Origin of the sequence: Eubacterium sp. 1001713B170207_170306_E7, assembly GCF_015547515.1 — a bacterium.
Classification (GTDB): Bacteria; Bacillota; Clostridia; order Eubacteriales; family Eubacteriaceae; genus Eubacterium.
Map to the genome: position 1 here is coordinate 403701 of NZ_JADMVE010000003.1, position 57671 is coordinate 461371.

62 protein-coding genes (2 of these 62 cut by a window edge) are annotated in these 57671 nt (G+C 46.3%); 55 read left to right on the forward strand and 7 right to left on the reverse strand.

Annotated elements, in window-relative coordinates:
* From I2B62_RS09870 to I2B62_RS10105, 48 genes are all read left to right on the forward strand, one after another.
* On the forward strand, positions 1-366 hold the 3' portion of the coding sequence (locus I2B62_RS09870; protein WP_195268794.1) for a PAS domain-containing protein. 282 nt of this gene lie to the left of the window's left edge; 366 of the gene's 648 nt are visible here — the last part of the coding sequence; its start codon lies beyond the left edge, outside the window; its stop codon occupies positions 364-366.
* Positions 359-1102 (forward strand): selenium cofactor biosynthesis protein YqeC, encoded by a 744-nt coding sequence (yqeC, locus tag I2B62_RS09875; protein ID WP_195268795.1) that lies wholly within the window; start codon positions 359-361, stop codon positions 1100-1102. Before I2B62_RS09870 ends, yqeC begins: the two co-directional genes overlap by 8 nt.
* Positions 1096-1710, forward strand: coding sequence for a nucleotidyltransferase family protein (locus I2B62_RS09880; RefSeq protein WP_195268796.1), 615 nt, complete (start codon positions 1096-1098; stop codon positions 1708-1710). Before yqeC ends, I2B62_RS09880 begins: the two co-directional genes overlap by 7 nt.
* Positions 1697-2500, forward strand: a complete 804-nt coding sequence (gene yqeB, locus I2B62_RS09885; protein WP_195268797.1) for a selenium-dependent molybdenum cofactor biosynthesis protein YqeB — start codon at positions 1697-1699, stop codon at positions 2498-2500. The genes I2B62_RS09880 and yqeB overlap by 14 nt, the downstream gene beginning before the upstream one ends.
* A gap of 106 nt (positions 2501-2606) precedes the next feature.
* Positions 2607-2942: a BadF/BadG/BcrA/BcrD ATPase family protein gene (locus I2B62_RS09890; RefSeq protein ID WP_347707812.1), complete on the forward strand. Its 336-nt coding sequence runs from the start codon at positions 2607-2609 to the stop codon at positions 2940-2942.
* A 14-nt stretch (positions 2943-2956) separates the two neighbouring features.
* Positions 2957-4108 carry an aminotransferase class V-fold PLP-dependent enzyme gene (locus I2B62_RS09895; RefSeq protein WP_195268798.1) on the forward strand — a complete coding sequence of 384 codons (1152 nt, stop codon included), beginning with the start codon at positions 2957-2959 and terminating at the stop codon, positions 4106-4108.
* A gap of 13 nt (positions 4109-4121) precedes the next feature.
* On the forward strand, positions 4122-5165 hold the full coding sequence (gene selD, locus I2B62_RS09900) for a selenide, water dikinase SelD (protein WP_195268799.1): 1044 nt from the start codon (positions 4122-4124) through the stop codon (positions 5163-5165).
* Between the two features lie 15 nt (positions 5166-5180).
* Positions 5181-5792 (forward strand): sulfurtransferase-like selenium metabolism protein YedF, encoded by a 612-nt coding sequence (yedF, locus tag I2B62_RS09905; protein ID WP_195268800.1) that lies wholly within the window; start codon positions 5181-5183, stop codon positions 5790-5792.
* 1 nt (position 5793) lies between these two features.
* A complete protein-coding gene (locus tag I2B62_RS09910) occupies positions 5794-6069 on the forward strand; it encodes a DUF3343 domain-containing protein (protein WP_195268801.1) in 276 nt (91 codons plus the stop codon).
* Positions 6070-6088: 19 nt separating this feature from the next.
* The gene (locus I2B62_RS09915) at positions 6089-7105 is read left to right on the forward strand and encodes a molybdopterin-binding protein (protein WP_195268802.1); all 1017 of its coding nucleotides are present in this window, start codon (positions 6089-6091) and stop codon (positions 7103-7105) included.
* A gap of 8 nt (positions 7106-7113) precedes the next feature.
* Entirely contained in the window at positions 7114-8124 is a 1011-nt protein-coding gene (locus I2B62_RS09920) for an XdhC/CoxI family protein (protein ID WP_195268803.1), read from the forward strand.
* A gap of 864 nt (positions 8125-8988) precedes the next feature.
* Complete coding sequence (locus I2B62_RS09925) at positions 8989-9306, forward strand: hypothetical protein (protein WP_096920575.1); 318 nt, start codon at positions 8989-8991, stop codon at positions 9304-9306.
* A 35-nt stretch (positions 9307-9341) separates the two neighbouring features.
* Positions 9342-10391, forward strand: a complete 1050-nt coding sequence (locus tag I2B62_RS09930; protein WP_195268804.1) for a V-type ATPase subunit — start codon at positions 9342-9344, stop codon at positions 10389-10391.
* 20 nt (positions 10392-10411) lie between these two features.
* Positions 10412-12379 (forward strand): V-type ATPase 116kDa subunit family protein, encoded by a 1968-nt coding sequence (locus I2B62_RS09935; RefSeq protein ID WP_195268805.1) that lies wholly within the window; start codon positions 10412-10414, stop codon positions 12377-12379.
* A gap of 62 nt (positions 12380-12441) precedes the next feature.
* Entirely contained in the window at positions 12442-12876 is a 435-nt protein-coding gene (locus tag I2B62_RS09940) for an ATP synthase subunit C (protein ID WP_013380724.1), read from the forward strand.
* Between the two features lie 20 nt (positions 12877-12896).
* On the forward strand, positions 12897-13199 hold the full coding sequence (locus tag I2B62_RS09945; protein WP_195268806.1) for a V-type ATP synthase subunit F: 303 nt from the start codon (positions 12897-12899) through the stop codon (positions 13197-13199).
* 12 nt (positions 13200-13211) lie between these two features.
* Positions 13212-13829, forward strand: coding sequence for a V-type ATP synthase subunit E (locus tag I2B62_RS09950; protein ID WP_243259475.1), 618 nt, complete (start codon positions 13212-13214; stop codon positions 13827-13829).
* Entirely contained in the window at positions 13830-15617 is a 1788-nt protein-coding gene (locus tag I2B62_RS09955; RefSeq protein WP_096920578.1) for a V-type ATP synthase subunit A, read from the forward strand.
* An 11-nt stretch (positions 15618-15628) separates the two neighbouring features.
* On the forward strand, positions 15629-17014 hold the full coding sequence (locus I2B62_RS09960) for a V-type ATP synthase subunit B (RefSeq protein ID WP_195268807.1): 1386 nt from the start codon (positions 15629-15631) through the stop codon (positions 17012-17014).
* Between the two features lie 10 nt (positions 17015-17024).
* Positions 17025-17651 (forward strand): V-type ATP synthase subunit D, encoded by a 627-nt coding sequence (locus tag I2B62_RS09965; protein ID WP_195268808.1) that lies wholly within the window; start codon positions 17025-17027, stop codon positions 17649-17651.
* A gap of 230 nt (positions 17652-17881) precedes the next feature.
* On the forward strand, positions 17882-19291 hold the full coding sequence (locus tag I2B62_RS09970; RefSeq protein ID WP_195268809.1) for a 3D domain-containing protein: 1410 nt from the start codon (positions 17882-17884) through the stop codon (positions 19289-19291).
* 552 nt (positions 19292-19843) lie between these two features.
* A complete protein-coding gene (locus I2B62_RS09975) occupies positions 19844-21259 on the forward strand; it encodes a hypothetical protein (RefSeq protein WP_195268810.1) in 1416 nt (471 codons plus the stop codon).
* 371 nt (positions 21260-21630) lie between these two features.
* The gene (locus I2B62_RS09980) at positions 21631-22251 is read left to right on the forward strand and encodes a sugar transferase (RefSeq protein ID WP_195268811.1); all 621 of its coding nucleotides are present in this window, start codon (positions 21631-21633) and stop codon (positions 22249-22251) included.
* Positions 22248-23096: an NAD-dependent epimerase/dehydratase family protein gene (locus I2B62_RS09985; protein WP_195268812.1), complete on the forward strand. Its 849-nt coding sequence runs from the start codon at positions 22248-22250 to the stop codon at positions 23094-23096. The genes I2B62_RS09980 and I2B62_RS09985 overlap by 4 nt, the downstream gene beginning before the upstream one ends.
* Complete coding sequence (locus I2B62_RS09990) at positions 23077-24342, forward strand: glycosyltransferase family 4 protein (protein WP_207735986.1); 1266 nt, start codon at positions 23077-23079, stop codon at positions 24340-24342. Before I2B62_RS09985 ends, I2B62_RS09990 begins: the two co-directional genes overlap by 20 nt.
* Positions 24335-25357: a nucleoside-diphosphate sugar epimerase/dehydratase gene (locus I2B62_RS09995; protein WP_195268813.1), complete on the forward strand. Its 1023-nt coding sequence runs from the start codon at positions 24335-24337 to the stop codon at positions 25355-25357. The genes I2B62_RS09990 and I2B62_RS09995 overlap by 8 nt, the downstream gene beginning before the upstream one ends.
* 4 nt (positions 25358-25361) lie before the next feature.
* Entirely contained in the window at positions 25362-26618 is a 1257-nt protein-coding gene (locus tag I2B62_RS10000) for a capsular polysaccharide biosynthesis protein CapF (protein ID WP_195268814.1), read from the forward strand.
* A 31-nt stretch (positions 26619-26649) separates the two neighbouring features.
* Complete coding sequence (wecB, locus tag I2B62_RS10005) at positions 26650-27780, forward strand: UDP-N-acetylglucosamine 2-epimerase (non-hydrolyzing) (protein WP_195268815.1); 1131 nt, start codon at positions 26650-26652, stop codon at positions 27778-27780.
* Positions 27777-28970, forward strand: a complete 1194-nt coding sequence (locus tag I2B62_RS10010) for a glycosyltransferase (protein ID WP_195268816.1) — start codon at positions 27777-27779, stop codon at positions 28968-28970. Before wecB ends, I2B62_RS10010 begins: the two co-directional genes overlap by 4 nt.
* 16 nt (positions 28971-28986) lie before the next feature.
* Positions 28987-30288, forward strand: a complete 1302-nt coding sequence (locus I2B62_RS10015; protein WP_195268817.1) for a hypothetical protein — start codon at positions 28987-28989, stop codon at positions 30286-30288.
* Between the two features lie 66 nt (positions 30289-30354).
* The gene (locus tag I2B62_RS10020) at positions 30355-31356 is read left to right on the forward strand and encodes a hypothetical protein (RefSeq protein WP_195268818.1); all 1002 of its coding nucleotides are present in this window, start codon (positions 30355-30357) and stop codon (positions 31354-31356) included.
* A complete protein-coding gene (locus I2B62_RS10025) occupies positions 31346-32791 on the forward strand; it encodes a lipopolysaccharide biosynthesis protein (protein WP_195268819.1) in 1446 nt (481 codons plus the stop codon). The genes I2B62_RS10020 and I2B62_RS10025 overlap by 11 nt, the downstream gene beginning before the upstream one ends.
* A 27-nt stretch (positions 32792-32818) precedes the next feature.
* On the forward strand, positions 32819-33922 hold the full coding sequence (locus tag I2B62_RS10030; protein WP_195268820.1) for a DegT/DnrJ/EryC1/StrS family aminotransferase: 1104 nt from the start codon (positions 32819-32821) through the stop codon (positions 33920-33922).
* Positions 33923-33966: 44 nt separating this feature from the next.
* Positions 33967-35178: an ATP-grasp domain-containing protein gene (locus I2B62_RS10035; protein WP_195268821.1), complete on the forward strand. Its 1212-nt coding sequence runs from the start codon at positions 33967-33969 to the stop codon at positions 35176-35178.
* Between the two features lie 23 nt (positions 35179-35201).
* Positions 35202-36251 carry an NAD/NADP-dependent octopine/nopaline dehydrogenase family protein gene (locus tag I2B62_RS10040; protein ID WP_195268822.1) on the forward strand — a complete coding sequence of 350 codons (1050 nt, stop codon included), beginning with the start codon at positions 35202-35204 and terminating at the stop codon, positions 36249-36251.
* Positions 36252-36277: 26 nt separating this feature from the next.
* Positions 36278-38185 carry a cobalamin-binding protein gene (locus tag I2B62_RS10045; RefSeq protein ID WP_195268823.1) on the forward strand — a complete coding sequence of 636 codons (1908 nt, stop codon included), beginning with the start codon at positions 36278-36280 and terminating at the stop codon, positions 38183-38185.
* Positions 38186-38325: 140 nt separating this feature from the next.
* Positions 38326-39333 carry a hypothetical protein gene (locus I2B62_RS10050; RefSeq protein ID WP_195268824.1) on the forward strand — a complete coding sequence of 336 codons (1008 nt, stop codon included), beginning with the start codon at positions 38326-38328 and terminating at the stop codon, positions 39331-39333.
* Positions 39334-39394: 61 nt separating this feature from the next.
* Entirely contained in the window at positions 39395-39943 is a 549-nt protein-coding gene (locus I2B62_RS10055; RefSeq protein WP_195268825.1) for a hypothetical protein, read from the forward strand.
* Positions 39944-39963: 20 nt separating this feature from the next.
* Entirely contained in the window at positions 39964-40677 is a 714-nt protein-coding gene (locus tag I2B62_RS10060; protein WP_195268826.1) for a hypothetical protein, read from the forward strand.
* A complete protein-coding gene (locus tag I2B62_RS10065; RefSeq protein ID WP_195268827.1) occupies positions 40674-41114 on the forward strand; it encodes a hypothetical protein in 441 nt (146 codons plus the stop codon). The genes I2B62_RS10060 and I2B62_RS10065 overlap by 4 nt, the downstream gene beginning before the upstream one ends.
* A gap of 216 nt (positions 41115-41330) precedes the next feature.
* A complete protein-coding gene (locus I2B62_RS20800; RefSeq protein ID WP_347707806.1) occupies positions 41331-41456 on the forward strand; it encodes a hypothetical protein in 126 nt (41 codons plus the stop codon).
* The gene (locus tag I2B62_RS10075) at positions 41453-42031 is read left to right on the forward strand and encodes a sigma-70 family RNA polymerase sigma factor (protein WP_195268828.1); all 579 of its coding nucleotides are present in this window, start codon (positions 41453-41455) and stop codon (positions 42029-42031) included. The genes I2B62_RS20800 and I2B62_RS10075 overlap by 4 nt, the downstream gene beginning before the upstream one ends.
* 106 nt (positions 42032-42137) lie before the next feature.
* Entirely contained in the window at positions 42138-42362 is a 225-nt protein-coding gene (locus tag I2B62_RS10080) for a hypothetical protein (RefSeq protein WP_195268829.1), read from the forward strand.
* A gap of 135 nt (positions 42363-42497) precedes the next feature.
* Positions 42498-42737, forward strand: a complete 240-nt coding sequence (locus tag I2B62_RS10085) for a DUF2922 domain-containing protein (protein WP_195268830.1) — start codon at positions 42498-42500, stop codon at positions 42735-42737.
* 73 nt (positions 42738-42810) lie between these two features.
* Complete coding sequence (locus I2B62_RS10090; protein WP_195268831.1) at positions 42811-43377, forward strand: D-Ala-D-Ala carboxypeptidase family metallohydrolase; 567 nt, start codon at positions 42811-42813, stop codon at positions 43375-43377.
* A gap of 613 nt (positions 43378-43990) precedes the next feature.
* Positions 43991-45229 carry an MFS transporter gene (locus I2B62_RS10095; protein ID WP_195268832.1) on the forward strand — a complete coding sequence of 413 codons (1239 nt, stop codon included), beginning with the start codon at positions 43991-43993 and terminating at the stop codon, positions 45227-45229.
* Positions 45210-45875 carry a hypothetical protein gene (locus tag I2B62_RS10100; RefSeq protein WP_195268833.1) on the forward strand — a complete coding sequence of 222 codons (666 nt, stop codon included), beginning with the start codon at positions 45210-45212 and terminating at the stop codon, positions 45873-45875. The genes I2B62_RS10095 and I2B62_RS10100 overlap by 20 nt, the downstream gene beginning before the upstream one ends.
* A gap of 15 nt (positions 45876-45890) precedes the next feature.
* Positions 45891-46100 (forward strand): helix-turn-helix domain-containing protein, encoded by a 210-nt coding sequence (locus tag I2B62_RS10105; RefSeq protein ID WP_243259476.1) that lies wholly within the window; start codon positions 45891-45893, stop codon positions 46098-46100.
* 41 nt (positions 46101-46141) lie between these two features.
* On the opposite strand, the gene I2B62_RS10110 is transcribed toward I2B62_RS10105, so the two are convergent.
* Positions 46142-46522: a helix-turn-helix domain-containing protein gene (locus I2B62_RS10110; protein ID WP_195268835.1), complete on the reverse strand. Its 381-nt coding sequence runs from the start codon at positions 46520-46522 to the stop codon at positions 46142-46144.
* A 120-nt stretch (positions 46523-46642) separates the two neighbouring features.
* On the opposite strand from I2B62_RS10110, the gene I2B62_RS10115 reads away from it, so the two are divergent.
* Complete coding sequence (locus I2B62_RS10115) at positions 46643-46948, forward strand: pyridoxamine 5'-phosphate oxidase family protein (RefSeq protein WP_096919757.1); 306 nt, start codon at positions 46643-46645, stop codon at positions 46946-46948.
* A 72-nt stretch (positions 46949-47020) separates the two neighbouring features.
* Here the strand turns inward: I2B62_RS10115 and I2B62_RS10120 are convergent, their stop codons facing one another.
* From I2B62_RS10120 to I2B62_RS10130, 3 genes are read right to left on the reverse strand one after another with little or no spacing between them, the layout of a single operon-like run.
* Entirely contained in the window at positions 47021-47458 is a 438-nt protein-coding gene (locus I2B62_RS10120) for an amino acid-binding protein (protein ID WP_195268836.1), read from the reverse strand.
* Between the two features lie 11 nt (positions 47459-47469).
* Positions 47470-48771: a phenylacetate--CoA ligase gene (locus I2B62_RS10125; protein ID WP_195268837.1), complete on the reverse strand. Its 1302-nt coding sequence runs from the start codon at positions 48769-48771 to the stop codon at positions 47470-47472.
* A 28-nt stretch (positions 48772-48799) separates the two neighbouring features.
* A complete protein-coding gene (locus I2B62_RS10130) occupies positions 48800-50470 on the reverse strand; it encodes a glutamine--tRNA ligase/YqeY domain fusion protein (protein WP_096919760.1) in 1671 nt (556 codons plus the stop codon).
* Positions 50471-50769: 299 nt separating this feature from the next.
* Here I2B62_RS10130 and I2B62_RS10135 point away from each other — a divergent pair, with 299 nt between their 5' ends.
* Together I2B62_RS10135 and I2B62_RS10140 are read left to right on the forward strand one after the other, a co-directional pair.
* Positions 50770-51978 (forward strand): MFS transporter, encoded by a 1209-nt coding sequence (locus tag I2B62_RS10135; protein WP_195268838.1) that lies wholly within the window; start codon positions 50770-50772, stop codon positions 51976-51978.
* Between the two features lie 37 nt (positions 51979-52015).
* On the forward strand, positions 52016-53389 hold the full coding sequence (locus I2B62_RS10140; protein WP_195268839.1) for a uroporphyrinogen decarboxylase family protein: 1374 nt from the start codon (positions 52016-52018) through the stop codon (positions 53387-53389).
* Here the strand turns inward: I2B62_RS10140 and I2B62_RS10145 are convergent.
* A complete protein-coding gene (locus I2B62_RS10145; protein ID WP_195268840.1) occupies positions 53386-54060 on the reverse strand; it encodes a TetR/AcrR family transcriptional regulator in 675 nt (224 codons plus the stop codon). The genes I2B62_RS10140 and I2B62_RS10145 overlap by 4 nt on opposite strands.
* 131 nt (positions 54061-54191) lie before the next feature.
* On the opposite strand from I2B62_RS10145, the gene I2B62_RS10150 reads away from it, so the two are divergent.
* The 4 genes from I2B62_RS10150 to I2B62_RS10165 all read left to right on the forward strand — a co-directional run bounded on the left by I2B62_RS10150 (position 54192) and on the right by I2B62_RS10165 (position 57304).
* On the forward strand, positions 54192-55415 hold the full coding sequence (locus I2B62_RS10150; RefSeq protein ID WP_195268841.1) for an MFS transporter: 1224 nt from the start codon (positions 54192-54194) through the stop codon (positions 55413-55415).
* A gap of 65 nt (positions 55416-55480) precedes the next feature.
* On the forward strand, positions 55481-55729 hold the full coding sequence (locus I2B62_RS10155) for a DUF6485 family protein (protein ID WP_195268842.1): 249 nt from the start codon (positions 55481-55483) through the stop codon (positions 55727-55729).
* A gap of 193 nt (positions 55730-55922) precedes the next feature.
* The gene (locus I2B62_RS10160) at positions 55923-56576 is read left to right on the forward strand and encodes a hypothetical protein (protein WP_195268843.1); all 654 of its coding nucleotides are present in this window, start codon (positions 55923-55925) and stop codon (positions 56574-56576) included.
* Positions 56577-56725: 149 nt separating this feature from the next.
* Complete coding sequence (locus I2B62_RS10165) at positions 56726-57304, forward strand: hypothetical protein (RefSeq protein ID WP_195268844.1); 579 nt, start codon at positions 56726-56728, stop codon at positions 57302-57304.
* 56 nt (positions 57305-57360) lie between these two features.
* Here the strand turns inward: I2B62_RS10165 and I2B62_RS20650 are convergent, their stop codons facing one another.
* Both I2B62_RS20650 and I2B62_RS10170 read right to left on the reverse strand, forming a co-directional pair.
* Positions 57361-57486 carry a hypothetical protein gene (locus I2B62_RS20650; protein WP_279354786.1) on the reverse strand — a complete coding sequence of 42 codons (126 nt, stop codon included), beginning with the start codon at positions 57484-57486 and terminating at the stop codon, positions 57361-57363.
* A gap of 15 nt (positions 57487-57501) precedes the next feature.
* Positions 57502-57671 carry the final stretch of a hypothetical protein gene (locus I2B62_RS10170; RefSeq protein ID WP_195268845.1) on the reverse strand. Its footprint extends 1018 nt past the window's final position, so 170 of the gene's 1188 nt are visible here — the last part of the coding sequence; the start codon falls outside the window, past its right edge; the stop codon is at positions 57502-57504.

A 57671-nucleotide genomic window follows, 5' to 3' on the forward strand; every position in this document is an offset into this window, starting at 1 on the left:
GATGATGACGATGAGCTTATTGGTCTGCTCTGTCTGAATATGGACTGTCAGAAATTTGCTGAGGCCCGGGATATCCTGGAATCACTCATCACCGTTGAGCCGCTTAGAAAGGACGAGGAGTCGGAAGAAAGCTTCAACATCAACGTCAAGGAGCTGGTCATCAATAATATGAGCCGCGTCCTGCCCAGTAATCACGGCGACCTCAGAAAAATGGGCAAACAGGAAAAAATTGAAGTGGTTGAAAGACTTCAGGGCCTTGGAACCTTTATGGTTAAAGGCACCATCTGGCATGTGGCGGATATGCTCGGCGTATCCGTACCGACGGTTTACCGTTACCTGGCAACCATTAAGAAGGAAAATGAATAAAAAACTTTGTGTGCAGAATGAGAACATTAAACTGTCAGCGCTGTTCGGTATCGAACAGCCTGACTTTATTACCGTCACCGGCGGCGGCGGAAAAACAACACTGCTTACATGTCTTGGCCGTGAGCTTAAGGACAGGGGCAGCACCCTTTTAACCACCACCACAAAGATGCGCTATCCAGACGCCTTTGATGGCGAGGTGATCATAACAGCGTCGCCAACAGAGCTTTTAAGCCGTCTGAAAGGGCGGGACAGCGGTCTGTACTATTACGCAGAGCGCTGCATTGAGGAGCACAAGGTAAAGGGCCCGGCACCCGGGGTGTTGGATCGTATTTTTAAAGAGCTGAAGGACTGGATCTTTCTGAATGAGGGAGACGGAGCCGGAGGAAAGCCCTATAAAATATATAGGGAGTGGGAACCTGTTATCCCCAAAAGCACCACCAGGCTGATTCATGTGATTGGCTGCGAGCTTTTAGGTGCGCCCATGACCAGCGGGAATATACACCGCTGTCCTGAGACCTTAAGGGGAAAAGGCTTTGACCTTGACTGGTTTAGAAAAAGCATGGAGTGGTTTGCGGGCGAGAAGCTGAAAAACCTGGACATTCCCAGATTTCTGCTCGTTAACAAAGCGGACAACGGGAACAGAAAAAAAGCGGAGCAGCTCTGTAATGCGGCTGAACCCTATTTTGACGCCTGTATTGCTGCATCTTTGCGTGAAAGGATCTGGTATCAATGTTAGGAGCGGTGGTTCTTGGTGCAGGACTGTCACGCCGTATGGGCAGTGAAAAGCTTCTTCTTCCCATCGGCGGGAAAAAAATCCTGGAAAAAACAGTTGAGGCTGTGGCAGAAGGCTTTAAGGATGTAATCGTTATTGTAACCCGAAAGGCCATTCTTGACGGTATTGAAATGCAGCGCGCTCCCGTTTATTTAATCAATGATCGGCCAGAGCTTGGGCAGGCGACTTCTTTAAAAATAGCAGTCGCTTACCTTGACACGCATTATCCTGAATGCCAGGGGGTTCTGGTGTTTCTTGGCGATCAGCCGCTCATCAGCCAAAGGCTGGTCGAAGAAATCGTCCGGGTGGTCACGAAAAACCCAGAGAGCATTGTAATGCCGGAATATCAAGGCCGGAGAGGGCATCCCATAGCCTTTGGGAAGCGTTGGTTTAAAGCGCTTCTGGCTGTTTCGGGTGACACGGGAGGGCGGCAGATTATCGAGGCCCACCCCGAGGCTCTGATAAAAATCCCGGGAGACAGAACCTGTGTTATGGACGCTGATACCCCCGAGGACTACCGGCGTTTGCTTGAGTATTATGAAGGAGAATGGTCTGAATATGAAAATCTGTGAAACGGTTATTGTGCGGGGTGCCGGAGATATCGCCACCGGTACCATATACCGGCTGTATCAGGCGGGCTTCAGGGTGATCGCCCTGGACATTGAAGCCCCTACGGTTATACGGCGTACAGTCGCCTTTGCCCAGGCCATTCAGGATGGCGTGGCAGCTGTGGAGGGTGTGACGGCAAGGCGCTGTGAGTCCATTGAGGCGGTGTGCCGATGCCTGAAAAGCAGTGAGGTCCCGGTCTGTGTTGATCCAAAAGGGGATATGATCCGTATGGTTCGTCCGGACGCGGTGGTTGACGCAATCCTCGCCAAGAAAAATCTGGGAACCACCCGGGATATGGCAAAAGCCGTGATCGGTCTGGGACCAGGCTTTACAGCAGGAGAGGATGTGGATGCTGTGATCGAAACCAACCGGGGACACCATCTTGGAAGAATCCTGTATGAAGGAACCGCGGCAGAAAACACCGGCGTTCCCGGAAATATTGGAGGCTATACACACGAGCGGGTAATCCATGCCCCGGAGTCCGGAACAATCCGCCTGTGTCATGATATTGGCGATTTGGTAAAAAAAGATGAATGTATTGCCTTTGTTGGTGAAACGCCGGTTTTATCCAGGCTAGACGGGGTGCTGCGCGGTATGATCGCAGACGGCACGAAGGTTAAAAAGGGGTTGAAAATGGCCGACGTGGACCCACGGGGCGATAAGGCCTATTGCGATACAATTTCTGATAAGGCCCGCAATATCAGCGGCGGGGTACTGGAGGCTGTGATACATTTACTGAAGGAGCAGGCATGACGTTAAAAAAAGAGTTACCTGATATTTTTGAAGATTTCGCAGAGGCGAGACGGATGGGGTTGTTAAGGCAAAGGCGGTAAAGGATCAGAACATTCTGGAGGAGAACATCGAAAATCTCGACGGTTTTGTGCGGGGTGCCAACCCCGTGACCATTTCCAGTATGTGCACGGTTTTTGCAGAGAGTGAGATCATCAGCCTTTTGGCAAAGGATGTATCCAGAAAAGACATCGCGCTGGGCGTTATCCACGCCATTGCCAAGCGGACTGCGAATTTTGCCGGACGGCTGCCTTTGGCCGGCAAAGTCTTTTTCAGCGGCGGGCTTTCCAGGTCGGAGGTGTTCAAAGAGGTGCTTGAAGCTTATCTGGGGCAGCCGGTTGTTACGCACCCCATGTCCCAGTATGCAGGGGCGGTCGGTGCCGCGTTGATCGGGCAGCAGAAGTGAAAGGAGCGTAGAGGATGAAGCGTATCTATTTTGACAATGCCAGTACCAGCTGGCCAAAGGCGCCGGACGTGGCGTCTGAGATGGCCGGCTATCTGGAGAATACCGGCTGTAACGTGGGACGGGGCAGCTATGGCCGTGCCTACGAGGTTTCCAGAAAGGTCTACGAAACCCGCGAAAAGCTGCGCTGCCTGTTTGACGCCGAGGATAATAAAAACGTTATTTTTACAGCCAATGTAACACAGGCCATCAATATGGTGCTCAAGGGCTTTCTAAAGCCGGGAGATCATGTGCTCATTTCCGGGCTGGAGCATAACGCTGTGGTGAGACCGCTAGAGCATCTCAGGAAAATGGGCGCCTCTTATGATGTGATTCCCTGCGATGCTTTGGGTAATCTAAAAACAGAGTGTATTGAAAGCCGTATAAAACCGGAGACCAGGGCAGTGGTCATGACGCATGGCTCCAATGTAAGCGGCGGCATGCTGCCCATTGAGGCCGTTGGGAAGTTGTGCGCAGGCCACGGCCTTTATTTTATCGTGGACACGGCCCAGACCGCCGGACTGCACGGGATCAGCATGAAAAAGGCCAATATCAGCGCCCTGTGCTTTACCGGGCATAAAGGGCTGATGGGTCCACAGGGGATCGGGGGCTTTCTGGTAACCGACGAGCTGGCAGAGCAGATGATTCCCCTTCTGGACGGCGGCACCGGCAGCGCGTCGGACCGGCTGGACATGCCGGACTTTTTACCGGATCGCTTTGAGGCTGGAACCCTGAACCTTCCGGGGATTTATGGACTCAGCAGCGCCCTGGATTACCTGGACAGCGTGGATAAAGAGGCGCTGCTCAGGCTTGAGGAGCAGCTGACCGGCGTTTTTATCCGCGGGGTCGAAGCCATCGGTGGCCTGCGCCTTATCGGAAGTACAGACCCCCAAAACCGCTGCGCCCTGGTGTCAGTCGATTGCCGGGAAAAGGACAACGCCCAGGCCGCCCTTGAGCTGGACCGGGATTACGGGATTATGGTCAGGGTTGGAATGCACTGCGCCCCGCTTGCGCACAGGACCCTGGGGACCTACCCGCAGGGAACCCTGCGTTTTTCCTTCAGCCATTTTAATACACTGGACGAGGTGGCCCGCGCTTTGGAGGCCCTTCAAGAAATAACAACAGCATGAAAGGATAAAAGCCATGCCAGAAAATAAACCGAGACGCCTGACCGAAATGGTCAGAAATTGTGGATGTGCGGCGAAGCTGGGACCCGGCGCTTTGTCAAAGGTCCTTAAAACACTGGAGCTCAAAGGCTGTGACAGCCTGATCATCGGATTGGAAAATTCGGACGATGCCGCGGCTTACCGGATTAATGATCAGCAGATTTTACTCCAGACACTGGATTTTTTCCCGCCCATCGTGGATGACCCTTACCTTTTTGGCCAAATCGCTGCCACCAATGCCCTGAGTGACATTTACGCCATGGGCGGCAAGCCGCTAACAGCGATGAACATTGTCTGCTTTCCGGAAGAGGAGGATAAGGCCATTTTATCCGAAATTTTGAGAGGCGGCGCTGATAAGGTGCAGGAGGCCGGCGCGGTTCTGGTCGGCGGGCACTCAGTCGATGATCCTGAGCCCAAATACGGCCTGTCTGTGACCGGAATCACGGACTGCCTGCACCTTCGGGGGAACTGCCATGGACGGGAGGGCGATAAGCTCATCCTGACCAAGCCGATTGGCACTGGGATCATTGTATCCGCTGTCAAGGGCGGGATCGCAACGGACGAATCGCGCGAAGCGGCTGTGCTGTCCATGACTAGCCTGAATAAGACCGCCTGTGAGGTGATGAGCTTATATGACGGGGTGCACGGCTGTACGGATGTTACGGGCTTTAGCCTGGGCGGACACGGTATCGAGATGGCTAAGGCCAGCCACCTGACTATGGAGCTTGAGGCTTCGGCGGTCCCGCTTATGCCTGGCGTCCCTGAGCTGGCTGGGATGGGCATTGTGCCCGGCGGCACTTATCGGAACAGGGAATATTTTGGACCGGATTACAGGGCGTCGGTGAGCGGTCTGATGGAGGATATTATTTTTGACCCCCAGACCTCCGGCGGGCTGCTGATCAGCGTTGCGCCCTCTGAGGCTGAGAATCTTTTAAAAACACTGAGGGTGGAGCTTAAAACCGACTGCGCACTGGTGGGGCAGCTGGTGGACAGGCAGGATAAAGCGCTGATCATAAGATAATAAAGGAGAAATCAGATGACTAAAATCATTAATGCCAGGGGCAAGGCCTGCCCCATGCCGGTCATTATGGCTAAAAAGGAAATCGAAACAAATCATGACAGCTTCATCATCACGGTCGATAACGCCATCGCGGTCGAAAACCTGAAAAAACTGGCTGCCAGCCAGGGCTACGACGCTGTGGTAAGCGGGAGCGGCGAGCAGTTTGAGGTCCGGTTTGTGACGGATGGCCGTGAAATACCAGCGGCAGAGATAAACGCCACGCCAGATGGCCGCCTCCCCGAAGGGGGAACCGGCAACTGGGTCGTTTTTATGGGAAAGGACACCATCGGCGGGGGAGATTATGAGCTGGGGAACGCTTTGGCGAAAATGTTCTTTTACACCCTTTCCCAGGCCGGTGATGTGCCGGAGAGCATTCTGTTTATGAACAGCGGGGTTAAGCTGCCGGCTCTGGACGGGCAGGTGGCCGAGCATTTACAGGCGCTGGAGGAACGGGGCGTCAGGATACTGGTCTGCGGAACCTGCCTGGACTACTATAAGCTTAAGGACGACCTGAAGATCGGCGAAATCAGCAATATGTATGACATTACAGAAAAAATGCTTGCCGCTTCAAAGGTCATTACCCTGTAACATGAAAAGACAGATGGATTGTCTGCTGACTTTTGCCAATACCCACGCGGCCATGACCGCTGAAGGGATATTGAAAGGCGTTTTTAACATTAGAATTGTTCCCACGTTAAGGGAGATTTCAGCGGGGTGCGGCATTTCCATAAGCATTGAAGCGGCGGATGTGGAAAACGTCTTAAAACAGCTGGCATCCGCCAATTTTGACGAAGGGCTGATGGAAGTCTATGCCGTTTATTATAATGACGGTAAGGCCTGTCCGGAGCCCATGAATCTGAAATAAAAATAAATGAGGCAGTAAAATGGAAAGTGTAAAAACAACAGAGGCAGTGGGCCTGATTTTATGCCATGATATGACACAAATCATAAAGGATACGTTTAAGGGGCCCCGGTTCCGCAAGGGACATGTGATTCGGGAAGAGGATATTCCCGTGCTTTTGTCCATGGGCAAGGAGCACGTCTACATCTGGAAAAATGACCCCGGACTGGTCCATGAAAATGCCGGAGCGGAGGTGCTGTACCAGCTGTGCGCGGGTGAGCACATGCACCCCTCAGAGGTAAAGGAAGGAAAAATTGAGGTGATCGCAGCGATTGACGGCCTGCTGAAGGTAGACCGTGCCAAGCTGAATGCGCTCAATGCGCTGGGAGAGCTGATGATTGCCACCCGGCACGGTAATTTTCCGGTAAAAAAGGGCGATAAGCTGGCGGGAACCCGGATTATCCCCCTGGCCATTCCCCGGGATAAGCTGAACCGTGCCGCCGCTCTGGGAAATGGAAAGCCCGTTCTCGAGCTGCTGCCCTTTCAGAAAAAGAAGGCGGCTGTCATCAATACTGGCAGCGAGCTTTACGCGGGACGGATTAAAGATGCTTTTGGCCCTGTCATCAGGGACAAGCTGGCAGAATACGGTGTTGAGGTAACCGAACAGGTGATTCTTCCAGATGACGAGGCGCTGGTTTCAGAAAAAATCAACACGTTTATTGAAAAAGGGGCAGAGATGGTGATCTGTACCGGCGGTATGAGCGTGGACCCGGACGATATTACGCCCAGCGCCATTCAAAAGACCGGCGCAGCGGTGGTCAGCTACGGCGCGCCGGTACTGCCTGGAGCCATGTTTTTACTGGCCTATCAGGGAGAAATACCCATTATGGGCCTGCCGGGCTGTGTGATGTACGCTAAAAGAACTGTGTTCGACCTGGTACTCCCAAGGATACTGACAGGTGAAAGACTGGCGCCGGAGGATTTGTTCACCCTGGGCGAGGGCGGCCTGTGCCTGAACTGTGAAACCTGCACCTATCCGAACTGCGGTTTTGGAAAGTAGAGGACGAAATGAAGGATTTATACAAAGCCCTTAAGCTTGCCAAAGAGAGAGGGGAACCTCTGGCAGTGGTGACCATTATTGATTTTCATGGCTCTGCGCCCAGAGGCACCGGGGCCAGGATGATCGTCTGTAAAGACGGCAGCACCACGGGTACTGTGGGCGGCGGCGCCATCGAATATGACGCTCAGCAGGAAGCGCAGAAGCTGTTTGAAACACAGGCCTCCTTTATAAAAGAATACATCCTCAGGCCAAATGAGGCCGCTGATCTCGGCATGGTGTGCGGCGGAAACGCGGCCTTGTATTTCCAGTATTTTTCGCCTGGTAATCCGCAGACAGAAAAGCTGATTGAAGAACTGGGTAGAGCCCTCGAAGCCGGTGGGGATTTCTGGCTTCTGACCTGCTGGGAGGATCCCGCAGTGTTTGAGGTAATGGTAACAGACCAAAAAGCAAAAGAAGATGGCTTTGGGGATGAGGCGTTCACAGAACAGAGCCGGCTGCTCCAGAAAAACAAAACCTGTATTTTTTCACAGCCGTTACGGCAAAATGGGCGGGTTTATGTGTTTGGCGGCGGGCATATCGCTAAGGAGCTGGTGCCAGTGCTCAGCCGTCTGGATTTTAGGTGCGTGGTCATTGACGACCGGGAGGCCTTTGCCAACAAAGAAGCCTTTCCGGAGGCCGAGGCGGTTTTTGTCAGTGATTTTAAAGCGATCCGCACATTTTTAGAGATTGGGCCCTCGGATTATGTGGTCATCATGACCCGGGGACACCAGAACGATTATCTGGTCGAGGCTCAGGTTCTTAAAACAGAAGCCCGCTACATTGGTGTCATTGGCAGCAGGAAAAAAACACAGACCATTAATGAAAAGCTTATGCGTTTTGACGGCTTTACAAAGGAAAAACTGGAGGCAGTTTATACCCCCATCGGAAAAGCAATCAAGGCCAAAACGCCGGCGGAGATAGCCATCAGTATAGCGGCAGAGCTGATCGAGGTAAGGGCGTCGGACATATCCGCAACGTGAAAAACGGCTGAATTAATGCGATACGAAATAAATTAGATTTTTAAACGGAAATAATGAAACGAAACTTACTAAAAATAAAGTGTCTCGAGGACAAAATCCCTGATGAAGCATCGTCTTGAGTCTGACGCGGAGCAGCGACTGGCAGTGTTTTTTGAGACCAGATTTAGACATAAAAAAGCCCGGAGAATGCCGGGCGCATGTAATGTGTGTCTAACGAGGTGTTTGCGGTTAAACAAATCAAGGAGTTAGGGAGAAAACCGCATGTTGCTCATGAAGTAAGTTAGACTCATCGAACTCGTTTATATTATATCGGATTGTCAAAGAAATATCAAGCAGTTTTTGAAAAAAATTTAATTATTTTGTTTAAAAAATCGGTTCGGGGATATAAATATTTTCGAACAATCATACCTCAATTAATAGTCTACCTCCCCAATTCTCTCTTTAGTGGCTCCCGGTCATAAGGCCGGGGGCTTAATTTATGTCCAAAGGCCGAGTTGATTTTAGGGCAAAATGCCCGCTTCAGCCGTGAATCAAAAATACCGCCTGAATTTTGAGCTTTTTTCCGTCACATCGGTTTCTATATATTTAATAGGAAGATAAATAAAATTTTTCGTGGATTTTTGGGGCTGAAGGGTATAAAATATCAACAGAGTGAATATAATTTCATTCTGGGAATCCATTATTTATAAAAAGCCACGCTATTATTACCGATTAGCATCAAAAGATACTACAATTTTGAGCTTTTGTCTAAAAATTGCAGTTAAAACCATTTCAAAAACAAAAATAGTTATTGCTTTGTATACATAAAGTGCTATAATGGGTTCAGACTAGAATTAATTTTTGAAGAAGGAGGTCGTTATTAGGATGATAAATGAAGTGCTTCATCAGATTATCGATCTGGACAACCGGGCCAAGAAAATCAAAGCCAGCGCCACAGCCCGCGCGGAAAAAATCGTAGCCGATACCAAAGACGAGTTAAAAGAAGAAGAAACGAATGTTATCACCGCTGCAAAAGAGGAAAGCAAACAAAACTATGACGTTGAAATCAAAAAAGCTGAAGAAGAGAAGGATAACGCCATAAAAGAAATGTCGAGCTCGATTAAAGCATTGCGAGAGCAGTACGAAAGTGCAAAACAAGAAAGTGCAAAAAGAGTTTTGGACGAACTGTTTCAGTCGATCTGATTCTTGAAAAATTTAAAGAAAAGTAGTGAAGATTAATGGCGAATAGTAATCATGCGTGTGTGAACACGAAATTATTGGCAATGAAGTCAAAGATGCTTGGAACTCAGGATTACGAGGCACTGATTAAAGCTCCTTCGCTGAATGACCTTTTTTATTACCTGAAGGACAATACCTATTACGGGCCATTTCTGGAGGAGGTTCATACGGACCATCTTCACCGCCTGGAACTGGAAGTGCCCCTCACCCGGATGAAGATTTACGAAATTGAGAAGCTGATGCACTATCTGCAGGGAGAAGAAAAGACGTTTGTAAAAACGCTGCTGATCCGTTCGGATATTGAAAGCCTCCGCGTTTTGATCCGTGGGATTGCCCGCGGCGCGAATCTTGAAGAGCTCGCCGGGTTTCTGGTCTATTCAGAAAAGTACACCAACATCCCCTTTGACAAATTGGTAAAAACAAAAGATTGGGACAGCTTTAAAAAAGCCCTGGTCGGCACCGATTATTACCGTCTTCTCGAAATCTACCGGCAGGTAACCGTGGAGGATGACCTCTTTCCCATCGAAAAAGGGCTCGAACGTTATTACTATGATAAGCTGAAAAACAGCCTGAACAAGCTGGATCAGAAAAAGAACAAGGACCTTATCAAGACAACGCGTGAGGGCATTGATCTTTTAAACCTGGTTTGGTTTTATCGTGGCAAGAAGTTCTACCACCTTTCCCGTGAGGAGCTGCTGGCCTATGCGCTGCGCGGCGGTCTTAAGATTAAAGAGAAAGATATTCAGCATATGAGTGAGATCAAAAACATCGATACACTCCACGAGGTGATGAAATCCTACAGTGAATATGCTTTTCTGTTTAATCATTCGAAAACACTGGACCTGTATATGGAAAGAAGACGTGAACGATTTATGTACTATGCCTATCTGAAGCTGTTTAACGGCACAGAAGCTGGCCTGGGAAAGGTCGTTGCATTCATACGGCTCATTGAATACGAGATTGAGGACATTACCTCCATCATCGAAAGCAAGCGTTACCGTATGTCTGCGTTAGAAACAGAAAAATTTTTAATCAGATCTTTTGAGTAAGATGTGAAAGGAAGTATTATATGGCTATAGAAAATGTTATGATGATGAACGTTGTAGGCAAGATAAACTACGTCGACCGTTTCGCTAAAGACATTTTTCTTTTCAATGATATCCAGATTGTTGACGCCATGAACGAAATTGACACCGGCCGTTTTACTTTGCCAGTCTGCGAAGAGAACATCGGTGAGCTTCTGGGTTTTGCCCAGCTCGTTCCTGGTGAGAACATGGTGGATGAGAAAATTTTTGTGCAGAAGGTGCAGAAATTAAATGAGCTTTACGACAATAAGCTGACCCTGGATACAAAAGCCCTGTCCGGAAAGGAATACGACCTTGGTGAAATCCTTGAAAAAGCCGATCGTTACCAAAATTATCTGGATACGGAATTTGAAAATCTCGGAAAAGCGCGGGAAGAACTGAAAAAAGTTAATACGAGTATCGAAGCCTACGAATACATCAAAAATATTGATGTGCCGATGGAAACTTTGAACAACATGGAGTACTTTACCTACACCATTGGCTCCGTCTCTAAGGATAACGCGGCCCGGCTAAAGAGTATTTACAACACGGTTACCTCCATCGTGTTCCATGTGGGGGATACCAGCCAGAACGAAGAAGTCTTTATGATTATTTCGCCCAAGGATTTTGAGGTGGAAACCAATCGTATTTTAAAGGCGCTGAGCTTTAAGCTGGTTGAAGGCTACAACGACGCCTATGTAAAAGCACCGGGCGATATTTTAACCGATCTGGGGCTTGAAAAAGTAAAACTGGAAAAAACAATTTCCGAAAATGAAGCGCTGCTTGAAAAGCACCGTGATGAAAACAAGGTGGAGGCCGAAGAAGTCTTTAACGTGCTGACACTTTACGCAAACTTGAATATCATTAAAAAGTACATGGCTTTCAGTGATGAAAACTTCTATTTTTCCGGCTGGGTCTCCAAAAAAGACAGAGCGGCTTTGGAAAAGATCGCTGCGCAGTATGACAATATGATTGTCATGTTCACCGATCCCGACGCTGCCAACAAACCGCCGACAAAAATGAAAAACAACTGGGTTTTCAGGCCCTTTGAGACACTGGTAAAAATGTACGGGGTGCCAGCGTATAACGAGTTAGATCCCACCCCATTTCTCAGTATCACATATTTATTTTGCTTTGGTTATATGTTTGGGGATGTAGGACAGGGGCTTGTCCTATTACTGGCCGGCTATATCTTAGGCAAACGGGGAGTAGAATTGGGGCATGTTATTGCACGAATGGCATGCAGTTCCATTATTTTTGGCTTCATATACGGAAGTATATTTGGTAATGAGTCGATTTTGCCGACCCTATGGGTCAGGCCCTTTGAAAACATCAATACGGTGCTTTTGACGGCGGTCGTACTCGGTGTAGTGATGCTGTTTATCGCATACCTGTACAGCATTATCAACAAGCTGCGGGCGGGGGACATTAAAGAAGGACTCTTTGGCAAGAATGGTATTGCCGGTTTTGTCCTTTATGTCAGCATCCTGCTGTGTGCGCTCTGCGCTACGGGCATTATTCCGGGCGGCAGTGCTTTTACACCATTTTTGGCAGTTCTTGCAGTCGCTCTGGTTATCCTGGTGCTGCTGCGTGAGCCCATTGCCAATACCATCAGAAAAAGAAAATTATACGATACATCCGCAGGGGATTATTATGTGGAAAGCGGCTTCGAGCTGTTTGAAATGCTGCTGGCCATGCTCAGCAACACCCTGTCGTTTATCAGAGTCGGAGCCTTTGCGCTGACTCACGTTGGATTGTTTATGGCATTTGAAACCCTGGCTACCATGGTAGGCGGTGGTTTCGGCGGTGTGATTGTTCTGATTGTCGGTAATGTTTTAATCATTGTGCTGGAGGGTCTGATCGACTTTATCCAGTGTCTGAGATTACAGTTCTATGAGCTGTTCAGTAAATATTATACCGGTGACGGGGAAGAATTTATTCCTCTGAGCACAGAAATCAGAAACACACTTTAATCAAAATAACATGATCAATATTTCTATCCCTGATGGGATACACGAAGAAAAAGGAGTTTAAAATGAGTATTTTAACAATTATTACAATTTTAGCTGGTCTTTTAGTTCTGGCAACCATTGCCGGTGGTGTTTATTTTATTTATAAGGACTGCACCTCTGAACAGAGCCGTCTGAAAAAGTTTTTAAGATTTAATTTAGCCGGTTTTATCCCGACGATGGCCGCTGCTTTAATTATGTTTGCTCCATCTGCTGTTGCCGCCGCTACCAATCCTGCCGGCATGTCCGATGCTGGCCTGGGTTACATTGGCGCTGCATTATCGACTGGTTTAGCCTGTGTGGGTGCAGGTTATGCTGTTGGTGTCGTTGGTTCCGCCGCTCTGGGCGCTGTATCCGAAAATGAAAAGATTCTTGGTAAAACTCTGATCTACGTAGGCCTGGCTGAAGGGGTTGCCATTTACGGATTAATTATCTCGATCATGATCATCGGTAGTCTCTAAGCCTTTAAGGATATGACAAAATGAAATCTTTTGTGATCAGCGAAAATCGTGATTCCTATTTAGGCATGAAATTAGCTGGAATCGAAGGCGCCTACGTCAGAGATCAGGAAACCATTGAGAGTACGTTTAAAGAAGCTCTGAAGAATAAGGAAATCGGCATTATCTTTCTGACCGAAAAGGCTTATTTAATGATCGAGGAGCTCGTACTGGATACCAAAAAAAAGGTTCTCTTCCCTTTGATCACGGTCATACCTGACCGCTATGGTTATCAGAGAGAACAGGGAATCATCACCCAATATATTAAAGAATCCGTAGGATTGTAAGGAAGTGAACACATGATATCAGTTGAAGAAAAACTTGGTGTCTTTACACAATATCTCCTAAGGAAACAACGCGAATGGGGCAAGCAGACCATCAACACAGCGAAAGATAAAAAGCTGGAAATGGTGAAGGCTTCGAGTGAAAAAATCAAGGAAGAAAAACGCAGTATCGAAGAACGCGGTTACCACGTTATTTTCCGTGATAAAAATAAAATCATCGCCCAGGGTAAAAACACTGCAAAAACAGAGCTTTTGGAAGAAAAAAGCCGTATTTTGGAGGATTTTAAACAGGCGGTGGTGGATGAAGCCAGAAATTATGTCGGCACAGAAATCTACCGCGGCTATCTTGTAAAATGTCTGGAAAAGGTTCCGAGCATTTTGAGAGACCGCAAGGATATTATTGTTTTTGTAAATGACCCGGACAGCGCGTTTGTCAAACAAAACGCCTCAAGGGTTCTGTCCGATTACACCATCACATTTGATGCGTTACCTGCAGGCACCATTGGAGGCATTGTAGTCAGAGACACAGACAACCGTATTAACTGCGATTTTACCGTCGAGAACCTTGTACGCACCAATTACAAGCTCATCGGTATGCGCTTGAACGAAGTAATGGAAAAGCAGGTGGGTTAATTGAGTAATGAAGTAAAGAATGAAGTAAAAGGCGTTATTTCAGGCATCAACGGACCCGTTGTAACAGGGACCAACATGACCGCCTTCCAAATGCGTGAAATGGTCATGGTCGGCAGGAAAAAGCTGATCGGCGAAGTCATTGTCCTGGACGGCGACATTGGAACCATTCAGGTATATGAAGAAACCGAAGGCCTGATGCCCGGCGAGGAAATCCTGTCAACCGGCATGCCTTTAAGCGTAAAGCTTGGACCGGGGATGCTTAAAAATATGTTTGATGGTATCCAAAGGCCCCTGGAAAAAATACAGGAGATCTCTCCGGTGTTTATCCCGGAAGGGATCGGCCTGATGTCCATTGACGAAGAAAAACTGTGGGATTATAAAGCCCGGCTGAGTGTTGGCGATACCGTTAAACCCGGACAGGTCTTTGGGACCGTTCAGGAAACCCTGATGATCGAGCACCGCCTCATGGTGCCGCCGAACGTAAAGGGAACCGTGGTGGAAGCCAGAGAAGACGGCAGCTATAATATCGAAACGGCGTTAGTCGTGGTTGAGGATGACCGAAAAAGACGGCATGCGCTCAAGATGTACCAGGAATGGCCGGTAAGAACACCGCGTCCTGCCAGGTTCAGAAGAGAGCCGGAAAAACCACTGGTCACCGGCCAGCGTATCATTGACTTTTTCTTCCCCATTGCCAAGGGCGGTACAGCAGCCATTCCGGGGGGCTTCGGGACCGGTAAAACCACCACCCAGCATCAGCTGGCAAAATGGTCCGATGCGGATATTATCATCTACATTGGCTGTGGCGAGCGTGGTAATGAAATGACCGAGGTTATCGAAGATTTCCCAGGCCTCATCGACCCGAAATCCGGCGAGTCCATCATGGAGCGTACGGTTATGATCGCCAATACCTCCAACATGCCCGTTGCGGCCCGTGAAGCCAGTATCTATACCGGTATCACCATGGCCGAATATTTCAGAGATATGGGCTATGACGTGGCCATGATGGCTGACTCCACCTCCCGCTGGGCAGAAGCCCTGCGTGAAATCTCCGGACGTCTGGAAGAAATGCCGGCGGAAGAAGGCTATCCGGCTTACCTGTCCTCCCGTATCGCAGAGTTCTACGAACGTGCTGGCTCTGTGGACACCTTGTGCGGGGAAGAGGGCTCCATCAGTATTGTCGGGGCCGTATCACCGGCTGGCGGGGACTTCTCAGAGCCCGTTACCGAAAATACCAAGCGTTATGTCAACACCTTCCTGGCTCTGGATAAGAACCTGGCCTATGCCCGTCACTATCCGGCCATCAACTGGATGGAAAGCTACTCCGGTTATGTGAAGCTGCTGACCGACTGGTATGAGGACAACGTGGCCGAGGACAGTATCCAGCTGCGTAACAAAATGCTGGATCTGCTGTTCCAGGAAAACAAGCTCCAGGAAATGGTCATGCTCATCGGTGAAGACGCACTGCCGGACGACCAGCGCTGGGTGTTAAATATCGCCAAGCTCATCCGGGTCGGCTTCCTACAGCAGAACACCTTTGACGATACCGACACCTATGTACCGCTTGAAAAACAGTACCGTATGTTAAAGGTTATGGATTATCTCTATGAAAAAGGCCTGGCAGGCCTGAAGCAGGGGATACCGACCTCGGTGCTTTACAATGAAAAAATCTTTGATGATGTCATCAAGATGAAATATAATATTCCGAATGATGATTTCAGTGGGATTGATGTCCTGAGACAGGATATTGATGAATACTACGACGATCTCATGCGCAGATATCAGGATTAAGGAGGCACAGTATGCAGAGAGAATATCTAAAAATAGACAACATTAACGGGCCTCTTATTCTGATCACAGACGTTGAGGATGTTTTCTACGGCGAGGTGGTAAACATTCAGGACCAGGCCACCGGCGAGGTGAAAAAAGGAAAGGTCATCAAAATTGACGGCACCACCATCACCATCCAGGTGTTCCAGTCCACCGCCGGCCTGGCCGCCGAAAACAGCGTCACCCGCTTTACCGGCGAGGCCTTTAAAATCCCAATGTCCATGGACCTCATGGGCCGCGTGTTCAACGGGATTGGAGAACCCATTGATAACGGTGCGGATATCTTCAGTACCGTTGAATCCAATATCAATGGTGCGCCCATCAACCCCATGAGCCGTGAATACCCGCGTAACTTTATTCAGACCGGTATTTCCGCCATCGACGTGCTGATGACCCTGATCCGTGGCCAGAAGCTGCCGATCTTCTCCGGAAACGGCCTGTCCCACAATGAGCTGGCCGCGCAGATCGTGCGCCAGGCCAAGCTGAGCGACGATGTGGACGAACAGTTCGCCATCGTGTTTGCCGCCATCGGCGTTAAGCACGACGATGAAAAGTTCTTCCGCAAAACCTTTGAGGAAGCCAACGTCATGGACCGGGTTGTCATGTTTGTCAACTACGCCGATGACCCGGTAGCCGAAAGAAACACCGCGCCGCGGTGCGCTCTGACCGTTGCCGAGTACCTGGCCTTCCAGAAGGATATGCATATTCTGGTCGTCATGAGCGATATTACCGCTTACTGCGAGGGCCTGCGTGAAATTTCGTCGGCCCGTGAAGAAGTACCAAGCCGTAAGGGCTACCCGGGCTACATGTACTCCGACCTGGCCGCGCTGTACGAACGCGCCGGCATGTTAAAGAGCAGCAGGGGTTCCATTACCTTCCTGCCCATCCTGACCATGCCGAATGATGATATCACCCATCCCATCCCTGACTTAACCGGTTATATAACCGAGGGCCAGATTGTACTGGGACGTGACCTGTTCCAGCGGAGCATCTATCCGCCGATCGACGTCCTGCCATCCCTCTCCCGTCTGATGAAGGACGGTATCGGGGAAGGCTACACCCGTGAAGACCATCAGGACCTGGCCAATCAGCTGTTTGCCGCTTATTCCAGAGTGCAGGAAGTCCGTGACCTTTCCCAGATCATGGGTGAGGACGACCTATCCGAAACCGATAAGCTGTATATGGAATTTGGCCGTGCCTTTGAAGATGAATTCCTGAGCCAGGACTTTGATGAAAACCGGACCATCTATGAAAGCCTGGATCTTGGCTGGAAGCTGTTAACCATCCTGCCAGTCACCGAGCTTGACCGTCTGAGTCCAAAACTGATCGAAAAATATCTGCCAAAGAAGAATGCGTAGGTGATCACTTATGGCCATTAAAATCACGCCGACTAAGGCAAATTTAATCAAGTCGAAGTCAAGCCTGGCCTTTTCAACCAAAGGGTATAACCTGCTCGATAAAAAGCGGACCGTCCTGATCCAGGAAATCATGAAGCTGGTCAAGCAGTCCGAGGAGATCGAACAGAAGATTACCGAAATTTTTAAGGAAGCTTACATAGCACTCCAGCAGGTAACCATCAGCATGGGCCTCAACCACGTTGAGGAATACGCTTTGTCCATCCCGCAGGAGGAAGACTTTGACGTGCGTACCCGAAGCGTTATGGGCGTCGATATTCCAGAAATTGTGGACAACGAGGACAAGAACAAAAACTTCAGCCTGCCCTATGGCTTCCATGAAAATAATCCGGCCTTGGATGTGGCCATCGAGAAGTTTAATGAGGTAAAGCACCTGTCCTATAAGCTGGCAGAAATCGAGAGTACAGCCTTCAAGCTATCCCTCGAGATCAAAAAAACACAGAAAAGTGCCAACGCTCTGGATAAAATTCAGATACCAAAGCTTAAGGATCAAATTAAATACATTGAGGAAAGCATCGAAGAAAAGGACCGTGAGGAAAACTTCCGTATTAAAAAGGTCAAAAAACACAACCAATCATAACGTAACGTTACAGAAACCACCAAATTTGGTGGTTTCTGTTATTTCACGGGCTTTTCAGGTATATTCTTTATAAAGACAACGAATTTTTTGAAATTGTTACAATATTAAGATTTATTGACACTTTAGTTGAATTTTGTTAAAATTTATAGTGAAATTATTATTTTTCCTATTATACTTTCAACCGTTCTTCAAAATGAAGAACACAAAAAAATGAAAGGAAGCAATTATCTATGAGTGAATTTATGAGCAGTCATTGGAAAAAGCTCGTCGGTATGATTTTTCTGATCGTATTGACCGTTGCCATGGGCATCGCCTGTGCTTTTACCATGACTAAGAACATTGAAGTATCACTGGACGAAAATACCGGAAACGGCAGCGTCCAGACCGAAACCCTGGCCAGTCAGCGCCAGTCCCAGATCGGTGAAGTACTCAAGCAGAAGGGCTATCCGGTGGATTCCACCGATTATACCGTCAGCGTTCCCCTTGACACCAAGGTGAAGGACGTCGACAATGTCAGCATCAAAAAGAACGCCAAGGGCACCTTAAACGTAGATGGCAATGGACATACCTATGATTCCACTGCCGATACCGTCGGAGATCTTTTAAAGGATCAGAACATCACCCTGGGCGCAAGCGACATTGTGGTCCCGTCAGCCGACACCGCCCTGACCACAGAGGTTAAAGAAATTAAAATCGTGCGCCGTGAGGAAAAAGAAGAAAGCCGCATGGAGGCCATTCCTTTTGAGGTTAAGCAAACAGTAAACCCAGAGCTTGAAGAAGGAAAGCAGAATATCATAACCGCCGGCGTAAACGGCAGTAAAAAGATTACCGATAAGCTCGTATACGAAGACGGTATACTGGTCAGCCAGGAAACCGTGGCGACCCAGGTCGTGCTTGAGCCAGTGACCGAAGTCGTTGAGGTCGGCAGTAAGGTAACCACCGAAGTAAAACAGGAAACCCGTGAGGAGGCCATTGCCTTTACCAGCCAGAAGGTGGAAAATCCAGAGCTGGAACAGGGAAAAACCAACGTGAAAACCGCCGGTGTCAATGGCACGGCCCGGATCACCGAAAATGTCACCTACGAAAACGGTAAGGAAATTACCCGTGATGTCGTGGCGAAGGAAACCATCAAGGAACCCGTGACCGAGGTAGTCGAAGTTGGAACAAAAGCCGCTGAACCGGCGCCAACCCCCACACCAGAGCCGACGCCAGAGCCTACCCCAGAAGCGACACAGCCGGAAACTCCCGCAGAACAGCCAGCGCCAACCCCGGAACCTACCCCGGCGCCAGCGCCAGAGCCTACCCCGGCACCAGAGCCAGAACCTGAACAGCCCGCGGAAGAAAGCAATGGGATTGATCTGAGTAATGCAACCCATTTTACCGCTAACTGTACCGCCTATGTGGCCACCGGTAATGCCACAGCCTCCGGCGCATGGCCCACATCCGGCCATACCATCGCAGCCGATCTGACCAATTATCCCATCGGCACCAGAATCTATATTCCGTATTTTGATACCGTATTTACCGTAGAAGACAGCGGCGGCGCCGTAAAAGGCAATGTCATTGATATCTTCTTCGACAGCTACGCCGAAGCCATCAGCTTTGGACGCCGGAATCTGGACGCTTATGTGTTAAATTAAATTAGAATCCAAACCTCTCCGCCACCGAATAATCCCGGTGCGCGGAGAGGTTTTTTAGTTTGAAAAATATTGATGAAAGTTTTAAAAGACACACTATCCTAAATACGTTGGAAGTGGTTGAAATGTGTTCGTTATAAAAGAAAAAGACTCGCAGACTATTCAAAGTCTGCGAACGACACATCTAAAAGCTAATGAGTACCATGTTTTTCTCTTTTGCTGACCATGTTTTTGACCAAAGAAGAATTTAAAATTTGAAAATAAAAACATAAAAGAAATCGCTTAAAATCAGGATTTTTGAGGTTTATTTTGACCATGTTTTGACCATGTTGGCTCTTTTATAAATAAGAAAAGAAAATTTGACGAAAAATACTTTTATTGTTAAAATATAGATATAAATTGACTTTAAAGAAAAATATTTAATTTTTTCAAAAAAGTGGATGCTTTTTTCATTACCTAATGTTATAATAGGTATCGCAGTTAAATTATAAAAAAGTGAAATTAAAAAAAGACTCGCAGACTTTGAATAGTCTGCGAACAAATGGAGGCCCCAAAATGAGTGCGGGATACGCCATCACGACGTACAAAATACAGCTGAATTACAAGCATTTAGACTGGTTTAAGCAAACCCAGGCCCTCTTTGACGACGTCCTGGCATTCTATTACCAGCTTCTCGAGAAACAGCCCGAAGCCCTCAGCCTCACCAACCAAAATTTACTGCGCCATTTAGAACTGCAGACCATAAAACAGCGGGACGGCACTTTGCCCGAAATGCCGCTGCCCTTTGAGAAAATCCCATTGTACTTCCGGCGCGCGGCCATCAACGCCGCCATCAGTATGTACCGGAGCTACACAAGCAAGCTCAGGGACTGGCAGAAGAGTCAAGAAAAAGAAGTGGATAGTGAAAAGTTGATAGTTGATAGCTTAGGAACAGAATCGCAGAGCGATTCTGAATCAAATCAAATCGACAAAGCCGATTTGTACCATAAATATCCACTATCCACTGTCAACTGTCAACTGAAGGGAAAGCCCTCCAGGCCGCGCCGCCTCCACATGTCCATGCTCTACTACAAAGGCATGTACAAAGACTTTGACGAAAAAAGCATCATGCTCAAGCTCTACACCGGCAAAGCCTGGGCCTGGGTCAAGCACCGGACTACCGGCAGACCCTTTCCAGAAAACGCCGAGCGCATGAGCCCGACCATTGTCATCAAAAAGAAAAAAGTCATGCTCCACATCCCCGTTAAAGAGATCGTGGAAGACAGCCGGACCGCCAAGGAACGTGTGCAGCAAAACGAAAAGTTTGTCGCCGTGGCCTTAACCGGTTCCGACACCTTAGCCGTTTGTACCACCATTCAAGCAGACGGTCGTGCCACCGCCCCATATTTCATCAAGGGCGGAAAAGAACTGGCCCACCGTAGGAAGCTGCTTCTAGGGTATACCAAACGCGGCATTGCCGGGAACAATATAACGTACACCGTAGGGAACGACGCCCTCGTCGTTCCGCAAGGGCATCGGCCAAACGCCAAATACTACGAAAAAATCACCCGCCTGACCGACCATTACGCCCATGAGGTAAGCCGAAAGATCGTCGATTACGCCATCAAACAGGGCGCAAAACTCATCGTCCTGCCCGAGCTCAAAGAAAGCTTCGATCAGGCGAAAAAGCCCTACCTGGGCAAAACCCCCTATGACTTTATCGGAAGGCGCATCGCCCGCTACGTCCAGTACAAAGCCTGGCAGCAAGGCCTGGTCGCCATGACCAGCAAACCCTACTATGCCAGTACCCGGTGTTATTACTGCGGCGCATTCATCGCCAAGCACAACACCGAGTACCAGAACCCCAGCGCCAACTTCTACGGCGGCAAGAACTTCGTCTGTAAAGAAGGCCACCGAGGGAGCACAGCGCTGAACAGTGCGAGGAATCTGGGGAAAGGGTTTTATGAGCGGTTTAATGAGGATGCTGCCTGATAAAAAAGAATAGAAAAATAGATTATAAATATAATATTTAAAATCCTGTAAAGAAATTTACAGGTGTGCTTTTCGCCTATAGGGCCAAAAGTACAGGCTTAGCACCGCCTGTTTTTATTTCGCATCGCATTGTGTTTTCTTTACATATAAATGAAAGAAAACACAATGCGATGAAAGTAGAGATTAAAGGATCAGTTTTGATCGTGAGTGCTACGAGTTTTAAATAATTGAATGTAATTAATATGAGGAAATGAAGTGTAGGGAACGCTGCCCTCAGCGTTCCGAAAGAGGAACGATCATGAAAGAAGAAAAAGCAGAAGAAATCACAGAGGAAGAAGAACCAGAATACAGCTTTGAAATAGGAGTGTAAGATGATCTATCAAAAATATATCAAGCGCATCCTGGATTTTTCATTGTCAACCGTTGGACTGATCATTCTTTCACCCGTTTACGGCATCCTCGTGATCGCCATCAAAGCCGACTCCAAAGGCCCGGTCCTTTTCAAACAAAAACGCGCGGGAATCCATAAACAGCATTTTAATATTTATAAATTCCGGACCATGTCCATTGACACCCCAAAGGACACCCCCACCCATATGCTCAAGAACCCCGATCAATACATCACAAAGGTCGGCAAGTTTTTAAGAAAGACCAGCCTGGACGAGCTGCCACAGATTTTCAACATCATCAAAGGCGAAATGAGCATCATCGGCCCACGCCCAGCACTCTGGAATCAGGAAGATTTGATTGCCGAGCGGGACCAGTACGGCGCCAACGACGTGCGGCCAGGACTCACCGGTCTGGCACAGATCAGTGGCCGGGATGAACTGGAAATCCCAGTCAAAGCCAAGCTGGATGGGCAGTATGTAAAAAACATCAGCTTTCCCTTCGACTGCAAAATGTTCTTTAAAACCATTACCTCCGTCTTAAAAAACGAAGGCGTACAGGAAGGCGGCACTGGAGCCATGGGCATTGAGGAGGACTTGAAATGAAACGCATTCTGATCACCGGCAAAGACAGCTACATAGGCACCTCCTTTGAAAAATGGGTTAGCCAATGGCCCGGGGAATATCTGGTGGCAACTGTAGATACTCTCGATAATGCATGGGAAGCGATGGATTTCAGTCCCTTTGATGTGATTTTACACGTTGCAGCCATAGTTCATAAAAAAGAAAAAAAAGAGGCGGCTCCTTTATATGAAAAAGTAAATAGCAAACTTCCAGTAGAAATTGCTGAAAAAGCAAAAAATGAAGGTATTAAGCAATTTGTTTTCATGAGCACCATGAGTGTATATGGTCTCGATTCCGGAATCATTGAAAAAAATACACCTCTGCATCCCAAAACACTGTATGGACAAAATAAGTTAAAAGCAGAGAAAGCTTTAGTCGAAGCAGAAAACAATGATTTTCATGTCGCTATCATCAGACCACCAATGGTTTACGGCAAAGGCTGCAAAGGAAATTACACACGCTTATCCCGCCTTGCGTTGAAAATGCCTGTTTTCCCAAAGATAAAAAATCAGAGAAGTATGATCCACATTGACAATCTCTGCGAATTTATAAAGTTATTAATCGATGATCAGGAACAGGGAATTTTTTTTCCACAGAACAAAGCATATGTCAACAGCGCTGAGTTGGTAACGCGCATTGCAGAAGTCCATCATAAAAAAATTCATTTGACGAGTTTTTTCAATCCTTTGATCAACCGATTGACCAAGCATACAGTTGTTTTCCAGAAGGTTTTTGGAAGTCTGGTTTATGATCAAAGTTTATCACATTATAAAAAGGATTATAACGTCGTAAGTTTCAGAGAATCCATTGAACTTACCGAAAAATGAGATGAAAAAGCAAAAAGATATCCTTGTATTATGTCAGTTTTACTATCCCGAATATGTTTCTTCAGCGACATTACCCTATGAAATGTCCGTTGATCTTGTTAAAAAAGGTTTTTCTTTAGACGTTCTTTGCGGCTATCCAAAAGAATACAGTGAGCAGCAAAAAATACCTAAAAAAGAAATCATCAATGGAATTTCAATCAAAAGAATCCGATACCTACAAATGAACCGGAAAGGAAAAATTGGTCGGTTGGTCAATTATTTTTCGTTTATCTGCTCAGTAAGCGTGCATTTGTTTTCACTTCGAAAATACAGAAGTATCATTGTATACTCAAACCCGCCTATTTTACCCGTGATCGCCATTTTAGCCAACAGGCTTTTCAAAACAAAAATCGTTTATGTCTGCTATGACATCTACCCAGAACTCGCGCTGTTATTGGGAGGTGTACAGAGCGGAAGCATGATTGAAAAAGTGATGAACCATATCAATCATTCCCTTTTCAATTGTGTTTCAAAAGTCGTTGCGTTGTCACATGAGATGAAAGACTATCTTCTGGCAAACAAGTGTGAGTTAACAGACACCAAAGTGAAAGTGATCCCAAACTGGTATGAGGAATGTAAGGATACCCAAGAAATAAATAATGATCAATTCAAAAATCTTCGAAAGAATTATCGAACCATTGTCGTCTATGCGGGTAACATGGGAATCTGTCAGGACATGGAAACCATTTTTGGAGCGATTGAAAAATTAAAAGAGCATCAGGGTATCCTATTTTGTTTTGCAGGGCATGGAGCCAAACAAGATGACCTTAAAGAGCAGGCGAAAATAAAAGGATTGGCACAAACCATCTTTTTCGACTTTTTAACCGGAACTGATTTTACTGATCTGCTAAAAATTGCAGATTGCTATTTAGTTAGCCTTGAAAAGGGTGTTGAAGGCTTAAGTGTGCCAAGTAAAACCTATAGTTATTTATCTATGGGAAAACCCATAATCGCCATTATGAATCAAGAGACCGATATCGCAAAGGACTTGAGGCGAACTCGTTCAGGATTCAGCATTGAACAAGGCGAAAAAGAAGCCTTGGCAGAATATATTTTAGAATTAGATTCCAACAAGCAGAAAGTCAAAGAAATGGGTCAAAACAGCCAGCAGCTTTTCGTAGAAAAGTACACCCGCGAGATTTGTACCAATCAGTATATCGAAATGATGAAAAATGTTCTTAATAGAAGGAGTGACAGCCATGTTTGAAGGAGAAACCCTACTCATCACCGGAGGCACAGGCAGCTTCGGCCACGCCGTGCTCAACCGCTTTTTAAAAACCAACATCAAAGAAATCCGCATCTTCTCAAGAGATGAGAAAAAACAGGATGACATGCGCCATCAGTACAATGATGACAAAATCAAATATTACATCGGCGATGTGCGGAACCTTCAAAGCCTCAAGGACGCCATGCACGGCGTCGACTACATCTTTCACGCCGCTGCCTTAAAGCAGGTGCCCTCCTGCGAGTTCTTTCCCATTGAGGCCGTTAAGACCAACGTCATCGGTACCGACAACGTACTGACCGCCGCCATCGAAGAAGGCATCAAAAAAGTCATCTGCCTGTCCACCGACAAAGCCGCCTATCCCATCAACGCCATGGGCACCTCCAAAGCCATGATGGAAAAAGTCTTTGTGGCAAAAAGCCGAACCGTTGATCCCGATAAGACCCTGATCTGCGGCACCCGCTACGGGAACGTCATGTGTTCCAGAGGCTCCGTGATCCCCCTGTTCATCGAACAGATCAAAAACGGCCAGGCCCTGACCGTCACCGAACCCCAAATGACCCGGTTCATCATGAGCCTGGAAGAAGCCGTGGAGCTCGTGCTCTTCGCCTTCGAGCACGCCGAGAACGGCGACATCATGGTCCAGAAAGCCCCGGCCTGCACCATCGAAGTGTTAGCGGAAGCCGTCAGAGAACTCTTTCACGCCGACAACGAAATCAAGATCATCGGCATCCGCCACGGCGAAAAAATGTACGAGACACTTCTGACCAACGAAGAGTGCGCCCACGCCATCGACATGGGCGACTTCTTCAGAGTGCCCGCCGACAAACGCGATTTAAACTACGATAAATATTTCAAAGAAGGCAACCAGAAGCGCACCGAACTGACCGAGTTCAACTCCGACAACACCGAGCTCTTAAATGTCAAACAGGTCAAAGAAAAGCTGCTTTCTCTAGAATACATCCGCAACGAACTCGCCGAATGGGAAGCGAGGTGAAAACATGAAAATACTCATCACCGGTGCCAGAGGCTTCATGGGAAAAAACCTCATCGCCGAGCTTAACAATATCAAAGAAAAGAAAACCAACCGTTATCCCGACCTCGACCAAGGCACCCTGGAAATCCTGCCCTTTGATCTGGACACCGACCCCAGTCTTTTAGAGACCTATACCCAGGAATGCGACTTCGTGTTCCACCTGGCCGGCGTCAACCGCCCCAAAGACCCCGCAGAATATAAAGCCGGCAACTTCGGCTTTACCAGCACAGTATTAGATTTATTAAAAAAAGCCAGCAACAAAGCCCCCGTCATGCTCGCCTCCTCCATCCAGGCCGCCCTGGACAACCCCTACGGCAGGAGTAAAAAAGCTGGGGAAGACCTGCTTTTTGATTATGGCCGAGAAAACAACGTCAAAGTCCTCATCTACCGCTTTCCCAACGTGTTCGGCAAATGGTGCCGGCCCAACTACAACAGCGCCATCGCCACCTTCTGCCACCACATCGCAAGAGGCCAACCCATCCAGGTCAACGACCCCGAGGTGATGTTGAAGCTCATCTACATCGACGACGTGGTCGAAGAGCTGATCGGCGCCCTGTGCGGCAGAGAACACCGGGAAGAAAAAGAACAGGTCAAAGCCTTCAAAGACGACGTCATCAACGTCGTGAAAATCAATAAAGAACGCATTGCGACCGGAAAGCCGTTCTGCACCGTGCCCACCACCTATGAAATCAAGCTGGGAGAAGTCGCCGAATTAATCCAGTCCTTTAAAGAAAGCCGGGAAAAGCTCCAGGTCCCCGACCTGTCCGATGCCTTCACCCAGAAGCTCTACGCCACCTACCTGAGCCATCTGCCAGAAGACCAGTTCAGCTACCCTTTAAAAATGAATGTCGATGAAAGAGGCTCCTTCACCGAGTTCATAAGAACCCCCGACCGAGGCCAGGTGTCCATCAACATCTCAAAGCCCGGCATCACCAAAGGCCAGCACTGGCACCACACCAAAAACGAAAAGTTTCTGGTTGTCAAGGGAAAAGGACTCATCCAATTCCGGAAAGTCATCAACGACCAAGAAGATGGAGAAAAAATGAAAAGAGAATCTGTCACCAGCTATCACGTCACCGGTGACAAGCTCGAAGTCATCGACATTCCCACCGGCTACACCCACAACATCATCAACGAAGGAGACGACGACATGATCACCGTCATGTGGGCCAGCGAAGCCTTTGACCCCGAAAAACCCGATACCTACTTTTTAGAAGTGTAAAAACAAATAAAAAAGGAAAGCAAGAAAAAAGATGGAAAAACTCAAACTCATGACCATTCTAGGCACCCGGCCCGAGATCATCCGACTCTCCGCCACCATCAAAAAATGCGATCAGTACTTTAACCATACCCTCGTCCACACCGGACAAAACTGGGACTACACCTTAAACCAGGTCTTCTTCGAAAACCTGGGCCTGAGAGCCCCCGACCACTACCTGGACAGCGTGGGCAAAGACCTGGGCGAAACCATGGGCAACATCATCGCCAAGTCCTACGACATCCTGAAAAAAGAAAAGCCCGACGCCCTGTTAGTCCTGGGCGATACCAACTCCGCCCTGTCCGCCATCAGCGCCAAGCGCCTCAAAATCCCCATCTTCCACATGGAAGCCGGCAACCGGTGCTGGGACTGGAACGTGCCCGAAATGGTCAACCGCACCATCGTCGACCACATCGCCGACATCAACCTGCCCTACACCGAGCACTCCAGACGCTACCTCCTAAGCGAAGGCATGGACGGAAAGACCATCTTCGTGACCGGCAGTCCCATGCGCGAAGTGCTCAGAGATCATGAAGCAGAGATCGAGCAATCCAATGTTCTGAAAGAACTGAACCTGAAGCCCAAAGGATACTTTCTGCTCTCCGCCCATCGGGAAGAGAACATCGACAACGAAGACAACTTCCTGTCCCTTATGGAAGCCGTCAACCACATCGCCGAAAAGTATCAGATGCCCGTCATCTACTCCACCCACCCGCGGAGTAAAAACATCATCGAAAAGCGAAACTTCAGATTTCATCCCCTGGTGACCAACATGAAGCCCTTCGGCTTCTTTGACTACAACAAGCTTCAGAAAAACGCCTACTGCGTGCTCTCCGATTCCGGCACCCTGTCCGAAGAGAGCGCCATGCAAGACTTTCCAGGCGTGCTCATAAGGACCTCCACCGAACGGCCAGAAGTCCTGGACAAAGGCACCATCGTGATCGGCGGGATCACCGGAAAAGAAGTGGAGCAGGCTGTAGAACTGGCCGTAAACATGTTTGAAAACCAAGAAGAGACCGTCATGGCCGAGGATTATGCCGACACCAACGTGAGTGTGAAGGTGGTGAAGGTGATTCAGAGTTATGCGGGGATTGTGAGGAAGACGACATGGGGGAAGTATGAATGAGAGTACTTCAGATTAATTCGGTTTGTGGTTACGGCAGTACAGGAAGAATTGCGACGGACCTTTACGATACGTTAAAGCAGGAAGGGCATAACTGCTTGATTGCTTATGGAAGAGGAACAGCACCAAAAGGTTATCAAACGATTAAAATTGACAGCGAATGGGAAGTACGGCTTCATGGACTAAAAACGCGGCTAACCGACCGGGAAGGCTTTGGCTCCAGAAAAGCGACAGAAAGATTTATCGAAAAAGTAAAAGCGTATGATCCCGATGTGATTCATCTTCATAATCTACACGGTTACTTTATTAATATCGAAGTGCTTTTTAACTACCTGAAAACAGTTGATAAAAAAGTCATTTGGACACTTCATGATTGTTGGGCTTTTACTGGGCACTGTACATATTTCGATTACGTTGGATGTGAGAAGTGGAAAATAGGGTGCGAAAAATGCCCACAGAAAAGCGAATACCCTAAAAGTATTCTACAGGATCAATCCCGTAGTAACTATCAGGATAAGCGCAATGCGTTCACATCCCTCAATGAAAATCAAATGACCATCGTCACACCCTCACACTGGCTTGCAGGCCTTGTGAAAGAAAGCTACCTTTCTAAGTATGCAGTAGAAGTTATTCATAACGGTATTGACTTGGAAGTGTTCAAGCCCACCCCGAATAATTTTAGAGAAAAATATCAGTGCGAAGATAAAACGCTTGTACTCGGTGTTGCGAATGTATGGAATCGGCGAAAAGGTTTGGATACTTTTATGCAGTTATCCAAAGAATTGCCCGATAAATTTCAGATTATTTTAGTGGGCTTGAATTCAAAACAGAAGAAAGCGCTGCCGGACAATATAATAAAGATTGAACGTACAAACAGCACAAAAGAATTAGCAGAAATCTATACAGCGGCGGATGTGTTTGTGAATCCGACATTGGAAGATAATTTTCCGACGACGAACTTAGAATCACTGGCCTGCGGAACACCAGTAATTACCTATGATACGGGTGGGAGTCCGGAGAGTTTAAATGGGAAAAATGGTAGGATAATAAAAAAAAATAACATAAAAGAAGTATATAAAGTTATTCAAAAAAAAACTTTAACTTTTTCAGTTAATAGAAGCATAGAATTCAATAGAGAAAAAGTCTTTAAAAAATATATTCAACAGTACAAAAAGTCTCTAGCAAAAAAATGAAAGACGAATAAAGCATATGAAAAAACTTTCTAAAAATGCAATTATAAATAAAGACAAAGGAATAATTATAAAAATATTTGTTTCAATGCTGATGTTCCTGTACTTTTTAATAAATATTATAACAAATAATTATAGTGACTTAAATAATAATATTGTATCAATACTTGTTTTGGCATTATCGGCATATTTAGTTCTTGAAAATAAAAATAATCCCAAATTAATCCTAGTGTACTTAATGTTGGCTTATTTTAATTATAGCATTGTACTTGATCGTTACTTAGATATATCAGAGGATGCTTTTTTAAATAGAATTCTTGATGTACAGACATTAGGAATTGCGATTAATTGTATCTTTGTTTTTATGATAATTAGTTTTCTTTTTTCAAAAAAAAGGAAGTACATAGTTCTAAGAAATGAATTTGTTAAAGAACGCAATAATATTTTAATTGTATTAGTTCTTATTCTCGTTTTAATTGTGATCTTTATTTTTGGGTTTGACAGAGGAAATGGATTAGGGACAGGAAGAGGAAGTGTTTCTACAATTTATGAATATTCCAGCATTCTTTTTATTTTAGCATATTACTATTCAGGTAAAAAAAATGGTCTAAGAAATATGACAACAATAATCTTAATAGTCTTTGCTTTTCAAGATTTAATTTTTGGTGGAAGAGTCACATCGCTTCAATTAGCGATAATCTTTTTTTATTTTAATTTAGCACATAAATTTAAATGGAAATATTGTATTATTGTTTTTTGCTTAGGGATTGTTTTGATGACGATGGTTGGTATAGTTCGGGGGAATCTAGCAACTAATGTTAATCTTATCGGTGTTGTTCAAAGTATTTTAAAAAATAAGTTCGTTCTCGATACATCTACATATGCATTTTATACATCATTAACTTTTATAAAAGTCAGTGCCATAACGTCATTGAATGCAAAAGTTTATATGTTGAAACAGTTTTTAATATCAATGTTTGTAGGGGGAAGTGTTCAAAATTCAAATTTACCAGAATATACCGTTCAGTTTATCCAACATATGGGTGGCGGTATATTACCAATATATATGAATTTTTATTTAAGTTGGTTTGGTACATTGTTTTCTGCGATTATAGCAAATTTATACACATTTTTTGCCTCTTATACTACAAATTCTGTAAAAAATCTTATATTGATTTTCTTTGTATCATCCACACCAAGATGGTATTTGTATTCTCCAGTACCGCTTGTTCGGGGAATGATGCTATTTTTAGTTTGTTATTTTTTTCTTAGCATTATTGATATGGTAGTTTATGATGTATTAAAAAGAGATGTTTTATAGTTGAAAAATTCAAAATAAAAATAAGACTAATTTCTACATTTGAATTGAGGAGGAAAATAAATAGCTTTGAAATCATTTTTAGTGGACGTACCAGTCCGTATCAATATATGGATAAGACCAGAGTGTCAGAGAAGGCAATTTGAAGTTATAAAGAAGGCGAAACCCAGTATACTCTTTCTTGTTTCAGATGGTGGAAGAACAGAGGAAGAAAAAGCAGTTATAAAAAAAAATAGAGAAATATTCGAAAATGAAATAGATTGGGAATGTACAATATATAAACTATATGAACAAAACAATCAAGGAATGTATACAATGTCTCAAAAATGTAGAAAGTATATCTGGGATCGAGTTGATAGATGTATTTTTTTAGAAGACGATATACTTCCTTCTGTTAGTTTTTTTCAATATTGTGCTGAACTACTTGAGTACTATAAAGATGATTTAAGAGTACATATAATATGCGGAATGAATCATTTAGGTGTTTCGCAAAATGTTAATTCAGATTATTTTTTTTCTAGACAAGGCTCAATTTGGGGAACTGCTACATGGAGAAGATCTGATAAATTGTATGGTGATTTTGATTATGCAAAAGATACTTACATTATGGAATTACTTCGGGAAAAGACAAGTAATAATAGAATTTTTTGGAAAAGGGTGAAGGCTTATAGTACCCAGAAATATTATGAAGGACATGTTGCCGGAGGTGAATTTTTTTTCGAATTTGGAGTATATGCACAGAACCAACTGCAAATAATCCCTAAAAAAAATTTAATTAGCAATATTGGTTGTACAGAAAATTCTGCACACGCCGATGACATCAATCAGTTACCAAAAGGAATTAGAAAAGTATTTAATATGAAAACATATGAGATAGACTTTCCGTTAAAACATGCAAAATATATAATCGCTGATAAAATGTATGAAAAGGAAAGAAATAAAATTATGGCTTACAATACTCCTTTAATTAATTTTTATAGAAAGGTCGAGCAATTATTTTTGAAAATTAAAACTGGTAATTTTAAATATATTTTAAATAAGCTAATAGGTAAAGATAAAATTGAAAAATAGTAATATTCAGCAACGTGCTTTTAGCGGTGTCTTATGGAAATTTGTGGAAAGAATAGGGACACAGCTAATACAATTTATAATTCAAATTGTATTAGCTAGGATGCTAATGCCAGAAGATTACGGAATCGTAGGCCTATTAACAATTTTTATAACCATATCAGATGTTTTTATTCAACAAGGTTTTACAACAGCCTTAATACAGAAGAAAGATGTTGATGAAGTGGATTTTTCGTCAGTATATTTTGCGAATATTATTATGGCCGTCATTATATACATTATTTTGTTTGCGACAGCCCCTTTGGTGTCGATTTTTTATAATGAAGCGAATTTGACAATGATAATGCGTGTAATGTCTATAAATGTCATTTTTGGTTCTATTTGTGCAGTTCACAATGCAATTATGGCAAAAAATTTGGACTTTAAAAAAAGTTTTTTTAGAAACTTGGCTAATATTTTTACACAAGGAGTTGTTGGTATTACATTAGCATATATAAATTTTGGCGTTTGGGCACTTGTGTTTTCTAAGATTTTTGGGACTCTGGTAGGAGCTTTTGTTTTATGTTTTACAGTGAAGTGGAAACCAAGAGCTATACTATCATTTAAACGTGTGAAGTCATTATTTCATTATAGCTCAAAAATATTAGGGACAAACATATTAAATACATTGTTTAATAACATACACTCTTTAATTATCGGAAGATACTTTTCAAAAGTAGAATTGGGTTACTACCAAAGAGGACAGCAAATACCACAAGCTTTTATGACAGCAATTGATGGTAGCTTAAATGAGGTTCTTTATCCAACGTTATCAATTATGCAGGATGATACAAAAAGACTAAAAAGTGCATTACGACGTTCTATGAAAACGAGTATGTTTATTACTTTACCAATTTTAATGGGAGTTTTGTCAATGGCTGAACCATTAACTATTATTTTATTAACGGAAAAATGGTTGCCAAGTGTTCCGTTCATGCAATTGACATGTATAATATGCTCATTCTGGCCTCTGTCAGCTAGAACGCATGCTTTGAATGCAATAGGCAGAAGTGATGTCACATTTAAACTTTCAATAATATCAAAAGGGTTAACACTTTTTTTTATTACTAGTTGTATTAGATTTGGAGTCTATGCAATTATGTTAGGAACATTATGCGCATCATTTATTACAGTTTGGATAACATCTTATTATGTGAATAAGTATATAAACTATTCAATAAAAGAATTGATGGTTGATTTAGCACCTTTAATAATTTTATCAATAATAATGTTTGTAATTGTTATGCTGATAGGTAAAATGAAGATATTTATTTATACAAAATTATTTATCCAAATAATTACTGCAATAGTAATATATGTAGGAGGTGCTAAAATTTTTAAAATCGAAAGTTATTTTTATTTAATGAATATTATAAAAAAAAGAATAAATAAAAAGTAGAAAAATAATCAAGAAAGGAACAAAAACATGCAGCATAAACCTGTATTGGTTACCCGGTCATCCTTGCCGGATTTAGAAGAATATGTAGAGGAAATAAAGCCGATTTTTGACAGTGCATGGTTAACCAATATGGGGCCAGTGCATCAAAATTTCGAACAGCAATTGGAAAATTATTTAAAGGTTCCGAATGTGTCCCTGTTTTGTAATGGACATTTATCTTTGTTTATCGCCATCAAAGCCTTGCGGTTAAGTGGCGAAGTCATTACGACTCCTTTTTCATTTGCATCAACAACTCATGCCATTGCTGATAATGGATTACGCCCGGTTTTTTGTGATATTGATCCAGATACATATACACTCGATCCTGAAAAAATAGAAAGTTTGATAACACGTCACACCACTGCCATTATACCGGTACATGTGTATGGCAACGTCTGTAATATTGAAGCTATTGAGACCATCGCTAAAAAGCACCACTTAAAAGTCATTTATGACGCGGCTCATGCTTTTGGGGTGGAAGTGAACGGCGAGGGAATTGGAAATTTCGGTGATGTTGCAATGTTTAGTTTTCATGCGACCAAGGTGTTTAATACCATCGAAGGCGGCGCACTGACTTATCAGGATAAAGCCTTAAAAGACTTACTCTATAATCTTAAAAATTTTGGCATTACGTCGCCGACAATGGTAGAAGATATTGGTACAAATGCAAAGATGAATGAGTTTCAAGCTGCGATGGGAATTTGTAACTTGCGCCATGTCAATAATGAGATTGAAAAGCGAAAAAAAGTGGTTGAGCGTTATTGGGAACATTTAGAAAATATCCCTGGTATTAAATTAAATCCACAACAAAAAGGCGTTAGAACTAATTTTGCTTATTTTCCAGTGGTGTTTGATGAGAAAGCATTTGGAAAATCGCGGGATCAGGCAGCGGATGAACTGGCAAAAGAAAAAATATTTGTTCGTAAATATTTTTATCCATTGATCAACGATTACGAATGCTATCGCTCCATTTATTCATCAAAGGCTACGCCAATAGCAAAAGAAATAGCGGATAATGTTGTAACACTACCTCTTTTTGCAGATTTAGAGTTAAATGTAGTAGATGAAATTTGTAAAATTATATTAGGATAGTTCAGATTAAAAAAAATATGCGTTTATTAATGGAAGGTGAATCAATGAAAGCTATTATATTAGCTGGAGGCTATGATCAAATTGCGTTGATACAGGAGCTTAAAAAAAGAGGCTTTGAAACAATATTGATTGATTATTATGAAAATCCACCAGCAAAAAACTTTGCAGATAATCACTATCAGGTTAGTACTTTAGACATAGAGGAAATAAAAAAAATTGCTGTAAAAGAAAATGTTGATCTGGTTACAACGGCTTGTACAGATCAGGCCTTGCTGAGTATTGCAAAAGTATCAGAAGAATTGGTACTTCCATGTTATATTTCATATGAGAAAGCTTTAAATGTAACCAACAAAAAATACATGAAAAATGTAATGAATAAATCAGATATTCCAACGGCTAAACATAGAGTAGTTTCGGATGTTAAGGGTATTGATTTATCGGAATTTAAATTTCCAATTGTTGTTAAACCTACAGATTGTAATAGTTCAAAAGGTGTTCAAAAGAGTTTTGATGCAGAAGAAGGGCTTCAAAGAATAAAAGAAGCGATAGATCTTAGCCGTTCTAAAACTGCAATTATTGAAGAATATATCGAAGGATTCGAAATATCTCTAGATGCATTTATAAGTGATGGTAAAGCAGAGATTCTGTTAATCACAAGATCTGAGAAAATTAAAAACTCAAATGGTTTTACAATTGTACAAAGTCGGTTTCCAGTTGATCTAGACCATGAAATAATAAAGAAGATAGGATTGGTGGTGCAGTCAATTTGTGAGTGTTTCGCTTTGCCTGATGGACCACTATTAGTTCAGATGATTGTTTCTGGACAGGATGTTTTTATAATTGAATTTAGTGCCAGGATGGGAGGTGGTACTAAATATAAATTAATTGAGACGTTAACAGGTTTTAACATAATGAGTAGCTATGTGGATTTAATCACTGGAATAACACCAAAAATCAAAGTCTCAAAGAAATACAGCTTTGCACATTTAAATTATTGTTATGTAGAAGAAGGCATTTTTAATAATCTTTATAATTTTAAAGAGCTAAAAGAAAAAGGGATAATTAATGATTATTTTAAATATAAATCAGAAGGAACATTGATTGATAAAGCAAAGACTAGCAGTGACAGAGTGGCAGGCTACTTGATAACAGCTGATACCATAGAAGAACTTAATACAAAAGAAAAACTGGCTAATAAGAATGTGGGAATTTTAACAAATACTGGTAAAGATATCATGATTCACGATTTAATATAAAATTCTTAAAAGGAGAAGAGATTTTGAGAATAACTGTAATTGGTGCCGGAAATTCAGGTATTTCTATGGCAGCACATTTAAGCAAAGAAGGGAATCAGGTGACTTTATGGAATCGATCGCGGGCCACAATATCAAAGCTTATTAAGACACATTCCATTTATTGTGAAGGAACAATAAACGGTATTATTAAGATTTATGCAGTAACAGATAGCATGGACGAAGCATTGGAGAATCCAGATATAATATTAATCACGACACCCGCTAATTCTCATAAAGAACTGGCGGAACTAATTGCCAAAAAAATCAAAAAATCTACAGTTATTGTATTGAATCCCGGGAGAACATTTGGCGCACTGGAGTTTAAGAATACTTTTGAAAAATACAATAGTGAGTATAAACAGATTATTGCAGAAACACAGACCATTATTTACACCTGTAGAAAAACAGCCGAGGATGCAGTGAATATTATAGCATTAAAGGATTCCGTTTTGATATCTGCATTAAATTTAGAATCGAGTGAGTGTATCATCAGCTATTTGCCAGATTGTATAAAAAAATATTTTAAATCAAGTGACTCTATGATTCAAACTTCTATTGGGAATGTAGGAATGATTTTACACTGCGCACCATTACTACTAAATGCAGGATGGACTGAAAGTTTATCCAACACCTATAAATATTATTATGATGGTATAACACCTACAATTGGAGAGTTAATTGAAAAGATTGATATGGAAAGAGTTGAAGTTTCAGTTAAGATGGGATATCGTGTCGAATCAGCTAAAGAATGGTTAATCCGAACGTATCATGTAATTGGTCAAAATATTTATGATTGTATTCAAAATAATAAGGCTTACAAAAATATCGAGGCTCCTTCTTCTTTAAAACATAGATATATTTTTGAAGACATTCCATGTGGATTGGTACCATTAGAAGCGATTGGTCAAAAAATAGGTGTTAATATGGAGTATACGACACTGATAATTGATTTAGCGTCAAAACTTATGGATGTTGATTTTAGAAAAAGTGGCCGTAATCTGAGAGATTTAAATTATTCATTACTAAATGTATAAAAATTGTTTGTATAAGAGGTTGCGCTATGAATGAGAAAAAAAGTATTCAATATGGATTTATAAAGCCTGCGTTAGATGCACATACTCTAGGAATTAACACAGTAGTCGAGCTATTATATGATTGTGGATATGATGTAGTTGTAGCGGACGATAAAGTCTCAAAAATGTTGAATAATTATAAATATGCTATACAGAGAAAAGGTGTGCTGGATTGGATTAGTTCAAAAAAGATTCAAAAGTTGGGAATTAGTTATAGATTAGACGAAAATGATGCTTTAAATATGATGGGATACTTAGTTAATAGCCTAAAAGAAGCAAATTTAATGAAATTTCAGGGAGGTCCTATAGAAGGCATCTTTTTTGCCGGCCTACCAAAAGCGTGTAAAGCAATTGAAAAAGAATTTAAAGGGTTAGTTGTCACTTTTATTGGTGGTGAGTCTATCCGAGAGACTTTATTTAAATTAGGTGTACCTAAAAACAAAATTCCAAGTAATATATATATGGGAAGTAAATATGATGAGCAGTTAATGGAATTTGGCAAAAAACTTATAGATTCAGAGGAATATTTGAAATACGAACCTAAAAATAAGTCGCAGTATACTGGGCTTGGTTCAATGAAAGATACCTTAATAAAAAGGCTTGAATCAAATATAAAAATTGGATTTGAGCCTTTGATGAGAGCGCATGTTGGACCATTTTCCTCAACATTATCACGTGAAGAATCATTGGAGCAGTTTTTAGTTTGGGTTAAATGCTTGGCAGAAGCAGGTTATTTGGACATTTTGTCAATTGGCAGTTCGCAGCTAACACAATCGAATTTTGCTGAAAACTGGCAGGATAAAGCAAATGGAGGCGGTGTACCAATAAATTCTCCTGAAGAATACAGAAAAATATGGGAATCTTCCAGACCGTTGTTAGTAAGAACATATGCTGGGACAAAAAATATACCAGAACTAGCACAAATATATGAAAAAACCATAAACATTTGCTGGCATGCACTATCACTTTGGTGGTTTAATAAACTTGATGAAAGAGGTCCTTATGATCTTTATACAAATTTAAAAGAGCATATTAAAACAATAAGATATATTGCTGGAACAGGAAAGCCATTCGAAGCAAATGTTTCACACCACTTTGCTTTTAGGGGAGCGGATGATGTAACCTACATTGTATCAGCATACTTAGCAGCTGTACTTGCAAAAAAATTAGGAATCAAAACTTTTATTTTGCAAAATATGTTAAATACGCCTAGATTTACTTGGGGAGTACAGGATTTAGCAAAATCAAGAGCAATGTTAAAACTTATTCGAGGTTTAGAAGATAAAGACTTTACTGTGCTGTTACAGCCAAGAGCAGGTCTTGATTATTTTAGGCCAGACATTTATGAGGCAAAAATACAATTGGCAGCAGTAACAGCTTTAATGGATGATATTGATCCTCATAATGAAATGAGTCCACCGATTATTCATGTAGTTAGTTATTCTGAGGCAACCCAGTTGGCGACACCAGATATTATAAATGAAAGCGTCCAGATTACGCATTGTGCATTAAAAAAATATCGAGCCCTTAGAAAGCAAAAAAATATTGAAGATATGAGTAAAAATAGCAATGTAAACCGTCGTGAAATGGAACTTCTTTCTGCAGCACGTAAAGTAATAGCTGCTATTGAAGATAATATTGTTAATCCTTACTCAGCAGATGGATTTTATAAAATATTTTCAGCTGGATTCTTGCCGGTCCCATATTTATGGGGAGAAACTGAAGAATTTAAACATGCAAAGAATTGGAGGACAAAGCCAATTAGTGGATGTATGAAACTGGTCGATAAGAATAATGATATCATACAGCCAGAAGCGTTTATTGAGATCGCTTTGAGTAATTTGAAAGATGCAGAGTATAATTTGAAGTTAAGGAAAATGAATAACAATAGCTAAATCCATGGTTTCCGGGACACATCCCAATCAACCGGCAAGCGAAAGCATAGCAATATGCGTATCGCTTGCCGGTTTTTCTTTTTTTAAACCCCATCCGTTCACGGCCCGCCAAATTCAAAAATAACAAAGGAGCCCTCATTATGACCATCCATCTGCCCGAATCCCACTACACCTTAATCCCCCTCATCACCCCAGAAGATACCCCGGCCCAGGCCATCCTCAAAGCGCCAACCCCGGCGGCGCGGGCGCTTGTGGAAACGATGATCAAAACGACCGAAAAGGTTCCCCGTCTATATGAGCTAAACCTTAACGAAGGCCTTGAGCTGCGCTGCCAGAACGATATTCCGATTGACAGGGAAGTATTGGACATCGCCGCGCCCGGGCCTGCAAAAGAGCGGGGAAAACAAAAGCCGCCAAAACGAAGAAGAAAGCGAAAGCCTCGCCTAAAAAGGACGACCAGCGGCAAGGCGGTATTGACAAGCTACAACAAAAAATATAAAAAACGGCTCAGGAAAAAGACACGCAAGTGTCTTAGAAAGCTGAACCGTAATGGTTTCGCGGTGCGCATTGTAATCAACCGGTATGAGGAGATCACCATCTTCCTCATACCGGTTCTTTTTTGCCCCGACTGTAAAAAGCGGCGGGAATTCGCCTGCTTTAAAAAGCTCCAGTACTGCCACCGGGTGCTCACCCTCGAGATGATCAAGCACTGCCGTTACAGCTCCGAGGTCTATGAGAAGCTTTTGACCGAGGATATTTTAGAGCTGCTGGAGGCCGGGGAGCTGGTGGTCTATTTTGAGGAAGAGCAGGCCGAGGCCAGAAGGCGGGATTTTCAGAAAAACGCAACCTATGCCAAAAAGGTTGTCCAGGGTCCTCTGGGCCTGCGGCCAGAGGCTGGTATACCAGGCCCCGGCAAGAGCGGGAAGCCTGACCGCAAGGACGCCAGAAAAAACCGGCTGCACCAGCTGGCAGCCTGGGCACAGGCCTTTGCCGCCCGTTTGATAGACGGGATCATCCGTGTTGAAAACTGGTACAGCCTGCTGCGCCTGAAATGCTCAGACACCAACGGCGATCCCCTCTGGAAAAAGCCGGTTCCAGGAAAAAAGTCCAACTCCGAGTACATTCTCACACAGGCCATCAGGCTGTAGAATAGAGTCAAGGTCAGCGCAGGAAAGCGCGGGTCAATAATTGAATGAGGAGGTACTGAAGATGAAGAAATCAGTACAAAAGAAACAAAACACTTTTTCCAAAAAAACAGCGGAAAAGGGAGCGGTTCCATGCGGTCAAAATAACCATGGTTCCCAGCGGGAGCATTTTGTCGTCAAACTTCCGGAAAAAGTAAAAAGAATTCTCCAAAGCTATCATAAACTGGAGCACAGCGCCTATGGTAAGGTGGATACCCTCTGTGTTGGCGGGCGAAAGATGTTCTACGCCACCACGGATGTGGAACGGGTACTGGGCTTTAAAAAAACCGGCCGCTATACCAGCCGGCATTTTAATGGGCTGGGCGTGCGGGTTTTACCCATCCCGCATCCAGGAAACCCAGAACGTGTTCAGTACAAAAATTTTGTGGATAAAGCAGGAGTGAAAAAGATGCTTGATGCTAAGTGCAAAACGGTGAATAAAACGAAATATGACCACCTGGTTTTCACGGAGTGGGATGCGCTTTGCGGCTGGCTGTTTAGCTGTGAGCCTCAGAGGGCAGGTCTTGAAGTGCGCTGTAATGTATCCGTTCCTGTTGTTTTAAAAGTGGATTAAGCCTAAGAGGAGGACTGAAAATGAAAGAAATATTAAACCGAAAAATCGATCAGGAAACCATTATTGTTGAGGAAAAAACCCTGGAATTATCCGAATACACCGATGTACGCTGCGCGCTGATCCAGGAAAAGCGTGAGCTGCACGTCTCTGTTTTACACCATGAAATATCGAAGCTTAAAGAGCGTCTGATGACCGCCCGTGACAATGAGTCGGGCGCTTTGATGGATCAGATCATCCATCTCAAAAAGCTGATCAACGAGATGAAGGGAGATCGTGATCTCTTTGAGGTCCGGGCCCACTGGTATGTGGCGACAGATCTCTGTGATTATCTGGGGCTTCGCTGTCGTAGAGATTTTCTGGAGAAGATAGCGCTTCCCGGCGGCGTGAGAATGGAACGGGTCCTGTGCTCAGACGGAAAACAGCATCCGGCCTATCTGGTAAACGGTGATACGCTCAGGCTTATGGGAGCCGCCAGCCTGAGGCGGGAAGCGGGCCGCTTCTGCGCCATCATTACAGGCTGTTATCCGCCCTTTGTGTATCTGGAGTCCCTGGGCAGCATTGATTACGCAAAGGATAAAACTATATCAATTCTGACAGAAGCCCTTGAGAAGCAAGCGTCTACAAACGGGGCGCTTCACCGCAATCTTGCCCATCTTGACAAAGAGATCAGCCGCCTTAAGCATAAGGAAGCGCTGTTTGAGGATATCCGTTTTATTGTGGAGTATGGGGCTTGAGCTTTTTCAAGGAGATCCGCTATCTGTTTGAGTGGCTGGAGGATCACGCGCTGAGCTCAGGAGCTTTCTCCTTATGGGTGGTGCTCATGGTGTTTAACAGCTGGTGTGCCCTGCTCACGACCTCCGGCGAATGGCTCTGGCGCGTAGAGTTTGTCATTGGCAACAAACGGATCACCGATGTGATGCACTGCTCAGAACGGCAGATGATGCGTTACCGGCAGGAGCTTGAGGATAAGGGGCGGATCATCTATCAAAAGGGCAATGCCAAAGGCGCGGGGATCTACACCATGGTTCCCCTGCGCCCCAATGTAAAGCCGTGCGAAATAAAGCATGTGTTATCCCAAAAGGTGACCATGGTTTACGATTACGCAGGTAATCCGGAGTCCTTTTTACTGGAACCGGAGAAGGATTCCGGAAAAAGCTGTCCACAGGCATGACCGACACGGGTGTCGGCAAATTTTGGAAAAAACAAAAAGTGGACGCCAAATCACCGACACCCGTGTCGACATAAATAACAATAACATTATTATTTTATATATTATATATATACATACAGGAGGTGCGCCATACATACGCAAAATTTTTATGGAGCCGGCCCGGGGATCATCGGGCGGAGACGAGCCTACCGGGTCAAGGCTGAGTGCTTTTTAGACATGGGCTTTTTCGCGAGAAGCGATGAGGAGGCCGAGGACTTGTTTAATGATTTTTCGGATTCGGTGGAGAGCCGTTACCCGGGCATTGTCCTTGCGCTTAAGAGTATCCGGGAGGAGGACGAATGAAAAAGCAGTACAAGCTGGTAGATGCGTGGGTAAGGGATGCAAAGGCAGGCGATGAAAACGCTTTTGAACTGCTGCTGCACACCTTTCAGCCTTTAATGCTGTCCATGGTGCAAAAATACATCTACGACCCGGCAGATTATGAGGATGGCCTGCAGGAAGCCAGTGTGGTGCTGCTGGAAACGCTGAGCGCCTACCAGGCTGAGCTGGGCGTGGTCTTTCCCTTTTATTTGAAAAACCGGCTGTTTCACCACTTTGTGGAGCAGGCCAAGAAAAACGCGAAAGAAAGGCAGTGCACCATGGAGGATCAGAGCCTGTACGCCCATCAGGAGCGTCTCGCCATGGAAATCAGCGGGGAGGCAAGAGAAGCCGAGGTGAAAACAGCCTTGTGCCTTAAGCTGAACCAAGAGATGCGGGAGCTTTCGCCAGAGCAGAAAGAAGTACTGGAGCTGCGGTATTACAGAGGATTGTCTGTCAAAGCCATCGCTGCCATGAAGGGAGCGCCAGTCAGCACCATTGAGAAGCGGCGGAAAAGCGGTATCCAGCGTCTTAGAAAGGCTTTTGGCATAGCGCTGTAAAAATTTAGAAAAAAGTTTTTTAAGAAAGGGATGTTTTTGCAGTCAAAATCCTATTGTATAAGTGTAAGGCAAAACGCCAGACAAAATACAATTCAGGAGGTTGAAAATGGCAATTGAAAAAAGCGTAGAATCCGTTGGAATGAAGGTGACCGTAAACCATGGCGAACGGGAAGGGAAGATCGTCAAGTCTTCTAAGACCTACGGGGACATTGATCCCGAAGTGACCGACGCCGCCTTTGTGGGCACCGCCAAGGCCATCACCGGCATGCAGGAGCCCATCCGGGAAAAGCAGGTAAAGGTGACCGCGGAGGAACTCATCGAAGTGGCATAGCGATTTCAACAGGTTCTCAATGGAAAACAGCGCGGAACCACGGGGGCGTGGTTCCCTACAGCCTAAAGGTAGGGCACGACGCCCCCGTCGTGCCGCAGACAGGTATTAAAATTAAAACAACAGGAGGAAACAAACATGGCAGCAACAACCAGCAAGGATTTAACCATTTATTTTCAGCGTGCGGACGGGAAGGAGTTTAAAATCACCATTCCCGATTACAAGAAGGGCATTACCGATGCCGAGATCAAGGCAGGGGCCCAGGCCATTGTGGACCAGGGCGCCTTTCTGCCCGAAGGGTTTGGCCTGGTAAAGGTGGCCGGAGCCGTGAAGGTGGACACCACCAAAACCGATGTGGTCATTGAAGAAGCTGTGTAAGTAAGGGGCGAAAGCCCCTTTTTTATCGGGAAAGTGATGGTTATGGATGAACGAAAAGCGAAAGGAAAAACGAATGAACATTTGTCAGAAAGGCGCGGCTTTCATACTGACGGCTGTCTGCGCGCTGACTGCCCTGGTCTTTTTCGGCCGGCTGGCTGGGGAGACCGCCCCGCCGGCACCCACGGCCGAGCCGGTTGTGGAGCAGGCGGTACAGGAGCCAGAGCGGCCCGCAGAGCCGGAAATCCCGGCAGAGGGGCAGGAAACCGCTGAAGCGCCAGAGCCGGAAGAGCCGGAGCCGCTCATGGCCTCCCCTCATTTTGCCATGGCAGAATACCGGTGTGACTGTGCGGGCTATTGTGACGGCTGGCCCTGCGAGATGCGGCCGGAGCTTTTAGAGAAAATCGAAGCCCTGCGGTGCTGGTATGACCGGCCTGTCATCATCACCTCAGGGGTAAGGTGTGCGGCGCGCAACGAGGAGGTCGGGGGCGTCAGCTGGTCCTTTCACAAGCGGGGCTGCGCGGCGGACCTGTACTGTCCGGGCGTGGGGGTGGGGGACCTGACCCAGACCGCCCAGACGCTGGGCATGAATGTGCTGCCCTATTACAGCAGCGGCTATGTGCATGTGGAGGTACTGCCGTGAGCGCAGATGCCCGATTTGTTAAAAAAAGTCTGAAAAAGCTCAAGATTTTTCTATTTTTTTCCGCTGTTTAAAACCTTTTTGGTGCAAAAAATTGAGCACCGCTAAAAAAAGCAGGTCTTAAAACGTTGACAATGGCGTGAATAAAGGAAATGTCGCCATATTTTGCGTGTAATGGTTTTATGCAGGAAGAGGGAGATCCAGATTCCCCAAAAGACCTGTTTTTATAAAATAATTGTGATTTTATAAGATATTTTAGGTGTTTAAAAAAACAGCCCTTTCTCCAAAATATTGAAGGAACTGGCACGAAAATTGCGTTGGTATAGTGTCAGGAAATTTAATCTGTTTTAGACAGAAAAGGCTTGTTTAAAACAGGGAAAGGAAAGTATAATGGATTTAGAAAAAAGTGGTGTGAACAGGAAATATCCCGGAAGCTTTTGGACGCTGAGCGGTATTTTGGAAAGGGGTGCAGAGCCCTGGAAACCCCGGGGGTCATAGAAAAAATTTTGATCCATATGAGAAAAAAGAGGACGCGCTGTCATGAGGACGCGGATTCCCGGGGCGGCAAGGCTCTGGACATTTTTAAAAAACTGAAAAACAGAAGGAAGGGATTATCATGACTGAAAGACGCAGAGAGCTCATTTATGTCTGCTGCCTGACAGGCTTTATCACGATTACCTTTGCTTTTGGAAGATATATTTTTTCGATGATTACCCCTAATATTGTAAAAGAGCTGGGAATTGACTATGAATTTGTCGGCCGGATTAACGCCTTTCATCAGGGCGCCTATCTGCTGTTTTCTCTGCTTGGCGGGCTGCTTTGCAGCGTGGTCAGCGCCAGGCATCTGATTTCAGGCTCGGTTGTGCTCTGCGGGGTCAGCGTCACACTGCTGGCCTTTGTGAATAACCCCTGGGTGCTGCTCGGGGTGGTCACCCTTCAGGGAATTTTTGCCGCCACCTCGTGGATCCCCATGGTGGCCTTTGTGGCAGAAAACATCCAGGAGAAGAACCGGGGAAAGAGCCTGGGCATTATCTCCAGCGGAACCTCCTTTGGTTTGATTTTAAACGGTGTGCTTATCCCGTGGCTTCTTGAAAACAGTGACGGACACACGGTGTGGCTGGTCTTTGGCGTTATCAGCCTGTTCCTCGGAGCTGTGGGAATTTACGCCATCACCGCGCTTGAAAAAAACAGCGCGGGCAGAGTGAAACAGCGCGGCGTGGACAGGGAGCCCAGGCCTGCTGCGGAGGTGGCGCCGCCCGCCGGCGGCGTCTGGCGGCATTATCTGCTGCTGGTTCTGCTGCTGGTGATTTCAGGCCTTTACCTGATCCCCTTTCAGAGCTACATTGTTCCGCTCATGCAGGAGGATCTGGGGCTCAACGGGCAGGTCTCCGGGCTTTGCTGGAGCCTGTTTGGCTTTATCGGCATCTTCAGCGGCTTTATTGCCGGGGTGCTGGCAGACCGCACCTCGGCCAAAACAGCCATGCTCATTACCTACAGCGTATCGGTGCTGTCCATTGCCGCGGTGGTCTTTTTAGGCGGAGCGGCCGGAGCGCTTCTGGCCTGCGCCATCTTTGGCCTGACCTACAATGGCATTTTTGGCCTGCATCCCACCTATGTTTCCAGAATTCTGCCGCCGGATCAAACGGCCCGTCTTTTTGGGCTGTTAAACCTTTCGCTGGGGCTGGGCTCCATGATTGGCAATTATGCGGGCGGCGCAATTAAAAAGGCAACAGGCAGCTTTACACTGGCCTATCAGCTTATGCTGGTCATGGCGCTATTGGCGGTGGTGACCTGCTTGATGATAAAAAGTGATCGCGAGAAAGGCGGAAAACAAAATGGAAAAAATCGTATTTAACCCTATGGAAATTCATTATGATATTGAGGGCTTTGCCAGAGACAAGCACCTGGAGCCGCAGTCAACGGTCTGTCAGGAGCTGCTCCGCTGGGCCGGCCCGGCCGAAAAGCTTGTAAGGCCCAGAGCCATGATTAAGTGGTGTCCGGTAAAGGATCTGGGCAGGGACCGTGTGCAGGTCGGGGATACAATTTTTGAAAGCCACCTGCTGGCGGAAAAGCTGAAGGGAACCGAGCGGGTTTTCGCCACCGTGGTAACCGCGGGCGATGAACTGGACGCTCTGGAGGGGCCCTCGGACGAGGCGCGCGATTTGTTGAAATACGCGGCGCTCAGAGAGGCCCGGGCCGCCGTAGATCATTATTTAAAGACACACTTTGGCTTTGAGCATATGGGCCGCCTGAATCCGGGCTCATTGCCCGACTGGCCCATTGCCAATAACCCGGCCCTTTTTGAGATCATCGGAGACGTGACAGAGACCATCGGGGTCCGGCTGACGGGCAAGAACTATATGCAGCCAGGCTACACGGTGTCCGAGCTGCTCTTTTCAGGGGACGAGGATTATGATAATTGCAGCCTGTGTAAAAAGTACGACTGCGTCGGGCGCAAGGTCCCCTTTGATCAAAAGGCTTACGACCAGATATTTGGATGAAACGGAGGTATGAAAATGAATGGCGGAGAAACAAAAACACGCGACCTGAAAGAAGCCCTCCATGCCTATGAAAAAGAAATTCTGCTCACGGTGCTCCATGAGAACTGTTACAATATTTCTAAAAGCGCCAGAGTTTTAGGCATTTCCAGACAGAACCTGCAGCATAAGATAAAGCGCCACCACATCGCGGTGGCGCATGGATCGGCAGGCGGTACGCAGGGCTGAATGCTTGTATTTCCGCATTGCGGCCGCCTGAATAAAACGAATTATTCGCGTGCAGCGGGAGGGGCCTGATCGTGCATCTGCTTTCCCCATAGCGCAAATTGGGACAGAACCGGGATCAGGTCCTCAGCCGGCCCGGCCAGGCTGTATTCTACCCGGACCGGCATTTCATCATACTGCCTGCGGCAGATCAGCCCATTGCTTTCCAGCTCTTTCAGAGAGCTGGCGAGCATGGTGTTGGTAATGCCCGTGATCTTTCGCTTCAGCTCGTTGTAGCGTGTGGGGCCGTCCTGCTTCAGGGCGCAGATAATCGGGATTTTCCACTTGCCGCCGATGAGGCTCAGGGCCGCCGATAAGGGACAGTAAGTGCCGCAGGGGCAGTGGCTGGTACAGGTTTGTTTTTTAAGTGTTTCAGGAGTGCTCATTTTTTTCTCACCTACTCATAATAAACTGCGTAATTGATTACATTACGTTGTGGTAGTATAATTATACCAGATAGCAAATCCGGAGTAAACTGCTACCAATAAAAATAAAGGAGCATGGTGATGAAAATCCAGGAAGACATCAAAAAAGTAATTGAAGGTTCAGCGTTTGTAGTGATCGATACAGTGGGGGAAAACAATCTTCCGCATCCGATTATCGCAGGTAAAGGGGAGGTTGGCGACGAGACCATCACCTTTGGGATTTACAAAATGGAAGTGACCCAGAAAAATCTGCTGAGCAACCCGAAAGCCTGGGTACTGGCAGCGACCATGGACGGCGGCCCCAAGGGCTACCGCCTCGAGGGAACCGCTAAGGCAGAGGATAAACAACTTATTTTTACACCTGAAAAGGCCGAGGAATTGCTGTAATCCTGTTCAGGAATAAAATAAAAAAATCACAGGGCGGTGAGGCCCTGTGATTTTTTTGTCTGAAAAAGGTTTTTAGTCGACCTGATACACCTCTTCCTTTGGCAGGACGATGACGCCAGAGCTCTTGAGCACCTCGATGGCTTTTTCCTGATCGCTGGTTTTCATGATCACCAGCGGCATGGCACTTTGATTGCGCATGACAAAGGAATAGACGTATTCCACATTGATGTCATTATCGGACAGGGTGTCAAAAATGCGGTACATGGCTCCGATACGGTCCTCAGGCTCAACGGCCAGCACATCGGTCATTTTGGCCACATGGCCGGCTTCCTTCAAAAGCTCAGCGGCTTTGTAGGGCTCGTTGACAACCAGACGGAGAATGCCGAACTCGGAGCTGTCAAAAACCGAGATGGCCCGGATATCAATTCCGGCGTCACAGATCACCTTGGTGATGCTGGCGAGGTGTCCTTTTTTGTTTTCGATAAAAATGGATAATTGTTTAATTAACATATCGGGTCTCCTTATTTTTCGCCCCGAAGGTCGAGGACACGCTGGGCCTTTCCTTCGGAACGTTTTAAGCTCTTGGGTTCAACGAGGTGGATGGTTGGGTGGATTCCCAGAATGGTGTGCAGCTTGGTCTTGATTTCGGAGTAAAGCGCTTCCAGCTTGGTCACCGAATCCAGCAGGTCGTGGTCGACCACCTCCACATCAATCTCGATTTTATCCAGATACCCCTTCTTGCTCACGGTAATCAGATAGTTGGAGCCAATGCCGTCAATGCTCAGCAGCACTTCCTCAATCTGAGACGGGAAGACATTGACGCCGCTGATGATGAGCATATCGTCGGTACGGCCTTCGATTTTAGCCATGCGGGCCGTGGTGCGGCCACAGGCGCAGGTGGTGTAGTCGAGATGGGTGATATCCTTGGTGCGGTAACGGATCAGCGGCAGGGCCTGCTTGGTGATGGGGGTGATGACCAGCTCGCCGGTTTCGCCCTCTGGCAGTACCTCCAGGGTGACCGGGTCAATGATTTCCGCGATAAAATGGTCCTCATTGATGTGCATGCCGGTGAGCGCAGGGCACTCGCCGGAGACACCGGGCCCGATGAGCTCGCTCATCCCGTAGTTTTCAGTGGCGAACAGGCCAAAGGCCTCGTTGATCTTGGCGCGCATGGCCTCGGTGGAGCCCTCGCCGCCAAAACAGCCGACCCGCAGGTTTAAATCCACTGCCGGATCCAGGCCCATATCCTGGGCCACTTCGGCCAGGCGCAGCGCGTAGGATGGCGTGCCGATGAGGACGGTGGCGCCAAAATCCTTCATGATTTTTATCTGCTTCTGGGTATTGCCGCTGGACATGGGCACGACCCCGGCGCCCACCTTTTCAAGGCCCTGGTGCAGGCCAAAAGCCCCGGTGAACAGGCCGTAGCCAAAGGATACATGGGCGGTATCCCGTTTTGTCACGCCGCCCATGGTAACCAGGCGGGCGATACATTCGGCCCAGGTTTCAAGATCCTTCCTGGTGTAGCCCACCACGGTGGGGTTGCCGGTGGTACCGGAGGACGCGTGGTAGCGCACGATTTTTTCCTTAGGCACCGCGAACAGGCCAAAGGGATAGTTCATCCGCAGGTCCTCCTTGGTGGTGAAGGGGAGGAAACGCAGATCCTCCAGAGAGCGGATATCCTCAGGCTTGATTTTATTGGCCTTAAACAGGTTTCGGTAGTAGGGCACATTTTTGTACACGTGCTTGAGTGTTTTTTTCAGACGTTTGAATTGAATTTCACGGATTTCTTCACGGGGCAGGGTTTCTTTTAATGACCAAATCATATTTATTTACTCCTCGATGTTTTATGCTCTATTTGCCGGGACGCCAGGAACTCTTGAGCGGCACCACCTGGTTAAAGACCGGATTTTCCGCGGTTGAATATTTGGGATCCACGGAGAAATAACCCTGGCGGACAAACTGGAATTTATCGTAAGGGGCGGCCTCCATTACACGCGGTTCGACCCAGGCGGTGATCTTCTGCAGCGAATCCGGGTTGATCTTATCGAGGAAGGTGTCGGCGTCAAAGCCTTCTTCGTCCTTGAGCAGCGGGTTCAGCATATGGACTTCGACCTGTTTCCCTTCGGCGGCAGATACCCAGTGGATGGTTCCCTTGACCTTGCGGCCTGTAAAACCAGAGCCGGATTTTGTCTCCGGATCATAGGTGCATTTCAGCTCGATGACCTCGCCGTCTGCATCCTTAACCACCTCATTGCAGGTAATGAAGTATGCGCCTCTCAGGCGGACCTCGTTGCCCGGGAAGAGGCGGAAGTATTTCTTGACCGGAACCTCCATAAAGTCGGATTTCTCGACATAGATTTCACGGCCAAAGGGCATTTTGTGCATGCCCATTTCCGGTACATCCAGGTTGGTTTCAATTTCAAGCCATTCGATCTGGTCCTCGGGATAATTGGTAATGGTGACCTTGAGAGGGTCGAGCACAGCGTTGACACGCGGCGCCTTCAGCTTCAGGTCGTCACGGATAAAATGCTCCAGCATGGCGATGTCCACAGTGGAGTTGGCCTTGGCCACACCGATTTCCTCACAGAAGGCCTGGATGGCCTCCGGGGTGTAACCACGGCGGCGCATACCAGAGATGGTCGCCAGCCTCGGGTCGTCCCAGCCGTCCACGATGCCCTCGTCCACCAGCCTTTTCAGGTAGCGCTTGCCCATGATGGTGCCGGACAGGTTCAGCTTGGCAAACTCGATCTGGCGGGGATGCTCAGCCTTAAAATCGTCCAGGTTGGCCAGAACCCAGTCGTAGAAAGGACGGTGGTCTTCAAACTCCAGGGTGCACAGGGAATGGGTGATGCCCTCGATGGCGTCCTCCACCGGATGGGCAAAGTCGTACATGGGGTAGATGTACCAGTCCTCATCGGTGTTGGGGTGCTTGGTGTGCAGGATGCGGTAAATGACTGGGTCCCGCATGTTCATATTCGGGCTGCCCATGTCGATTTTAGCGCGGAGCACCTTGACGCCCTCTTCAAATTCGCCGGCCTTCATTTTTTCAAAAAGCTCGAGGTTTTCGGATACAGAGCGGTTGCGGTAAGGGCTCTCTTTGCCAGGCTCCTTGAGGGTGCCCCGGTACTCACGGATCTGGTCGGCGTTCAGGTCATCCACAAAGGCCAGCCCCTTTTTAATAAGCTCCACCGCGTAATCCGCCATTTTGGAAAAATAGCTGGACGCAAAGTAGAGGCGGTCCTCCCAGTCAATGCCCAGCCAGGATAAATCCTCCTTGATTGAGTTGACGTACTCAATGTCTTCCTTGACCGGGTTGGTATCGTCAAAACGCAGGTTGAACTTTCCGTTGTACTTTTTGGCAACGCGGTAGTTCAGCAAAGAGGCCTTGGCGTGGCCGATATGTAAATAGCCATTGGGTTCGGGTGGAAAACGCGTATGCACACGCTCGTTGGTATACACATGGTTTTTGTTATCCTCATCAATGGCGTTGATAATAAAATTGGTTTTTTCGTTTGTCTCCATCTATTCTCTCCTGTTATAATGCTTGATTTTTATACTTCCTAAAATAATATCATAAAATCAGCCAAAAGCCTATAGTTAAGATGGATATTATGGGAGAAATTGCGGCGTTTTACGGCTTTTAAAAAACGTAAAATACAGAAATTTCAAAATTTAGTCTTGACAAACCAAATTAAAGGCAATATAATTTGAGCATACTCAAATTTAATCGTGCTCAAATAATGAGAAGGAGTAAAAAAGTGTGTTTTATGGGAGAGCAGGGGTTAAAAGCAGTAAATCAGATGTTTTAAGGAGAGGTTGTTATGTCAGTGGAAATGTCACAGTCTAAGAAAACGTTGGCAGTCATCGCGATTATGGCCACAGCGATTGCCGTTATGGCGGACCTGGCCATTAATCCTGTAATTGGTCTGTTGTACCAGGCCTATCCGGATTCAATGGGCTATATCAATTATTTTATTTCGGGGCCAATGCTCATCGTGGTCATTGCGTCGCTGCTCACCGGCGTGGTGCTGAAAAAGGTGAACAAGCGGACGGTTATGATCGCAGGGGGCGTTATCTTTGCTGTTGGCGCCGTGGCCGGTGTTTTAGTCGATGATTTTTTATACATGTGCATCATGCGGACCCTGGTGGGGATTGGTTCGGGGGTGGTTAATGTTGTAGCCGTTGCCCTGATCGCGGATCTTTATGAGGATGAGACAAAAAGGGCGAAGATTACGGGCTACTACAACGCGGCGCTGAGCCTTGTGGGTGTTATCTTCAGCTATGTGGCCGGTATTCTGGCCGCCAGCGGCGCGTGGCAGAATGTCTTTAAAATTTACTGGTCAGCGGTACCGATGGTGCTTCTGCTGGTCTTATTTATTCCCAGTATCCGGCCGGAAAGCCAGAGTGTGGAGCAGGCCGGGGGAAAGGGTGAAAGAGAAGCCCTTGGCTGGCGCTTTTGGTGGATGAGCTTTGGCTGGTTTGTCATGAATGTGGTATTGGGCGGCACGGTTCTTTATTACCTGTCCTCCTACATTATGGAAAACGGTATCGGCGGGACAGAGCTGGCGGGGATTTCGGCCTCGGTTAAATCCCTGGCCGGGTTTGTGCTCTGCCTGGGCTTTGGCTTTGTCTACAGCAGGCTGAAGCGTCAGACCATCACAGTCTGCTATCTTGTAGCCGCGCTGTCGCTGTTTATTCTGATTCTTTTCCCATCTGTGGCGACCGTGCTGGTGGTGGGGACCATCGGGGGCTGTACCTATAAGTACGCTTTTTCATACGCTTACGCCCAGGGCTTTGCGATTGTACCAAAGTCTCGTTACGACGATTCGGTATCCATTTCGACCGCGGTTTACGGCATCGGCTCCTTTGTGAGCACCTACTACGCCACCTGGCTGACACAGCTCATGCATACCGATTCCTTCGTAAAGACATGGATTATTTCAGCCGTCATACTGGCCGTGCTCTTTGTGGCCGAAATATTTGTATCGGCCATTGAGAAGAAAAGCTTCCCGGAAAGCAGTAAAGCGTAAAAACAGCGCATTAACAAAAAAAGGAGAGTAAAAATAAATGAACGATAACGTTAAAAAAATTTGCGACGAACGCACACAGAATATTAAAGATGTCTTTGACAATAAAATCCCGAAACGGGTGCCCATTTCAGTCAGTCTGCCGTTAACCGCAGTGGCGGATTATGGAAAGGTTGACCGGAAGGCCGCCTACTGGGACCCTTCACTGCTGGAGCCGGCCGCGGAGGAGCTGTGCGAAAGGATCCCGACCGATACCTGTATTTACGCGGGATCTGTCTACGCGCCTTATTCCTCCCAGACACTGGACGCCAAAAACAAGCTCATGTCCAACACCGGCATCATGCAGCACCCCAACACCGAGTGTATGCGGCCCGATGAGTATCCTGAGCTCATTGCAGACCCCTATGCCTTCTTAATTGACAAATGTGTTCCACGGCTCTATAAAAACCTTAATGTGGAGGAAAGCAAGGGAAAGGTCCTGTTTTCACTGTATGAGGAGATGATCCTGGAGGGGGACTACTACGCCCGGACAGGGTCCATGGTGCAGAGGCTCAACGAAAAATACGGCTATCCGTCAGATGTGGGCATCCAGGGCTTTGGCCGCGCCCCGATGGACTGGATCGGGGATCAGCTCAGAAGCTTTTCAGGCATCTGCATGGATGTCCGGAGACACCGGAAGGAGCTGGCAGAGGCCCTGGACGCCATCTATCCCATGATGTATAAAATGGGGAAATGCACAGACAGCCGCCAGATCAGCCGTTATAACCCAACCATGTACCAGCTGCACATGGCCACCTATATCCGGGAAAAGGATTTTGCAGAGGTCTGGCTGCCCTCATGGAAACGGCTGGTAACGGATTACGCGTCCCTTGGCATGCGGTGCGGCGCGTTTTTGGAGCATGACTGGACAAGGCTGCTGGACTACCTGTACGAGCTGCCCACAGGCATGTACTTTACCTTTGAGCTGACCGATCCTGAGGAAATCAAGAAAAAGCTGGGTAAAAAATTTGTTTTGGGCGGCGGATTCCCGCTCAACCACCTTTTAACCTGCACCAGACAGGAGGTGGTCGATAAGACAAAGGCCTGGCTGGACATTATGGCCCCCGGCGGCCAGTACATTTTCGGCTTTGACAAGGACCCCATGACACTGGCCGATATCAAGCTCGAAAACCTGATCGCAGTCTGCGAAACCGTGCGGGATTACGGCGTATATGAAAATGCCGGAACCGCCACGGGTGAGGTCTTTAAAAAGGAAGACTATCACCATTCAGAGGTTCCGGCATTTAAAAGCCGCTATTACCAGAGCTGGGACGACTATGTGAAATATTACCCCAATACGCCGGATAACGCCAGACCGTTGGTAATGGCAGCCCAGGACGCTGTGTTTGAAAAATTCTTCTATATGAGCTGCTAGTCCTGTGCCGGAGGACAGGGCGCGATGGAGAGCTCGAAATCCTCGGATACCCGGATCTCCAGCGTGCCTAAGTCCTCATAAACACGGGCTAAGCGCCGGGAAAAATCCGCCTTTTCAAGAAAAGAATAGTGCAGTTCAAGATAGTAATTGAAAATTTCGTCAAAGGTCAGCCGGTCGATATCCCGGTCAATATAGGATTCCAGATACCCGTCCATCCCAATCATGGCGGCAAAGTAAAACAGGGCCTTCTGCTCACTCATGTATTCCTTGGCCACCAGAAAGGGCTCCGAATAGCTGTAGACAAAGCGGGACAGCTCCTTGTCGTAGGCACGCTGTGTGCAGACCTCGGCCGAGAAGCGCCGGTAATTGGCGTTGTCATAGAGCAGGCGTAAATGCATGCCCAGAGCCAGCATGCGCTGCTGTGTCAGGTCGCTGTCAGGAAACAGGGCCTTGGACTCGTTTGACAGGGTCTCCATAAGCTCCTGGTAGATCAGCAGGGCGATGTTAATCTTACTTTTAAAATGGTAGGAGACAGAGCCGGGGTTTGTGCCGGTCGCCTTGCAGATACCGGCAAAGGTTACAGACGCGAAGCCCTTTTCATAAAACAGGTGCCTGCAGGTGGTTAAAATCTTCTTTCGGGTTGAAATGCCATTCTTGTTTTCTGTTGCCATTTTGAGTACGTCTCCTTTTTTAATCACGGTCAAATAAATGTGTAACATTATGATAACACAAAACACACCGGGTTTAAAACAGGAGAATCATTTTATTTAAAGGATGAAGCATCCAGAATCAGAGGTCTGTCATGTTAGAGGCATTATCCAAAACCAAAAAGCTTTTGGCCTATATCAGTATTCTGACCACCTCCTTCGCGGTGATGTACACCACTATTTTTCAGGTGATCAATTATAATATCTACGCGGCCTTTCCAGACCAGACCGTCGCGGTCAGCTTTTTTATCTCCGGCCCATACATTGTCATCATGTGTGTGTCCTTTGTCTCACCGGCCATCTACAACCGGACAAACCGAAAAAAAGCCCTGCTGCTCGCCTGTGTGATCTTTACGGTCTCGGCCCTGCTTTTTACCCGCCAGGTCAGTATCTACGGACTGATTGCGGTTAACCTGCTGTGCGGGGCCGTCTCCGCCTATATTAACGTGGCGGCAGTTACAATGATTGCGGAGCTCTATATCGATGAGCGGGTCCGGGCAAAACACATGGGATATTACAATGCCGCCATGGCGGCGGTGGGCTCCCTTTTTTCGGTAGCGGCAGGTTATCTGGCCCAGCGGTCCTGGCTTGGCGCCTTTAATGTTTACTGGTCCGCGGCGCTCATGACCCTGATGGTAGCTCTGTTTATCCCGGGACTGCCCGGCACGCTCCTTGATAAAGAAAGCAATAAAAAGGACAGGCGCCCGGGCAGCGCCAGACTGGGCCCGAGATTCTGGGGAATGCTGCTTAACTTCATCGTGCTGGGCATCACCTACTTTGTTCCGGGGTTTTTTCTGTCTCTGTATATTGTGGAGCATGGCCTGGGAGATGTGAGCTATGCGGGGATCGCCCTTTCGGTCGATACCCTGGGCGGCGCGGTTTTTGCTTTCTTTTTTGACCGGACCTATAGAAAGCTCGGAAGCTATACCTCGGTTGCCTCAGACCTTTTGATGTCCGCGGTGCTTTTGGTTTTGTACCTTTTTCCAAACCGATTTTTGCTGATCATCATGGTCACCCTGATGGGCGGGTCCTACATGACGTCCATCTCCTATGTCTATCAGGAGACGACTGAGGTGGTGCCCCCGGCATGTGTGCCCCGCGCCATGGGAATCGTGGTGGGGGTTCAGTACATTGCCACCTTTCTGGCGGCCTATATCACCACCGGGCTGATGAAGCTTCTGAATACCGCCGAGCTGACGCCAATTTTGATCTTTCCCGTCGTATGGATACTGGTTTTTGCTTTGGCCGAGTACCGCAGCATCAGACGGTACCAGGCCTCTGGACCGAAGGACACGCCCGGGCCGGCAGATTCGATATGAAAGTTTTAAAGTGCGGGGCGCTGTGTTATAATATTCCTGAAAAACAAATCAGGAGGAGTACCATCATGAGCTGCAACACATGTCAAACACCCGAAACCACCGAAGAACGGATCTGCCGGAAGGATAAAAACGAGCAGGGCTGTACCTGTACCGAATTTGGCTGCAAACAGCACGGCTATTGCTGTGAGTGCATCGCCAAGCACCGCGGCCGGGGACAGATACCAGGCTGCCTGTTTTCCGAGGAGGGCGAAAAGCTTCACGACAGAAGCCTGGAAGCTTTTTTAGAGGATGTAAAACGAAGACAGCAGGCTTAGCGCCGCACAGGAAAAAGACAGACGATTCTGAAATAACAGGATCGTCTGTTTTTAATGTCACGAGGATAAACCGCTATATTTCGGCCTCAGATGGGCATGGTGAAAATCTGCTTTTTATTGCGGATTTTTGCTGAAATTCTCTGGCGCAAGGTGTATAATAGACGAGGAAAACTGACAGAATGAGGTGGAATGGATGGATTTTAAATTTGAAACAGAGCTGGGGGGCAAAAAAGCAGTGTTTGAACTTCGTACAGCCCCTTTAACCGATGAGGATGCCGCCAAAAAAACCACATTGCGCGGCTATAAATGCGATCAGGTCATGGTCAACGGTGAAGCCCTGAAGAATCCGGCTTTTATCAGCTGTTATGCCGAGACCAATAAAAAAGAAGGCCCCGCGCTGTGCTTTAAGTTTGGCATGGCCAAGTGGATGGAGGAACAGTTCGGCATTGAAAATAAACCGGGACAGGCGCTCTATGTCAACATTCCAGAGCGCCATCAGGCAGCTTATCTGGAGCGGCTTGAGGGCTTAGACCAGGAAATTGAGAAGCTTCAGGCCGAGGCCGAAAAGCGCCGGGATGAGAATGATAAAAATGTGCGGGATGATGATATCATTGAGTTGTCCTACAGCCCCCGTTTTGTGGGCGTCCGCTATCCCTTTGATTCGAACCGGGAAAAGGCCGAGTCTAAAATATGGTCCCAGTTTGATGGAAATCTGGATCTGGACGACTGGATAGAGGTACATCTGGAGCCATACTGTGTGGGGCTGGGCTGCGGCTGTTCTAAAAAATACCGGGTACCCTACCGGGAATACGCTGTGCTGCTGGATGAATACAAGGCACAGCTGTAGAAGGACTAAAGACAGGATGACACCAACCGTGTGTCCTGTTTTTTTATTTTTAAAGCTTATCCAGTTGTGAACCCTCTGGAGACTGTGATAAAATGTGACTATGAAAACAGGCTGCCCGGCCGCAGAAACAGGGTCATTGGGGACAAAGCATGGACAAGTATGAAAAGAAAAAAGACAAAACGAAAAACAAGCTGAAAGCCGCTTTCTTTCAGGTAGCGGAGGACAAGGATTTGCTGCATATCACGGTGAAGGAGGTCAGCGCAGCGGCAGAGGTCGGCAGGAGTACCTTTTACATGCACTACGAGAATATCGAGGACCTTATCCGTGAGATTGAGTCTGAAATACTGGAGGAGATTGAGGAAATCCTGCTCCATCCTCCCAAAATGGTGCCGCAGGCCAGTGTTGAAGGGCATCCAGAGTACGCCATCCCGTTTTACTACGAGATGAACCAGTTTCTGAATTTCCTGTATGATAACCGCAGGCGGATGCTTCCGTTCATCTATCCTCAGCAGGATGCCTTTTTTGTCAACAAGTTTAAGGACCTGGTAGGGAAAAAGCTGGTGGAATACGAGGAGGCCTCACCCCTTTACGATGATCACTCGCACATCACCTTTTTTATGAATATCGGCATCACCGGAACCATGTTCCACTGGCTGATCCACCAGAACATGCCAAAGGAAGAGTTTTTGAAGATGGCGTTAAAAATTAATAAGCTCATCGGCCTGTAATAAAAAAAGCGGTCATCAGGGATGACCGCCCGGCTTCGCTTATCAGAAAGCAAGTCCTAGAATTGCAGCGCTTCGAGCAGCATGGCGAGCAGCATTTCTCTCTGGGCAGGGTCCTCCTCCCAGGAGGGGTCATTTTTGAACACTTCAAAAATTTCGGCTACAGTGTAATCATCATTATTCATTTTTAGGCCTCCGTTCTATTTTTTGCCATAGCTATTGGCGAAATCATAAACAGCCAGAAGATTGTCAATGTTAACATCGTTGGCGGCGATCAGCGTCATGTTCGGCGAGAAGATAAAGCCGCCGCCAGGCGCAAAGGTATCAAAGCTCTTTTTGACATAATCAAGACACTGCTGCTTGGTGCCGT

What these genes read in the sequence shown, in the direction of transcription:
- I2B62_RS10030 (WP_195268820.1), top strand. Translation starts at nt 32,819, where the DNA reads ATGCAGCATAAACCTGTATTGGTTACCCGGTCATCCTTGCCGGATTTA.
- I2B62_RS10045 (WP_195268823.1), top strand. Translation starts at nt 36,278, where the DNA reads ATGAATGAGAAAAAAAGTATTCAATATGGATTTATAAAGCCTGCGTTA.
- I2B62_RS10010 (WP_195268816.1), top strand. Translation starts at nt 27,777, where the DNA reads ATGAGAGTACTTCAGATTAATTCGGTTTGTGGTTACGGCAGTACAGGA.
- I2B62_RS09925 (WP_096920575.1), top strand. Translation starts at nt 8,989, where the DNA reads ATGATAAATGAAGTGCTTCATCAGATTATCGATCTGGACAACCGGGCC.
- I2B62_RS09920 (WP_195268803.1), top strand. Translation starts at nt 7,114, where the DNA reads ATGAAGGATTTATACAAAGCCCTTAAGCTTGCCAAAGAGAGAGGGGAA.
- I2B62_RS10125 (WP_195268837.1), bottom strand. Translation starts at nt 48,771, where the DNA reads ATGATTTGGTCATTAAAAGAAACCCTGCCCCGTGAAGAAATCCGTGAA.
- I2B62_RS09910 (WP_195268801.1), top strand. Translation starts at nt 5,794, where the DNA reads ATGAAAAGACAGATGGATTGTCTGCTGACTTTTGCCAATACCCACGCG.
- I2B62_RS10145 (WP_195268840.1), bottom strand. Translation starts at nt 54,060, where the DNA reads ATGGCAACAGAAAACAAGAATGGCATTTCAACCCGAAAGAAGATTTTA.
- I2B62_RS10160 (WP_195268843.1), top strand. Translation starts at nt 55,923, where the DNA reads ATGGATTTTAAATTTGAAACAGAGCTGGGGGGCAAAAAAGCAGTGTTT.
- I2B62_RS09935 (WP_195268805.1), top strand. Translation starts at nt 10,412, where the DNA reads ATGGCTATAGAAAATGTTATGATGATGAACGTTGTAGGCAAGATAAAC.
- I2B62_RS09965 (WP_195268808.1), top strand. Translation starts at nt 17,025, where the DNA reads ATGGCCATTAAAATCACGCCGACTAAGGCAAATTTAATCAAGTCGAAG.
- I2B62_RS10155 (WP_195268842.1), top strand. Translation starts at nt 55,481, where the DNA reads ATGAGCTGCAACACATGTCAAACACCCGAAACCACCGAAGAACGGATC.
- yqeC (WP_195268795.1), top strand. Translation starts at nt 359, where the DNA reads ATGAATAAAAAACTTTGTGTGCAGAATGAGAACATTAAACTGTCAGCG.
- I2B62_RS10055 (WP_195268825.1), top strand. Translation starts at nt 39,395, where the DNA reads ATGAAGAAATCAGTACAAAAGAAACAAAACACTTTTTCCAAAAAAACA.
- I2B62_RS20800 (WP_347707806.1), top strand. Translation starts at nt 41,331, where the DNA reads ATGGGCTTTTTCGCGAGAAGCGATGAGGAGGCCGAGGACTTGTTTAAT.
- I2B62_RS09960 (WP_195268807.1), top strand. Translation starts at nt 15,629, where the DNA reads ATGCAGAGAGAATATCTAAAAATAGACAACATTAACGGGCCTCTTATT.
- I2B62_RS09970 (WP_195268809.1), top strand. Translation starts at nt 17,882, where the DNA reads ATGAGTGAATTTATGAGCAGTCATTGGAAAAAGCTCGTCGGTATGATT.
- I2B62_RS09985 (WP_195268812.1), top strand. Translation starts at nt 22,248, where the DNA reads ATGAAACGCATTCTGATCACCGGCAAAGACAGCTACATAGGCACCTCC.
- I2B62_RS10135 (WP_195268838.1), top strand. Translation starts at nt 50,770, where the DNA reads ATGTCAGTGGAAATGTCACAGTCTAAGAAAACGTTGGCAGTCATCGCG.
- I2B62_RS09950 (WP_243259475.1), top strand. Translation starts at nt 13,212, where the DNA reads ATGATATCAGTTGAAGAAAAACTTGGTGTCTTTACACAATATCTCCTA.
- I2B62_RS10120 (WP_195268836.1), bottom strand. Translation starts at nt 47,458, where the DNA reads ATGTTAATTAAACAATTATCCATTTTTATCGAAAACAAAAAAGGACAC.
- I2B62_RS10050 (WP_195268824.1), top strand. Translation starts at nt 38,326, where the DNA reads ATGACCATCCATCTGCCCGAATCCCACTACACCTTAATCCCCCTCATC.
- I2B62_RS10035 (WP_195268821.1), top strand. Translation starts at nt 33,967, where the DNA reads ATGAAAGCTATTATATTAGCTGGAGGCTATGATCAAATTGCGTTGATA.
- I2B62_RS09880 (WP_195268796.1), top strand. Translation starts at nt 1,096, where the DNA reads ATGTTAGGAGCGGTGGTTCTTGGTGCAGGACTGTCACGCCGTATGGGC.
- I2B62_RS09995 (WP_195268813.1), top strand. Translation starts at nt 24,335, where the DNA reads ATGTTTGAAGGAGAAACCCTACTCATCACCGGAGGCACAGGCAGCTTC.
- I2B62_RS09895 (WP_195268798.1), top strand. Translation starts at nt 2,957, where the DNA reads ATGAAGCGTATCTATTTTGACAATGCCAGTACCAGCTGGCCAAAGGCG.
- yedF (WP_195268800.1), top strand. Translation starts at nt 5,181, where the DNA reads ATGACTAAAATCATTAATGCCAGGGGCAAGGCCTGCCCCATGCCGGTC.
- I2B62_RS09940 (WP_013380724.1), top strand. Translation starts at nt 12,442, where the DNA reads ATGAGTATTTTAACAATTATTACAATTTTAGCTGGTCTTTTAGTTCTG.
- yqeB (WP_195268797.1), top strand. Translation starts at nt 1,697, where the DNA reads ATGAAAATCTGTGAAACGGTTATTGTGCGGGGTGCCGGAGATATCGCC.
- I2B62_RS10095 (WP_195268832.1), top strand. Translation starts at nt 43,991, where the DNA reads ATGACTGAAAGACGCAGAGAGCTCATTTATGTCTGCTGCCTGACAGGC.
- wecB (WP_195268815.1), top strand. Translation starts at nt 26,650, where the DNA reads ATGGAAAAACTCAAACTCATGACCATTCTAGGCACCCGGCCCGAGATC.
- I2B62_RS10140 (WP_195268839.1), top strand. Translation starts at nt 52,016, where the DNA reads ATGAACGATAACGTTAAAAAAATTTGCGACGAACGCACACAGAATATT.
- I2B62_RS09980 (WP_195268811.1), top strand. Translation starts at nt 21,631, where the DNA reads ATGATCTATCAAAAATATATCAAGCGCATCCTGGATTTTTCATTGTCA.
- I2B62_RS09975 (WP_195268810.1), top strand. Translation starts at nt 19,844, where the DNA reads ATGAGTGCGGGATACGCCATCACGACGTACAAAATACAGCTGAATTAC.
- I2B62_RS10130 (WP_096919760.1), bottom strand. Translation starts at nt 50,470, where the DNA reads ATGGAGACAAACGAAAAAACCAATTTTATTATCAACGCCATTGATGAG.
- I2B62_RS10165 (WP_195268844.1), top strand. Translation starts at nt 56,726, where the DNA reads ATGGACAAGTATGAAAAGAAAAAAGACAAAACGAAAAACAAGCTGAAA.
- I2B62_RS10150 (WP_195268841.1), top strand. Translation starts at nt 54,192, where the DNA reads ATGTTAGAGGCATTATCCAAAACCAAAAAGCTTTTGGCCTATATCAGT.
- I2B62_RS10090 (WP_195268831.1), top strand. Translation starts at nt 42,811, where the DNA reads ATGAACATTTGTCAGAAAGGCGCGGCTTTCATACTGACGGCTGTCTGC.
- I2B62_RS09945 (WP_195268806.1), top strand. Translation starts at nt 12,897, where the DNA reads ATGAAATCTTTTGTGATCAGCGAAAATCGTGATTCCTATTTAGGCATG.
- I2B62_RS10115 (WP_096919757.1), top strand. Translation starts at nt 46,643, where the DNA reads ATGAAAATCCAGGAAGACATCAAAAAAGTAATTGAAGGTTCAGCGTTT.
- I2B62_RS10060 (WP_195268826.1), top strand. Translation starts at nt 39,964, where the DNA reads ATGAAAGAAATATTAAACCGAAAAATCGATCAGGAAACCATTATTGTT.
- I2B62_RS10110 (WP_195268835.1), bottom strand. Translation starts at nt 46,522, where the DNA reads ATGAGCACTCCTGAAACACTTAAAAAACAAACCTGTACCAGCCACTGC.
- selD (WP_195268799.1), top strand. Translation starts at nt 4,122, where the DNA reads ATGCCAGAAAATAAACCGAGACGCCTGACCGAAATGGTCAGAAATTGT.
- I2B62_RS10100 (WP_195268833.1), top strand. Translation starts at nt 45,210, where the DNA reads ATGGAAAAAATCGTATTTAACCCTATGGAAATTCATTATGATATTGAG.
- I2B62_RS10085 (WP_195268830.1), top strand. Translation starts at nt 42,498, where the DNA reads ATGGCAGCAACAACCAGCAAGGATTTAACCATTTATTTTCAGCGTGCG.
- I2B62_RS10000 (WP_195268814.1), top strand. Translation starts at nt 25,362, where the DNA reads ATGAAAATACTCATCACCGGTGCCAGAGGCTTCATGGGAAAAAACCTC.
- I2B62_RS10105 (WP_243259476.1), top strand. Translation starts at nt 45,891, where the DNA reads ATGAATGGCGGAGAAACAAAAACACGCGACCTGAAAGAAGCCCTCCAT.
- I2B62_RS20650 (WP_279354786.1), bottom strand. Translation starts at nt 57,486, where the DNA reads ATGAATAATGATGATTACACTGTAGCCGAAATTTTTGAAGTGTTCAAA.
- I2B62_RS10075 (WP_195268828.1), top strand. Translation starts at nt 41,453, where the DNA reads ATGAAAAAGCAGTACAAGCTGGTAGATGCGTGGGTAAGGGATGCAAAG.
- I2B62_RS10080 (WP_195268829.1), top strand. Translation starts at nt 42,138, where the DNA reads ATGGCAATTGAAAAAAGCGTAGAATCCGTTGGAATGAAGGTGACCGTA.
- I2B62_RS09930 (WP_195268804.1), top strand. Translation starts at nt 9,342, where the DNA reads ATGGCGAATAGTAATCATGCGTGTGTGAACACGAAATTATTGGCAATG.
- I2B62_RS10015 (WP_195268817.1), top strand. Translation starts at nt 28,987, where the DNA reads ATGAAAAAACTTTCTAAAAATGCAATTATAAATAAAGACAAAGGAATA.
- I2B62_RS09915 (WP_195268802.1), top strand. Translation starts at nt 6,089, where the DNA reads ATGGAAAGTGTAAAAACAACAGAGGCAGTGGGCCTGATTTTATGCCAT.